The organism is Alteromonas sp. ABH4_457, from assembly GCF_056160625.1.
Genome location: NZ_JBSWXN010000004.1, coordinates 100,732 through 154,690, shown reverse-complemented (window position 1 = coordinate 154,690; position 53,959 = coordinate 100,732). Strand labels below are relative to the sequence as shown.

Below are 53,959 nucleotides of genomic sequence, written 5' to 3'. Positions count from 1 at the left end.
TCGCACTCGGCCTGTCACTGGGCGGCTGCGCCACGCCGGAATGGGCCGAGGAACAGGCGGAATTAATTTCAGATGAGTGTAAAAATCACGCTGCCCATGCTGAAAAAAAAGGTCACCGCCCGCTTCAGGCATATGCCCAATGCATGGATTTATCGCTCCAGTATCTTCAGGCCAGAGCAGAGGCTAAGCGACAACGTTAAAAACACATCACAGTAACGGTGAGTTCCTTAAGTTTACTCAAATAAAAGGTATTTTATGAGCATCAAGTCCGTTATCCCTTTCTCTGCACCGCCTAAATTCTGTTTTGATTTGATCTCAACCATCTCTACTTATCAGCATCACTTAAATGAATACACGACCCGAAAAGAGGAGGGTGGTATTAACTCACGCTTTCTATATGCCACCATAGATCGCAAAAAAAGCCCGTTCTCAGGATCACTTCGTATACTAGAAAGATTCCTCGGCATACATTTCACAGAAGCAAGAATACACCTCTACCGGACTAACTACTTCATGGATACCCATACTGATACGTATTTGCCTGAGCATGATACCTTGATCCTGCCGCTCATTGGCGATAACCAGCTAGAGATCGATGGCAAGTTACTAAATGAGAAGTCAGGACAGGGATTCATGCTCCCTGAAGGTACGCCTCACGGCATTCCTGTTGTTAAGACGGTCAGGGCCAGTCTTGTTGGCTGGTTCAAGCCAAACTTTGATTAGGCGGCACAGCCTGAAGGCGTATTAACGAGCACCAACATCTGCTGATTTTTTTATTGACAAATCCTGCAACTTTTGTTAATATACGACCTATTAATTGATTTGAGGTAATGAAAATGGATGATATGGATTTTGACGCACTTGATAATGTTGACTTTGACGCGCTTGAGAGCAAAGTGAGCGCTAAGCAGGCAGCGGTTGATAAAAAAGCAGAAGAAGAGCGCGAAGAATTGCTGAAAGATTCAAATTTATGTGAGTCAGGCAGCTGCACCATATAGACCAGCAGGTTATTGATTTAAAACAAAAAACAGGAGCAAACCCCTGTTTTTTTTATATACTCGCAGTTATCAGGATGACATAAGCCACCAGCCCGAATAACACGGCCTTCTTCGCCTCTCTGAGGTGCGGGTTCTGATGCTCTTCGAAGGCTTCTTTCATGCTATCGACATGCTTCATATTTCCTTGCCACTGCCCCATCGTGTCAATCATCCACAGAAGGCTCAGACTGACGAGACAGGCGTCCATTAAAGCCTTAAATCCGCCGTAGGGGATCATATAATCCACCAGCGTGAATGGCCCTGCCACGGCCAGCATAAAGCCAATCATAGTAATGTCGATCAGCTCGGCCTTTTCTTTAATATTCAGCATCATGATTCCTTAGAACACCAGCATCATCGCGCTCGCACGATGCGAAGTCACCAGCGCCTTATAGCAAGAGGAAAAGTTCTCCTTCAGCACATGAAGTGCCACAGCATCACTCACAAAAAAAGGCAACTTCATCAGATAACGGCGTAGAGGCGAATCCTCTACCTCAGCCACCCCATTAAGAAAATGCACATCCATCACCTTGTATGCAGGATGCCCGAACATAAGTTGCTTTTCCTTATCGGTCAGCTTATCCACGGCGGCCATCAGACCCATTGCCTGATCAGCCACTTCGCCAACCATATCTTCCGCACTGCTTTCATGCATACGCCTTACATTGTCGCGAAGCGTATCGCGGCACTTTTGCAAAAACTGCTCATTAATAACTGCTGTCATCTGAATCACCTTGAATATAATACATCGTATATAGCATATACTACCAGACTATCTGTCGTTGGCAATCGTGAATTACCTTGCGTGCAAAAAACACAGGTTAAATATCACACCATTATAAGGATACTATTTCTGTACTAGTACCAAGCTATTAATCTTTCTACCTGAGTACAAAAAATGAATAATAATACTCACTGTAAGTTGACACATACAAAAAGCTGTGTTATTATATGCTCATCGGGTAGGGAGATTTCCTACCTCACCCTTCGGGGGAAGGGTGAGACAGCAACAACATCTGACTAAGAGAACAAGGGAAGAGAACATGACTAAGATTGCACAAAGCCTGAAAGCCTTTCAAAAAGACCACAAAGAAGCTGTAGGTCGCCCTGACGGTTTTAACGTTGACCCACGTATCATTCAGGTGCGTGAAGATTTCAACGTCCGTGAACTGGCACAAATGGCCGACATGGATGTGGAAGAGTACGAAATCTACATCGACAACCTCGCAAAAGCCTATGCAGAAGGTCGCTACGTACCCCCTATTACGGTACGGGTCATTGACGGCAATGTATACGTCTCCGAAGGCCATACCCGCCATAAGGGTATGATGCGAGCCATTGAGGTGTACGGTGCTGACCTGAAGCGCGTTGAGGTCAATGAGTTTAAAGGTTCCGATCTGGAAGAGATTGCACTGATTGCAACCAGCCAGAACAACCGCAAACTGAAGCCTCTGGAGCTGGCGCGGGTATACATCCGCCTGCAACGCCAAGGCTGGGATGTAAAAGAAATTGCGAAACACATGGGCAAAACCACTACCCACGTTCAGCAAACCATCACTCACGGTGAGATGCCTGCGGAGCTTCAGGAGCTGGTATTCCTGAATAAAATCGCAGTCATTCAGGCTCAGGAGCTGTACGACCAGCATGGCTCGAAGGCGATTGAGATTGCGAAAGCAATGATCTCAAATGCTGAGAAGTCCGGCGCAACAAAGGTCACAAAGAAAAACGCTGCGCCCCGCATGAACCGCAAAGAGACTCGCAGCCTGAATACAGCCACCTCATCGCTGTATGAAGCTATCCGCGATGTTGAGGCCGACGAGGGCGCTGAGACCGTCACCGTTACCCTGACTGCGGAACTGCTGGCTCAGCTGAAGGAACTCGGTGCCAAAGCGCACGAAATTGAGAACTTCGACCCTGCCAGCCTGCTGAATGAGCAGGAAGAGGGCAAAGCCGAAGACTGATAAGTTTCCCCCTGCGACAGGGGGTCACTTCCCGCTCCCTGTCGCCCCTTTACGGGGCTTTCCGTATGTGTAATGCTACACGAAACACAACTCTGCGAGATAGGCATGACACTAGAAGATATTTCACAGCACGCCTCCACCCTGAGCGACTACGAGCTTGAAACACTTATTCGCAAGCTGACTGCCATTTACTGTGAACAGCATGTGTCTGATAATGACCTCATCTACCGCGACCACAACACTGTTGATGACAGAGCCAAATTTGTGATTGCCAACAAGATCATTAACGACTGAACATTATGAATTTTAAACACGGCTTCTACAGCAACAATCCCGACCTTAATCCTGACTCAATTATGATGAAAGACTCTCAGTTGCAGATCAAACAGTGGATAAAAGAATTTCAGCCATCTCTCTGCAATCTTGTGGACAGCAAGCCTATGCGAGCTGGCGAAGCTGATATTTGTATCCACTTACTCGACCTCATTCTGCCACAGCAGCCACACTTTCTGCCTGAGTCACATCACGACAAGCTGGTGGCTTTCCATCAGTCAGAGACGTTTCCACGCTGGCTACGCATCGCCCAAGCCGACACGCTGGAAAATTGCGTGAAACGATACCGCGAGATCCACGGCAGTCTGTAGCAAGCCTGAAAGCTTGCTTTTTACTTTCCAATTATAATACCTTGCCTAAATTATTTATCCACCAGCGCCCCTGTCTTGTATTGAATGGAAATAGCTCTATAATCAACCAATATACGATGTATTAACAGGTGTGAGTATGGTTGGATATAATAAATGGTCTTTCAGTGAAAAGGCATCTGTCTTGCTCAGCAGCATGATGATAGGTGTGTTCCTTATCATCGGCTTATCCCGCCCCTCTTTTCCCGAAGACTCTTTACCTAAACCCTACACTGACACCGATGCGATGCAGATCCTGCATGATCGCTCTCCAGTACCTGTCTCTTCTTTATCAGAGGAATATATTGAAGACGCCATCAGCATGATTAAAGCCCGCGACAGAGAGTGGATGAGTCTTATCAACGCCTTTACCGGAATTACAACCTGCGCCGCGCAGAAAACCACTATCACCCACCACGATTATCAGGGCGAAGTTTCTGCAAAGGTCTCCACCGTGCCTGTTTCAGGGCAGTGCCAGTTCACCTACGCACTCAAAAACCAAACCTTCCGGTGCATGGCTCCCATGTCTGTCGTGCGGGCAGTAGGTCAGGAAGGCGTTTTCGCCTATTCAGAAATCAAGCGACACGCCCTGAGCAATACACCTTATGCACCACATGATCACCTTCCGGCACTAAAGCAACTTATCACGTCTCAGCGCTGTCAAATGATGAACAACTACCATACAATTTAATTTACTTTATAATTAAACCGTGTTACTATACAGACTGATTTAAATGCGACATAGTTAGGGGAATTTAATGCCTGTCAATCCAGCCGTAAAGCGTTTTGAAAAATACAAAATGGAAGCATCACCGACTGCACTAACACTGCTGGTGGCCAAAAAGCTGAAGCTTGATGTTTGCCTTTACGCAGGGAATGTCTGGCTGACGAAAGATAACAAGCCACACGCTGTGTTCGACCTGTTAACCAACACTGCTTGGCTCCCTGTCTTGCTGAATAAATTCTTACTCTGTCGCGACTACGAACCCTATGACCAGATGGGGTTCAGCTGGTTTATTTATGATGCTGAAGATCCTATTCGATCACTTGAGTACAGTTACAACCGCACGCCATCCGAAATTACACCAATGCATGCCTGCTGCGAGGCGATATGGATAGCAGAATATGGCACCGAGAGCTTTACCTGCATCTAACAGGCCAGCCGAGCTTGTCTTAATTGCTGAACTTTTGTCCTTGTTGCTGCGTAACAAATTATGAAGAAGCAACAAGGATAGAAGCATGATTACACACTTTCTTTCTGTACAATTTCATCTTCATGTTTGTCAGACGGGTATGGATTTCGTTTCATTTCGCACACCCATCTCCCTGAACGATATGCTTGCAGCCGGTGGCCACCACCTGCTTGTAGCGGGGATCACTCACGGAGAAGTGAGCCGGAACGCAATGGTTTTTGCTACACAGGAAGATTCCATTTCTCTCGCCCCCCTGCTCACACATTTCTGGTCTGAACCCTCCAGCCGGTTCGGAGATCTGCCGCATCCTGCTTACAGAAATGCTTTCGGCAAACCTGATCTTCTCGTTATTGACCACAAAACCTTTCCTCACCTCAGGCAGGAATTTTTTGACTGGTTAAAAGATCAAGGCGTGTCCTATGAACACGCTGAGAGCAATAACCGGAAAGCCATCAGCCGCACCCGCCCGCTGAATGATGTGAAGCGTTTCATGATGCCATACATCAGAGCCATTGAAACTACCGAGAAAAAACCGCCAGCAATCGAGGCCATTAATACTGAGTCACTGAGATACGGTGAAGAAAAGTACTTCGAACATATGAGCAAAGTAAAAAGCCTGCGGGAAGTGATTGGCATTTCCGATCATAAGCCTGTGTTCTCCGAATTCTCTTCAAAACCGACCACACATGACGGTTGCCATTTTACAGGACAACGAAGCGATACCTTGCGCAATCACCTTATTTAACCAGTATTATAAAATCAACTTGACATTAGTCATAGTTTGCGTTATTATATTCAGCGTAATAAGATGACTGCTCGGCAATATGGAATTGCAGAGCAGTCTTGGTATCTATCAAACGCTGAGGACTAAATCGTGAATCCGAGTATCAACCCTACCCGCCTTCGCAAGATGATCAAGCTGATGCTTGTTATCGCCTTAGCTAAGCATAGCCTGCACCCCTACCCGAAATCAAAAGACAAGCATATTGAGCTTCCGGAAACCAAGCAACGCCGGACGCCCTATATTTCCCTTGTTTTGAGCACCTGATAAAAAAGGCCCGTATAATACGGGCCTCGCTGCTGAATTTTAGTTATCCGTGCTTACGGCTCCGTCGCCAGCCCATTGCCAACAAACTTAAACCGAGAAGCCCTGCTGATGCCGGTGCCGGAACAGCTACCGGATCACTGCCGCTTGTATCATCAGGGACAAAACCGGTGATCTCAAATACAGTGCTCTCTGACTGACCTGTTTCATCGTCAATATAGTACATCGTGTAAGTGCCTGAGCGTGTATCAGAGTACACCTGAAAGGTGCCGTACTCATCTTGCTTGCCGAATGAGTAGGTTGTATAGAACCCGTCGCTATACAGTTGCGCATTTGAATAGCCGAAAATTGTATCGGTTGCTACAGACAGCACCCCGTCATAGTAACCGGCCAACAAGTTCCACAAATAATCGATTCCGTACAGATCGGCATCACTGAACACCTGACTATCACCCGATGTCTCACTGGGAGCCAGCGTCATATCATCGCCTGCGCCGTATTCAAGAATCCGGTTAGCACCTAAATACCAGTTGCTGAAATATGTTCCCTCATCATCATAAACGACTGACAGATTCAGCGTTTCCTGATCCATCAGAAAGTTTGAATCACTGTTGGTCACTGTCATCGTCCAGTCTTGCAGGATAACTTCCGCACTGGCACTGCCAGCCATGCTTATTGCGAGAAACCCCGCAAAGATTAATTTCTTAATTGATAACATATAAATACCCTCGCTAAAATAAATTTACAGCAGCGGAAATATTGTACACGAATTAATTAATAGGTCGTATATTTATTTTTCAGCAAGTCTGAATAATGACCTTATTTCTTGACAAAAACCTCGAAATACCGATAATTTCAAGTCCAAGTTTGTCCGACGACTCACAATGAAAACAGACACGCCTGAGACTATGACTGTTCGCAAATGCCTTAATAGCGGATTCTGCTGCACAAAGGCTCCATGCGGCTTCGGCGATACCATCAGTGAATCTGACAGCACCTGCCGATATCTGATGAGAAACAGCGACAATACTTCCCGCTGTGGCAAATATGACGAAATTATCACCCACCCCAGCGCCAAGTTCTCTCCTGCTTTCGGCTCCGGTTGCTGCATGCCCCTTGGTAATACTGCTCGGGATGAAATCCGGAAAAGGGACTTCTCAAATCAGGAGCAGTACATAAAAATATCAATAACCTGATGCATTCTGTTCGTAGCAGGTGCTACAATGATGCTCCAATACGGAGTATTTTTTTATGTCATTAATTGCCAATGCCCATATCTTCCTAACCGCAGCTTTTGTATTTTTCACAACACTTACTGCTGGTTATAAACTCATCACACCACTGACGCAACTTGTCAGCAAATATCATTCTGAGCCAACACTACGCGGTGTGCTTTTTATTATCCTGTGGGGCATCTTCTTCGCATCAGGAGCACTCATTCTCGGTGGTATTGCGAAGCCTGAAGGCAACGAGACTCTTTCTTTAGACCGCTTTGCATACATGAATACGGGTTACCATTTTATGCTGTATTTCTGGTTCTGCTACTATGCTGAAAGTTCACTACACAGGAATAAAAAGAAAGATAGCCTGCCCGCTACCTGAGTACATTCGTCGCACTCAAATGACACTTGTCGCTCTTAACTTACATTAGCTGCTAAAATGTCTAGCCTTTAATATCAAGTATAAAAGGAGCTTTTCAATGCACTTTAACATTGGCGATAATGTCGCATTTCGTGAGCCGTACATTTTCCGATATTCAACTATACCTGCACAGAAATCATACGCGGTATTGGGTTGCTACTACATCTGTGAACCGGCCCCCCTATCCTGCCCTGTTCTGTCGGCACAGATTGCTCAGATCCACATGCTGCACAGATCAGCAGACAACCAACGCGCTGCATTTGTAAGAATTGCCCCCTGCGTACCGGAGATGGCTGATATCTATGCTATAAGCACAGAGTCCCGCACCGCTTTTGTGAATGCCGCTCATCTGGTTGCTACAGATGAAGCGCCACGCCACGACAAGAGTGAGCTGGTGGATGCACACTTGCGCCATATTTCAGCATTTGAGCGCTTTGGGATTGCTGCCGCCTATCAGATATCGGCGGCTAATATCTAATTTACATCGGCAACAACCTCCTCTACAGCTATATTTACCTGATTGCCCGTGGTAATATCCTCGCAATTAATTAAACGAGGTATTTTATTGTGAGCAATCAGGTTAAAGACTCTTTTCGCACCCGCGTGATACTTAGCAGGATAGGTTTATTTGGCACCGGTGCCGCAGCAGCTCTATTTCTGGCATCTGTCATCACGACACAAACCAGTTACCCGAGGGCGACGCCCAAAATACACAGCATGTCTGTAGAGCGCGTACATTTTTATAAGAATGAACAGTGGCTTGATTCCGAAACTGTTCTCAGAGTCATTTTCGATGCCGGACTTATCACTGATCTGGCGGGTGATGCAAACCACCCAGTCATCGAAGCAGATGGGATGAAAGTAACACTCGGCGAGGCTGACGGCTCTTCGTTTTGCAATGATATTCACTGCTCTTTTGCTTACCCTGTTCCTGATGCTGAATCTTATTCCATAACGTATCTTGCGGACAATAAAGACATTGTTTCTAAAGTACTTTTAGTCCCTTCAACACAGAGCCATTCTGTAGCCGATCTCGAAAAGACGATAGGAAAAATAGAGATGCTCAGGTACAGCACGGAAGGTGCTGACGAGTTCGGTATGCCTCAATACATCGAAGATACCCACGATGTGATTTTCATTGGCGAAACTGCGCCAACAGCTCGCTTCTCCGTACATAAAGGTGAACATATACCTGACGCATTCTCAGGAACATTCATCTTTAATCATATTCCTGACAGCAACGCGCCGGAGGGAGATATCAAGCAGATGGTATTCTATCAGGTTGACGCTGATGATGTGACAAACCTGTTGAATTAAATTGACTTTTGGCAGTTTTGCTGTTATTATATGAAGTATTAAATAATACCGGAGCTGCCCAATCTTGAGTAATATCGTCAATTTCAACGACAGCAGATCACTCGCCTGTACAATCAATACTCTCCTTGGAGACACAGGCACATGGGAATACTCCCACTCTGAAAAGACTGATGGCGACATTCATGTATTCACACCTTCCTCTGAATCACTTCAGAAAGACGCCGCAGACACCGGATGCATTGACAACAAAATTCGCTTTAGCGTCAGCTCGCAACATTTGCTTGATCAGTGCTCGGTGTGGGTGAAGTTTCTTTCTGCGGGAAATTTCAAACCTCGCAGGCGCACCAGAACACTCATCGCCGATAAACGTGGCGTGCTGGAGAAGACGTCAGAGCGCTCAATTAAAGCGTTTGTTGACGAACTACTGGAAGGTCTTGCCGGTTTTGCGACAAAGGAGCGCGTAACACCGCTGGTGGCCGATGCCATCAATCAGTCGTTGGTGGCTGGCGGCGTTCTGCATACTCCGACAAATACTGATTATACGATGGTAACCATCGAGCCTGACCACCGCGTCCAGATTCATCATGCGCCATCCAAGCATGACCTCGGTGAGCTGAAATTCGATATTTCAGTGACCAAGCTGTCTCCCGTTCAGCTTACCGCTGTTCTGAAAGCAATAAACGAAAACCAATAATGCAACTGCCTGCCTAATGCAGGCTATTTTTCTGTCATCATCTAAGGAGTCTTGATGAATCAATTTAATGTACCCATGCATCTGCAACAATACGGCCTTGAAGCCACCGCTAACGCCTGTGCGGAGAAGATTATCAGCCTGCTGCCGAATGATAAGGTCGCCAAGCAATTTTTGCTTGAGGAGGCTGAGGCTGCATCTCAGGGTAACGACGAGGCTATTTCGTTTGTCAAAAGCAGCGGCTTTTCAGAATCAGAGTACAAAGGTGCCATGCAAAACTCTATGCCCGAAGTCGATGGCGCAGGCATGTCTCAACAAACCATACTGAGCTTCTGTATGCAACTGGCAAATGATATCGACAAAATGGTATCGCTGCGTATCGCCATTACCAAGAAAGTCATGGCGCACTTCAAAATGGGCAACTACCAAGGCCTGACACACTAGGATAAGTCGTGGCGAAGGTATTGCTTTCGCCACGCCCGCTTGAGGATCATAATAATGTCGTTTTTCAGCTACACGCTACCTAAATTTATTGCTCGCAACGAAATTGATGAACACAAATACCTGCTCCCCGTGCTGGCATTTGTTTGCTTCAGCCTTTATTCCATTGCCATGCAGATGGGTGCAGGCTCCCTACTCTCCTGCATGTTAGTGACAATACCTGTTGCGTACTATTGCTATCTCATCAATTTATTCATGAACGTCGAGTTTGATTTTGACCTCACAACACTGAATCTAAGTAAAGATGCAGCTGATTTTATGCAGCAGGTTGCCTCTACATACAATGATGAAGTCAGATTTCTCGCATGCAATTTTACCGCCGAGACATTGGCAGAATACTCACCAGAAGAGAAGATTGAGATCTTCAAAGAAATAGACCGTGTGCTGAAAGCTCAACCAGAGTTGAGTGTGAAATTCTATATGTACAGCTACGGGACTGACGAAAGCAAAATGAACAGGCCGTTAATACAGGGATTTCTCAATATTGTAGAAGTTTACCTTACGCCTGAAAGTCTCTGCAAATTTATGACATAGAGAATGACAATGAACCATTTCTATAGCCGACCTACACCGGAAAAATCTCTCTCGATGAATGCAGGGATCTATCCGGAATACGACGATACTCACGTTGCCATATTCGCGCCTACTGCACGCGCTGTCTCCCGCCATTTGCTTGGTACACCCACGCTATTTAGACTACCCGTCTCAATTAAAGACGAGATCTGTGGCGTCAATGAAAGTGAAGCGAAAATTTTTAATATTCGGTTTGCCAATGAAAATGAATGCCATAACGTCCTTCAGTTGTTGAAACACCGGTTCGGCGTCCGCATCAAAAACCTCAAAGATCAGTACATTTCACAGGGATTCACAAAAGGAAATGAGAAAAGGATATTACGCAGACTTTTTCAAGAAGAGACCGAGGTGTTCTCAGAACTGAAAAAGCAAGGTACTCAGTACAAAGTCATTATCTTCCGTCATGATGATTATGGCGAGACTCACTCGTATGCCGCCGCTATTATAGATAAGTCCATTATTCAGACTAGCGAACAAGGTGTGCATTTGCAGCCTGTTGACGAAAGACTGGATGCCCTGTATGTCAGCATCCAGTGACGACAAATATATCTCGCAAAAAGGCAGTTATTCTCAAGGTATTAACCTTTCTTGTGCATAACATTAAGGCTGAATCAAAGTAAGATTACGGAATTAGAAAATATGACAATAGTAGAGCATTTCATGCAAGGGGAAGCCACTTTATTATCTACAGCTCTTTTTTTCCTTGGTGTATCAGGATTATGTTCTGTAGTTTTATTGTTAATTGTGAGTTTTCTCTGCACGATTTTCGACATTGATTTTTTAGAATAGTAGATGAAATATTCCAGTAAATTTCAACTTCTTCATAATGGTACAAGGAGATTGCTTTGTATATTTTGTGTAACTAGAGGTTGTTTTCTGAGCCGGATATTTGTCTCAATAAAAAAGCCCAGCATCGCTGGGCCTGAAAGAATTAATGAATATTGCCACGAATGCCGGAGATATACCCATCCAGCATTGGCGGGGTGAGAGTATTGATCGGGAATCTCGCCATGAAGCGGTTATCTGCATCAATTACATCCAGCATGTGTTGTGAGTCGATATTTTGAGATAATTCTGACTCCACACCACTGCTGCCGACCACAAAGAACTTGCAGCCTCGGGCGACGTAATGATCTCCCATTTTGCTAAATCCCGCCAGATAGTCCCTTAGCGGCTCGTTTACCACAATCTTCTGACGGGGCTTGCTTGGATTCTGAGTTTCGCTCACGCTTCCTCCTGCCTTACAAACTCCGCAACAATCAACGGATCATGTGGGTTTCTTACCGTTTGCTTTGCTCCTACCATGTACAACTCCTTGATGGCAGACATCAAGGTCTCGAAGGTGAATCGCCAACCTCCGCCTGTATCACTCCACCCCGACTCTTCTGCCAGCTTGTCGAAGTCAATATTTGGTATACCGAACGGAGACGAATTCTGGATCTCTTCCAGAGTGACATTTTCCTGCAACAGGCCCGCGTAATTAAACGACACTGGGTAAATAGCTGTAGCTTTATTGACGGTGATCTTCAAATACACAGAATTCCAGAGTTGCTCTACCATGTCGATAAGAGAAAGCAGGTTGCATTTACTTTCCAGCACCTCAAATAGCGGGATTCGCTCCAAGGTTTCCAGTACAAGATAGTCCACGCCAATAAGTTTAACTGACCGCTGATTAACCTCAACATCCAAGCCGCTGACGTCAATTAGCTTATCCATTGTGTATTGCGGGTTGGCAACACCCAACGCATTAACCTGAATACGCAGGATCAGACGGAACACCTCAGAAGAGGCGTTTATGTAGTGAGATAATGAACTGCTCAAGACGGTATCCTTTTTCGTTGTATATTCACATAATATCCTCATTTTAATGTTTTGTCAATTTATGAATATATGCAAAGGTATTTCTTTTGACACCTTTAATCGAAGTAAGCTTCCAGATTGGCCCTGTAGTCTGCGATGACTTTTTCATGCAGGGATGCAGCCTGCTCCACAGAAAGAGCGAATTTGCCATTGAAGTCCTCTTCAATCAAGAGGCCACGACCCCCTTTTACCTGAGCATCCAGTACCGGTAACGTGTAACGGGACACCAACCACGGCTTGCCTGACTGAGGATCTTCAGGCATACAGTAAATCTCCAGCATCGGGTCAGTTCCACTATGTATAAGCTGGTCGTTAAGTCCGTACTTATCCCCCGTATACTCGACACGCACACCAAGGTCGCGTGAAGCGTAGTGTGACGTGCCAGCACCAGTAATAATCGCATCAATAGATAGTGACATGGCCTAGCTAACCTCTGTAATATTGGTTTCAAACTATGTTATCATATTATCACAATTGCAACTAATTGTCAACAGATTCAGGTGAGTGGTACAACCCCCAAATACCCTTTAACAACATCCCCAGTCCGCCAAATGCAATGACCAGCATGATCACCAGCATCAACGTCGATATTGGCAGCATCGTAATTTTCAACGACGCGATAACACCAAAAATCATTGCCAGAAAACTGAGACCCGCCAGTGTCCAGCCCCAAATACTTTCAGGCTTGGCAAACAGCCACATGATCCCGATTATCATCGGAATGAAAACCATACCCGTCGTGATACTTAAATTGAAACCCGTGCCAAACATGCCTGCATGATGATAGAGGCGATACCCCATGCTAAATCCTGAACTGACAACAATCTTACTGGTCAGCATCACAAAGCCAACGACACAAAGCGCCAGCCCAATAAAAAAGTCTTTCACAGCAGCCTTGTCAGCCTTGGCCTTAGCCATTCTCTCCTGCATGCTCATCATCACTCATACCTCGTATATGTTAGATATATATCACTTATGTTATGAATTGATTATAGCACTTTTTATTTTGCAGTCAATTAATAGTCTGTATATTTAAATACAAAATCCTTGTCCAGTACACGCCAGCCATTTAGCCTTCATCCGGCGTCATCGTTTTTACATTCGGATAGGTTTCTATCAGCTGAATGATCGGCGAATAAAACCCCCTCTTTCTCGGATCATGTATGCGACCATCCAACATAAACACCCTTCTGTTTTTCGGCTGCCCTTCCAGTCTTATCAGTCTGCCCAGTCCTTGTTTAAAGCGAATGGCTGTATCCATAATTTCAAGCTTCCCCCTGTTGAATCGCTGTTGCTTACGAACCGTGTGGGCGAGCGTCATGTTCAGACCAAAAGGTATTTTCGGAATAACCAAGTCGGTCAGGACATTATCCTTCTCACCAATCTCACTGGGTAACAGCCCGATATCCTTACCATTGACGTCCAGACCCGTCCATGCACCTCCCAGTGCCAACCAGAGCGGTCTTCCGCCCTGCTTTGTTGCACTGATAAACTGCTCCTTTTGCTTGCTCAGTGTATGAATCCCGTCAGCAAGCACCAGAGTATCTACTTTATCCCGCACTCTCTCTGCTACCGCTTCCACATCGGCAAATGAGGTCATCAATACCAGCACACCGCCCGCCGCGCTTTGATAGATTTCAGCCACTTTTTTGGCTATGGTATCCTGCCATGCTGCTAACCTTTCGTCATATTCAGCGCGGTCTTTTATCGATGATTCTACAGGGTAGAAGGCAAGATCTTCCTTGCTGGGAATAAAGAAATCTTTAATCGGCTCCTTCAGCCAGCGCGGACTGATAGGCTCAAATGTCATGCATCGACCCGCAGGGATGTTGAGCACATCGATAAAGTAGGAGGCGCTGTACTCTAGGTACTTTTTAAAATACAGCGTCGCACTCACACAGCAACTGGCAGTTGTTTGATTCCAAAGGGCACTTAAAAAGCTGTTGGTATTCACCTTACCCATAAGCGCTTGCGGGTAATGCCGGAGCGGAGAATAACTAATTAACAAACGATTGCTGTAATCCCCTGCTTTTTCGAGGGATTTAGACAGATATCTGACTTCATCCAGCAAAGGTGACTTAGCCTGCTTCATCCCTTTTGCGTTGATTATAGCAGCGCAGAATCTTCGAACTGCATCCTTCAGATCACTATACTCATCACCTATCCATACCTGATTGTTATCGCCGTCATAACACTGTTGTATCTCATTCGCGATGGCGCTTACCCGTTTGTACACTGATTCAGCGATTACGCCTGACTCAGCGAGGGACTTGATGCCTCTTACCACACTTTTAAAGGATAATTGCTGACTAAGTGCATCAGACATGGCCTGTTCAAGCAAGTGTGCCTCATCCACTATCAGGAAATCATACTGCGGCAATACACCCACTAAACTGTCGCCAAACATGGCACTGATAACAGCTTCTTTTTCCTGAATAGCACGACGGATATCAGATGACAGACTAACCTTTTCCGATTGCGAATCTGACGCTTCCCGCCTTTCGATTAACTGCTCTATCCGCTGGTTAAATTCATCGGCGACTGCCTTTTGGTCATCATCTATTTTGCGGAAAACGCGCTTTTTCGCATCCACACACAACATCGCATGGGTGCATAGCACGATTGCACTCGGGGAATCGCTTAAATTAAATTGCTCACGATACGCCACCATGCCGGGATCATCTGTCTCATAGCGCTGTAAGCTGATTTCCGACGCAGGCAAGTCCGGACATAACCTTTCAATTGAACCCACTTGATGCGACGCCAGCGCTTCGTTATCTTCCTCTGAACGTGCTCCCTGCCTCAGCCACTCCCTTACCACATCCTGATAATGCGAATACTCTTCTTCCTCAACAAGGGCATTCAGCCTTTCCACAGAGACAAACGAGCTTTGCCCCAAGATCACCTGAACAGGCTGTACGTCATGCCCTGCATCAACCAAATCCCGATACACATTTACGTACTGATAAATGTTACTGATTGAGTTGGTGGCAATGACCACCCTCTGCTGGTTGTGCGTTGCAACCTCATTGGCGTTAGCAAAGATTGCCAGCGTTTTTCCTATTCCTGTCCCGCCTTCAATGATGCCGCACTTGCCGTTATTCAATGCCTCATCCATACAGTCAAACAGCAAGTCCTGATGATGGCGACTGCTATACCCTAACGATGACAGATAATGACTGAGTTTATTCTCTTTGGCAGAGATGTGTTCGATGTGGAAGCCTTTATCAAACGCACTTATTAATAGCCTCAGGCATATGCGAGACGGCACCTCTTTTTCCTGTTTGGAAAGAAACTTTATCGGCCTGTCTATCAATTGCGGGAACGAGATATTTTTATGAAATGCAAATTCACTCTCGTACTCATCTTTAATCTTGCCGAGCGATAGCTTCTCTTTTACCGCCTGCGAAATCATATCTTTGACAGCTTGAGATATCTCACCCTCCTGCTCAGCCGTGAGGTTTGCAACATCTGCATTCGGCAAAAGAGCAGTACATATCTTGTTGGGTATCTTAATCTTCGGCAAAATAAATCTCTATGGGTTTGACTTGGTAAAATCCTAAGGTTAGTATGAAAAAAAGTCAACGACAACAACCATTATCACGGTTCCTATGCAGCAACATATTGTGAAGTTCAAACTCCCCCGGGGAGTGACGGTTTACCCTTCCGATTTGCGAAAAGCTGTAGCAAAAGAAGTCAACAACCCAAGTATGGATGACATCTTTAACTACAAAAACGGACAAGGTGTCGACGCTTACCCGCTGAGCCGATTTGTGGGTGGAAAGGGATGGGTAGGCTATGTCTCAGAAATCAATGAGAGTATGGTGAATCGCGTTCTGACCCCCGCCATCAAAGTACTTAACCACATGGGTATCAATGCCGGTGTTGAGTTATTAACTCGGGAACGGGCAGCATACCCCACTGATGAACCCGTCATCTACTCACTCAGTGGCGGCGTTGATAAAAGTAAAAACGTCAAACTGCACAGCCGAACCGATGCACAGTACATGCAGCATATGATCTGGCGCATGCTCGAAAATGCCGTGAAGCTAGATATCCTCGACATCCTGCCCACCGAGAAGGAACTTAATCTCTCCATCTTTGAGACCCGTTCTGTCGGGATTCCTGCCGGACACGGCAACGGTGAAGGTGGCCTTTTCTACAACAAAACATCCGGTCAGTTTGCCATGAACCTCAAGCTTGAAGGGCTATGGCAGGCAGGGCAGCTGCTCTCAAGAGGCCACGGACTTATCTATACGAAAAACAAAGGCGGTCACTTTATATGTTAAGTCCAACAGCCTTCATCAAAGACCTTTGTAATCTGCCGGATGTCGCTTTGGAAAAAGCTGACGAAAACTGTCATTGCGGCGTCTGCGGGGTTGGCATAAAGCAAGGCGAACCTGCCGATCCTTTAGAGTTGCCAGCCACTTTCACCAACGCCCGTGACATCGCTGATTTTAGCGCCAAGTATCGTTGTGATGGCTGCGCAGCTGTGATGTCAGATCAACGGTTTCAGAAAAACTACTCCGCGCATATTTTCTGCAAAGACGGTGTGTTCCCTGCCAACAAAAAGATCCATCGCGGCTACTGGCTAATGAATCCGCCAGAACCCCCTTACCTTTTTATTCTCGGCGTCACCAAATCTCAGCACGTCGCGTGGCGTGCGCCTGTCAATATCAGCAACGATCTCATTCTTATTCGTCACGGCGACGACATGGTGAAACTCAGAAAGAAACCCCTTCATCAGGCGGTTTCTGCTGTGAATGCCTTACGCGAAATTGCGGAAAAACACGCAACTGAGCGCGGCGAGAAGGCAAAAAAAATAAAAGACGCGCAGAATCTTAAGCCCTTTACATACAGCGATCTGAAAGGCCAAAGGGTGAACCAAAGCGAACCACAACGCTGGCTGACAGAAATCATCAAAGAAAACGAAGAGGCAGCGAAAGTTGCTGAGCCACTTTTCACACTAACCCCGCAGGAATGCTGGGCGCTCGATTTTTGCCTCACCGAAAAGCTGGAAAAACCAGAATCCGTCACTTTTTAAGTCAGGGAACTCCCAGTCAACGACCCGCGACTTATTCGCTAAGCGAATTAAGTCGGGGCATGGAAGCCTGAGTTGACCAGACCCCATCGGGTAACTGATGGAGCCGTTATCGGAGAATAGATAGGCACCGTGGGATGATTTGCCAGTTCCACGCTCTGCGGAAAACGATTAAACAGGTGTAACGGGTTAAGCCAGTGTCGTTTTCTTCAAACCTCCGAATAACAGGGTCGAGGCAAACATTACCCACTTTTGTGGAGATCCGTCTGGTAACAGACAATAATTTTGGAGTTTGGATAACGTGAGAGTCTTGGTACTCGACAATCAGAAGCAACCTTTGATGCCTTGTCGTCCTGCGCGAGCACGTCAGCTCCTGCGTGATGGCAAAGCAGCGGTGTTTCGTCGTTATCCGTTCACCATCATCCTTAAAGAAAGACAAGGCGGTGAAACACAACCTGTCTCACTGAATGTCGATCCGGGAAGCAAAACCACAGGCATTGCGTTGGTTTCGCTATTCCAACGTGGTCACACTGCTATCTACGGGCAACATATCAATCATCGTGGGCAGCAAATCAGAGATGCACTGGAAAGCCGTCGCGCTATCCGTCGCTCACGACGACACCGAAAGACGCGCTATCGTCAGCCGCGTTTTTTAAACCGAACCCGTCCAGCCGGATGGTTACCACCCTCGTTAATGTCACGAGTACACAATGTGGAGACGTGGACAAAGCGTCTAAGCAGGTTCGTTCCTGTGACGTCAGCCAATGTGGAAACGGTGCGCTTTGATATGCAGTTTATGGAAAACCCTGACATTTCCGGAAAGGACTACCAGCAAGGCTCATTGTTCGGCTGGGAAATGCGCGAATACTTACTGTACCGACACCAGCATACCTGCGCCTATTGTCACGGGCTGACAAAGGATGTGGTGCTTGAGAAAGAGCATATCATCCCGAAAGCATTGGGCGGCTCAAACCGACTGGCTAACCATGTCATCAGTTGCCGAGAATGCAACGAGGACAAAGGCAAGCTACATCCGAACGCATGGTCAACGCTATGCCAACAGCGCGGTGACAAACTAAACCTGATGCGGTCTAAAAGCATGCAGCGCATTATGGCAGGTTATCGCCCATCGCTGAAAGACGCGGCTGCGGTTAATGCAACCCGTTACGCTGTCGGTAATCGAATCAAATTCATCGTTCCACAGACGCAGTTCTGGTCAGGCGGATTGACTAAAAAACATCGTTCTGAGCAGCAATACCCTAAAGACCATTGGATTGATGCCGCCTGCATCGGTCAAAACGGTGGTGAGGTATCTCTGGAATGCAATCATATCCTTATTGCTTCAGCCAAAGGGCATGGCTCACGGCTGATGTGTCGCGTAGACAAGTATGGCTTCCCCAGAACGTCTGCAAAAACACAATCGGTCGTTCACGGATTTAAAACAGGGGATTTGGTGATTGCCAACGTCCCTACTGGTAAAAAACAAGGTCTGCATGTTGGACGGGTCGCTGTTCGTAAGAGTGGCTATTTTAATGTACAAACAGAAAATGGGGCTGTGCAGGGCATATCCTACAAACATTGTCGGATAACCCAGCGCAGCGATGGTTACAACTTTAACTATGGAGCGGCAATTCCTCCGGCGACTCATTCAAAGAATCGAGTCGCGGTATCCTTGCCGAATTTTTGATGAAAAACACCATTAATATTATTTTACGCACTACTCAACCTTGGCACGTTGCCTACCCTGACAATCAGTCAAAAGCTCACGGCAACATGTCACTGACACAAAGCAAGAAAATTGCGCAGAAATCCGTACCCTGCTTTCTCGGGAATGGAATTCGAGGCAGATTACGCCGTGCCATTGCTGATCGCATCATTGACGTTATGACAGACATCCAAGGCCCGATCCCTGCCAATGTCTACACCGGTATGAAAACAGGGTCGTCCAGCGCACAACCTGACAAAAGCCATGTCAGCGTAGAAGAGCTGGTACGTAGCCAAGGCCATGTCTATATGGGGTTGTTTGGTGGCGGATCGCGGACGCTGAAGAGTCGGTATAAGGTCTCTGATATTGCCCCAATCCTTAACCACACTGTCAATGCTGGGATCTTTCCCATTGCCAAAGAAAAGCTCCAGCCGATTGTTGACAACATGATGATAAAACGGGGCGATGAAATGGTTCATCTTGAACCATACCATCTGCTTGAAAAACGCGACTTCTTTAAAGTGGATGATGTTGCTCGCGGCCTGCAAATGGATAAAGTCATCAAGGCTGTGGAAGGCGGTGAAGAGGGTGTTGCGAAATACCTTACAGACAACCAAGCGTCCGATAAAGCACGCAAAAGCGATGAATCAGGCGCTACGAAGAAGACATCGGTTGCCAACTGGCTCTCTATTGAATGCATTGCCACTGGCGCAATGATGCATTTCAGCGTGACTATCGATCCGGATGTAAATGAAGCCCAGTTTGGCGCTCTCCTCATCGGCCTAAAGGATATCTTTGACGACAACTACTTTGGCGGATACGGGCGTATTAATTTTGGTAAGTTCGAAGTGGTATCGATGATCATGGATATCGATAACTTCGACATCCATGAGACGGTTGAAGAAAGCCTTTATGACGAAGCCGATGCGTTTACGTACAAAAACTTCTCAGACACCGTACAATCGGCAATTAGCGACGCAGAAACCGCTATTAATGAAGTTTCAAAGGAAGAGATGATCAGCTACTTTACGAATCTCGCATAGGTGCCTTCATGAAACCGTACAAAATCACCTTCCACCTTGCCAATGAAATGGCCTTCCCTGCCATGCCATTGCATCTGGATGCGTTACTCGCCTATGCGGTCACGCAGGACAACCTCATTACACTGAATGAGAACGCAACCCATGATGACATTTTAGCGCTGTCTGAGGATATGCCCATCGAGAGGCACGAACAGGACGGAAAATGGGTATACAAGGCGTCCGCGCTGATACCCGAAGGGGCCATGATGCACAGCCGACAGTTCTACACGCAACGCCAAGACGTGGGCGAAATGGCAGCGCTTGCCAGCCAAGGCAAAATCATGATTGGCCGATACAAAGGCGAGCCACTGCCACCCCTGTCATTCAAAAATAAAATCGACACAACCCGTGGACATCAACGCAATCTTTTAGGCTATTACAATACAACATCGGTGAGTAAAATGGTCGCCTACTGCATCGCTGACGGCGACTTCTTAGAAGAATACCTTGTCGATAGCGGCTGGGTAACCCACATTGGCGCACGGCGGCGTCAAGGTCTTGGCCGACTGTCTCATGTTGATATCAAAGAGGATGATAGTGCCACTGAGCTATGGAAGCAGCGCGTCAAACCCTTCTCTTTATTGCAGGACGACACCCCTATCATGGCGACATGTCACCCGCCCTACTGGGACAAAACGAAGTCACAAGAGGCATTTATCCCTTGTGGCTTAGCCTAATCTCCCGCTCTTTAACAATATAAATAAGGTAAAATGCAAATTATGGCATTAACTCGCTGTTTTTGCGTTTAAATTTCAATAAATTCTCCTGTTACCCGTCACACAGGCGGCTTAAAATGATTGGATGAAGTGGAAACGCTGGATAAAGAAGTTACCCGTCACATAGGCGGCTTAGAAAAGGTGAACATGTAATCCGTCCATCTCGGTTCGGTTACCCGTCTTGTAGGCGGCTTAGAATTGGCTACCATGCCCACATCTGCCAACCCTGAAGTTACCCGTCATTTAGGCGGATTAGAATTGCTGGGAATGCCTGATAATGGCGGCGTGTGTGTTACCCGTCATTTAGGCGGATTAGAATAACGCGAGCCGTGACGTACAAACCGCACTGTTGTTACCCGTCATGTAGGCGGATTAGAAAAGTTTTTCATAGTTCTCGCTTTGTCTGGATGTGTTACCCGTCTCATAGGCGGATTAGAATTTATGGGAAAGTGCCGCAACTAGAAAGTACTGGTTACCCGTCATGTAGGCGGATCAGAAAAGCTTTTCATAGTTCTCGCTTTGTCTGGATGTGTTACCCGTCATGTAGGCGGCTTAGAGCTTATCGAGAATGGCAAGTTAAATTGTACCCGTGTTACCCGTCAGATAGGCGGCTTGAAATGATGATAGCAAGGTGCCTTCCTCATTCGACCAGTTACCCGTCACATAGGCGGATAAAAAAATACAATTGTAAGCAACTATAACATTTCTCTCGTTACCCGTCATACTGGCGGATTAGAATTTCGGTAGTAAACATACTCAACGGCGACAACAGTTACCCGTCGTATAGGCGGATTAGAATTTTTAATAATGCAATACTTCAAAAAGCGTGTAGTTACCCGTCATGCAGACGGCTTAAAACAGCATAATGCGCAAAAAACGTTGCTGCCATAGGTTACCCGCCATACTGGCGGATTAGAATAATCTTGACGACGAACTGAAGAAGGTCGGTGAATTACCCGTCATGTAGGCGGATTAGAATTATCAAGCAGGACGGCGAAACACTCACCTATGGTTACCCGCCATATTTAAGCGGATTAGAATAGGACGGCTCGCTTTAAGACTTACCGGAACAGGTTACCCGTCACATAGGCGGATTAGAATAACGACGATTATTTTCGTCTTCAACCGAAACATTTCCCACTGAAAATAGTGGCTTTTAAGTAGGTATTAAGGCATCGAAAGTAACCGCAATTTAATTGACATTATATTTTATTAGTGATATTATTTGTCTGTTAATTAACAGGAGTGCTCATGCATCACGCGCCATCTTTTTCACAAACTCTGTTGCACGATATTGCCACCTTCCTCGTGGAACAGTCCGATGACAGTCTCTCGGCTGAAGATCAGGCACACAGCCATCTTATCCGGACAACGCTGGCCAATGTGCTGGTGGCACAAACAGGTATCAAAGCCCTGATAACCGGAATTGCAAACTCAGCCGCGAGCGCGACAGAGTGGAACTGGATCAGCGCAAAAGAAGACAACGAAGATGCAAAGCGCAACAGCTTTGAACATGCCGCAATGGAGCGCATCTATCAGGTGTCAATCATGCCTGCGGAATCTGTAATTCCATGTGCTTTTCCGCTTCCGGAGGCGCACCTTAAGGCTTCTCAACATCTGATCAAAAATCCACATGAACTGATTGCAGGCATGACGTACGTAGATTTCAGCAAATCCACACCCGCGACATTTCTGACCGCAAATAATCAAGTCCAGTATACCCATGCACTGACCACCGGTATTGCTGTGCTTCAGGATTTGCATTATGCGCTGGTGCTCTTGCGGGAAGCCACAGACTGGAACTGGCTTGACGAATCGCAACCAGAAACCATGCTGGATTTGCACACCAAAATCCGCGCCCTGAAAGAGACCTACGACCACTCTATCCATGCAGAAAGCAAGCTTGCTGAACTTCAGGAAGACGTAAAAGAATTTGCGGCGGCAGCAACACCCGCCATCGGCATCTTGTCACACCTGAAAAGTGTAATGGGATCTGACAGCCGACAAACCGCAGACTGGTTCGTATCACTCGCCGCATTAGCCACCAAACACCATGTGCCTGCCGCTGGCGAAGAAAACATTGATTATTCTGTATTCCTGAAGGAAGGCGAAGGCGACGAAATCACCATTACCGTGAGTTAACTCCTATGGCAGAACCAATATACCAAATCTTCTTTGGCACCGGCCATGCCGACTCCACAGGCGTTATTGTTACCAACTCAGCGCCTCGCATTGAGGACGCACTGAAGCACCTGCTAAGTGGCGAGCAGTACCTTAGTATGTATGGCAAACTTTTGCGCTTTACTGTCGAAGAGCCGGATAAGCACGGCTGTATCATTCTAAAGGTCTTTTATGAGGAATTTGATGAAGAAGAAGTGACAGAGTGGGAGATGCGGCCTGTTATTGCTTTTATCTGACGCCAACCTCCATACGCAGTGTGCATTTCCGGCAGGCCAGAAACAAAGAAATCATGATACGTTATCATGATTTCTTTTTAATACAGGACAAGATTAACTGCTGAAGCGATATACATTACCATCCGGCTCAATAACACCCTGCTTTAGTGCATCCTCTACCAACCAGCACGCCCTGTTGTAACCAATTCTCAGGTGACGCTGTATTCTCGCGATGCCAAACGGCTTTTTAAAAGCCTGATGCGTCTTAAACGAAATAAGCTGAGACATATCCTCAGCTTTCATTTGCGATAATAACTTAGTCATTAATCATTCCACTCTTTTAGTGGCGAGTAAGATTTTTCATTTAAGCCCATACGCCTACCTCAATATCAATACGTGGTGGTGTAATGTCACCACAAACGCCGAGTAAGCGGTCTTCCGCACTCACTGTATCAGGCATAATATCTTTGACCTTCATAAATACCTCCAGTTTTAATACATCATTAATATAACATACCGGATCTATAAGTCAATAACATAATCATTTTTTACTTTACTTTTTATTCTTTGTGTGATATTATAAAAAAACAAACTGAGAGGGAGAAGATTTACTATGGCTGCCACAATTACGTTACTTCACGGCACCTGCGGATGCAAAGCGAAAAACATCCTTGAGCTTGGCACCTACAAAGACACATACCTCACTAATGATGAGGACATCGCGGAATATTTCGCTGGCGAAGCGCTTGAGGAATGCGAAAAGGAGTGCGACGAAGCGGTCATTCTTCAGGTTGACGCGCCCACGGCCACGCTTGAGGCCGACAGAAACGCTTATGATGAACCGCTTACCTACTATCGTGACAACCACACGAAGAGCGACGACGAGTGGTACGAAATGCTGGAGAGCGGCGAAATCCCCTCCCCTTCCAGCGACGCAGACTACCAGACATCGCTGGACATCGTAAAATGCGCCGTAAGCCGAGTGTCACTTCATCCCGACAAAGACAATATCATCGTTTGGTAATTTTTTCAGGCGGTATAATGCCGCCAAACCGATTCGTTAATCAGAGGTTACTATTATGCACGCACTGACCGCTAATGCGCCGCACGCACTTATCACTGCCAGACTGCTTATCGGCGCAAAGGACTCAAAAGACACCGGAGGTATAGCCGATGGCCTGAACGAATTACTGCGCGATGCGGTTAGTGATGGCTTTCTGGCCGACTACGCCTTGGAGAACGTCGACAATCCACCGATGTTCACCACCGACGCTGATCCCGAGGAAGGTGAGTTCGTCGACGCCATGCAATCCTACCTTGTGGTGGTAGAGGATAGCATGGCAGGCAGCGAGGAATATCGCGTTGATACGCAGACCGAACTGGACTCGCTATCTCAGGACGAGTTAAAGAAAGTGCTGAGTAAAATCATCACATTTGGCCCACGCGACGTCGTGCTACTGACAAACCTCTCGAAAGTACAGAAGCTTGTCCTGTAGCGCATGACTGGGCGTGCTTCGGCTCGCTCACCATTTGTCGCTTCAATAATCAGGATCATCCGGCATGCGACTACGCCAGTCCATCGCTGGATTTTGCGAACCCGAAGATAAAACTCAAGGTTGACCTTGCTATCAATTTGTGTTACTATTGTAAAATAAAAAGTTCTTCCAGATAAAGGGATCGCGTTGAACAAACCATCTTTCAACCACGAAATCACAGAGCGCCAAGCCGAAGTCGCAAAAGAAGAATTATCGGCACTGTTCTACAGTATCAAAGGCCACTCCCGCGCCTCTCTTTGTAAGAACCCGAAATATTGGCATAACACAACACAAGATGCCTTGCAGCACCTCCACAGGCCGAGCCTGAGTGCGCTTTTCGAACTCGACGCTTACCTAAAGCTTGTTCGGGAAGAGTATCACGGCAGCTGGCACCCGTGGGTAGACCGCATTATGGACAATCTCGGGTATGGCTACGTTAGCCACAAGGATATGTCATTTGTTGAGCAGTTAAACGAGGATATCCACGAACATGCAGATCGCATAGCTAAATACCGCACACTCAGCCCTGAACAGCGAAAACTATGGCTTGAAGCAAATCCAACTCTCGGGATGTCACTTTCTGACGAGTTATCGGACAACGACGTTATTCGCATGATGATTCTCGACTCTTTCTGTGCCGAAAATGCAGAATATTTTCTCGGTGAGCGATACGAGTCCAATACCTTGCTACGTGAATTTGCAGAGTACCGGTGTCAGGCATTCTTCGAACAACCAAAGGAATCCGCGACCTAGCGCCGGATATAATGTAAAGTGCAAGAAAAACAACTTAAATCAATCAATTAAGGGACTATCATTATGAAGAATGCGCTTCTCACTTTCGTATTTGTATTTCTACTTTCAGGGTGTCAGTCAACATCACCCAACTTCAACGTTAACGTCGATTCTATCAGCGCTCCGGAGAGCAATCAGCTTAAACGCTACGTGCTGCTATCCGAAAATAAAGGCGTCTTACCAGACAGCCTGCAATTCCTTGAATACGGCAGCTATGTAGAGCGGGCGCTCGCCGAACAAGGTTTCGTCAAAGCGGCAGATTTTGATGATGCCGATCTGGCCATCTTTGTAGGCTATGGAATTGGCGAGCCGAGGAGCAATTCTTACACCTATACTATACCTACCTATGGAAGGACTGGCATATCATCATCCACCACGAACTCAACCGTGAGTGTGTATGGCAACACGGCAACGGTAAATTCAAATACGACCTACAGGCCGAGCTACGGGATCAACGGCTCCACTACACACTCCGGCACGTACACCACCTACTCACGCTACTTGTCGCTAACAGGCATCGACCTCAATCAGTACAGAATTGACGAACAAGGCAAGGAGATCTGGAGAACAACCATTACATCAACAGGTTCTTCCGGCGACTTAAGAAAAGTGCTCCCCGTAATGGTAGCAGCCGCTAAACCTTACTTGTCTAAAAACACCGGACAAATGATCACTGTCTCGATAACAGAGGATGATGAACAGGTATTATCCGTGAAAGGCCTGCCAGTCAAGTAAGCAGAGAGACAAATTAGAAAATCCCTGTTCAAACAGGGATTTTTTTCATCTGCCTAATTGAGCACTAAAACTTACTTTTGCGCACTCACCATTTGTCACTTCGGTAATCAGGATCATCCGGCATGCGACCACGCCAGTCTATCGCCGGATTTCGCGCATCTGAATCCGAGGCATGCTTGCCGTCAGTGTCATCATCTGAGGGAATTGCGCTCAGCAACATCACCACCAGCGAGAACACACGACCCAGTACCTCGAAAACATAACCTACCACTGTTTTCAGAATATCCATTTGCTGTCGCTCCTGAAAAAATCACCGCAAACCTACCTGCAAGAATAGCTGTATTGTAGCATAATTGCGTGCCTCACAGGGTATCAAAAAATTTCATTAGGTATTAATTGGCAGCGTCCACCATACCTGAATTAGACCTTTACTTTGGAAGATATATGTGTTAATATACCCACATACACTCACTCACCTCTAAGGAGATTTTATGCTTATCGTAGACGCATGGAACAGTGTTACCTTATCTCCAACCTCATCCGAGGTGAGAAAGGCAATTTCACTGGCAAAAACCAAGTTTGCTGAGAAGTATTTTGACTTCAAGCAACTTACAGGACTGCTCGATCAGAACCATATTCCCACACAGGCAGCGCAGGACGTCCTGAATCAGCAAGACTGTGAGGAAGTGGGCACCGACCACTACCGGTTCCGTAAAGACACATGAGCGAACTCAAAGTCCCTTACGGCCTGACCAGCGATGGTGAGGTCGTTTGTGTGTCGATGGCAGACAAAGGCAAGCATTACGCCTGTCCCTGCTGCAACAGCAAGCTGACCTTGAGAGAGGGTAAGTTGCGAACAAAGCATTTCGCGCACCCCACCGACGCACCCTGTAGTCAGGAAAGTCTGCTGCACAAGACGGCAAAGATGGTCATCGAACAAACCATCCACCAGCACGCGAGGCGCGAAGCCACTATCAACATCCATAAACCCTGTGATGCGTGCGGCACTGCATTTACCCTCCCCCTTCCTGCCTCGGCATTCAGTCATGCCAAGCAAGAGGTCGGCGCTGGTGGCTTTATCTGCGATGTCATGGCTTACCAGCAGGACAGCGCCGTTCTGGCTATCGAGATCTGCCACACTCACGAAGTAGACTCCCACAAGGGTACGACGCTACCTGTAAAATGGATTGAACTGGATGCTGAGGCAGTGCTTGAAGATCCTTACCACTGGCACGCACTCCAGTCCGGACTTAAGCCATCGTTTTGCAGCCCGTGCAAAAATCACTTGCAGCGAGTGGTGAAAGCCTGTGATGAAGCAGGATTTCCCCGTCAACTATACACACCCATGCACGATCCCGCTGCTACGTATGTCGCAGATATAGAAAAATGCTTCCGGTGCCACAAAGAGACCCCTGTATTCTGGTGGAAAGATACGCCTTTCGGGAAAACACCACCTCCCGCACCGCGCCCCCGCACACTCTCATGGCGATTTTCCAAAACATACAAAGGCGCATACTGGATGAATACCTGCGCTCACTGCGGGGCATCTCAGGGCGACAATTTTTTGCACACAATGCCTGACGCGGTATTTTCTGATATGCCTCACAATAACTATAAGGAAGCACATATAGCACGCAAGCTTTCCACTGTTTCACCATCAGCTACACTGGCACAGCACTCAACAGTCTTTGCTGACGCTTTTTTGCCTGACAAAAAACGCTGACTGGACTGGCACATCGCGCCGGACTTTTTTATACTCCACTCAATATTTACGACGTATTTAATAAGGTTCCATCATGCAAACACTACCTGCCGCCTGCCTGCTGGCCGAGAACAAGAAACTTCAAGCGCAATTAGATGAAGCCAACCACATCCGGCAACTCACAGAAAATGCTGACACTATTACTGCACAGCTTGATGAAATTAACCAACTGAAAGCGCAACTTGAGCAGACAAAAGAAGCCAACAAAGAACTTCGCCAGCTTAATGACAGCTATAAAACACAATTGCAGGATATTAGTGACGTCACAGCCTTAAATGCCAAGATTGCCTATGACAAACTTGACGACAAAGACGAAGATAGCATACAGGCAAAAGTTGCATACGACCTGATCATTGCGACGCTATTATTTGATGTAAAGCGCCAAGCTCTCCGCATTGAGGAAGAATGCATTCGGCAGGCAGAATTTACACTGGCATCACTATGCCGAGGTATGCACACAACCATGAAGTTTTCTTCGACTATGCTACATGAGCGCATGATGTCACTCACTGACGCTATCGGCAAAGGCGTTGCCTTTCACCTTTCAGAACAACTCCCTCATAACACCCCCGAATGGATTACTCAGGTAGTTCATAAGGTTACAGAACGCATCAAAAAAGAGGAACTTGACAAGCTGGTGGATTGTTGATAAAATAACCTCACTGACTGAGAGGTTTTATCACAACATGAATGATCATGAAATGCTGACTCTGAGAAACAGGGTCAAGTTCCTGAACAACCGCATCAAAAATGAGTCGACCAAACTGAATGAGGCAATGAGAAAAAACTTTGCCCTCAATCGGGATTTGATTGAACTCAAAATTCAGAGTGAACAAGAGAAAGCCTGCTGGAAGGCAGACAAAAATGAATTAACGCTACTTATCGCGCATCTTGAAAATAAGGTGTCCGAACTACAAAGTGACATTATTCAAAAAGAAAATGATCAGGATTTTCTCGCTATCACCCTTAGCTATCTGCAAGTGCATGGTCATCATCAAGCCGCACTGGATATTGTCAGCGCTTTTGGTGGCCTTTCCCGACTACAGGAACTTTCTCAGTCTCATCCAGAATTAAAAAAACCGCTGGCATGGCTCTTGAGTAACTCAAACTATATTCCTGTTCAACAAACAAAAGACAACCGGAATAACGAGAGGCACTAACCGTGGATAGCCGACTTATACTACTGGACAACGACCACCCGCTAGGGACGCTATATGCAATAGAAGGACTGAACGAAAAACGCTTTCAGGTTATTGCAAACACTGATTTTTTCGCTCCCGAAGTCATCATTTATGAACTACAGGTATTTGATGCAGAACGAAAGTTGTGGTGGCTTGGCTCCGACAACCCCCCTTTTCTTAATATCGGAATACCTCTGTTTGTCGAACAACAGCGCAACTCAGACAACGACACCCTTCTGTCAAACTGGCTGAATCAACTTATTCCGAATCTGCGATAAAAAAGCCCGCATATGCGGGCTGAAATCCTATTTTGCCCTTTAACGTCGTCTATTTGTCCTGCTTGTTTTTGAGTTTAAGCCATTCATTCAGGATCTGAAGGATAAGCAAAATAAACTCAAGAGTGTCGAAGATTTCCATCGTTTCTCTCCTGTGACGCCTCTACGCCTCCCTGACGACTGACTCATACAACGCTTCCGCGCTACTGTGTTTTATGAAGAACAGCCAATTCCCTGTTGCCTGTAGTGCGTCGGTAACCACGTTACTACAAACTGACGCTCCGGAAGCAATTTTAGATGAAAATGGAAATTTTACCGTCCTCAGTCATGCCAATCGCTCAAACTGCATTGAATGATATACACTGACCTTGATGTACATGGAAACCGCGAAGACGATCTCGAAGACGATCTTTGTGTCTACATACAGAGATAGCGATTAAAAAACCTAGCAGGCCGTGCGAGCGAATAAACTCAGGTAGAATTTTTTACTTCTTTACACAATAATTGCTGCAAGAACTATTTATGCGGTATATTATTTGTTGAGGTCTTTTATATAGGTATTTATTATGAAATCAAAACTTTTACCACTCTGCGCGGCACTTTGCATGACAGCCCTGTTCACATGTATGGCTCAGGCCCAGCAGAACATATACCGCATTACAGCTGGCAAAGCAAAGCTGCCAGAAATCCAAGCAGGCACAGCCTACTCAGGCGTCACTACTAACGAAGATGCAGGCGATGTACCTGCGGAAACCGGTGACGGCGAAGCGACAGAGGAGGTAATTTCTGACGATGAAGAGAGCGAGCCGGAAACTGACGCCGAACCTATCACATGGTCTCACAGAGTTAATACATGGGGCGATTACGGGAATTACAATACCACTGCCGAAGCCATGATGGCTGTTGATGGAGACTTATCAACACGCTCTGATACATTCTTGGCTACAAACGGCGGGGCTATACGCGCCTTTTACGATGCCGATCATCCGTTCAGCGGCACGGTGACTGTTCATTGGCGACACGGCGTGGGCAATGGATATAACAATACAGGCAAATTCAATGTCACCTGCATGGTTAACGGCGCATGGGTGACACTGTTTGCAAATAGCGCCATGTACAGTAATAACAGCTACACACCTGCCACGACTTCCGGCTATGTCCAGAACTGCACCACTGTTGCTGTGTACGCCTCAGATATTGGCAAAGGCTTTGTGTTTTTTGATATTTATGAAATCGAGGTTAATCAGGACTGATAATTCTCAGGCGCAAAAAAAGAGCATAATTACATGCTCTTTTTACATCATCTGATAAATCTGCTATCCCTCCGGAAAACCGACACAAATCCAAACATCCCCAGCAACAGCATTGTATTCCTGTATCGTGAGCCGCCAACCTTTCAGCGCAAGCAAATCATCTCTCTTTGTAAAATTTACTTCAATTTACATTTTCCCTATTTTGTTTTATATTTATACGAGGTATTATTTATTGTAGCTCCATCTAACCGGTATTTATTATGAAGAAAACGTTATTATATCTATGCATTGCTGGCATGTTTGCCAGTTCAGTAAACGCCCAGCAGTTTGTTTACCGCGCTCAGGGCGGCAAGACGGCACTACCCGAAATCCAAGCGGGAACCGCTGCATCTGGCACTGGCTCCGGCGATAGCGCCGGAAATACAGGGGAGACGCCAACTGATACAGGCAGTGGCTCTACTGACGATTCAGCGCCGGATAACACTGAGGCTGAGGATGAAGCGCCGAAGGAACCGATCACATGGACTTACAGCCCTATCGCATGGGGTGGTAACACAAACTACAACACCCAAGAAGAAGCGATGCGGGCTGTTGACGGTGACACCGCCACCAGAACAGACACTTTTCTTGCGAACTATGGCGGCGCTATCCGCGCACGCTACTATCTTGACCGTCCTGTTACCGGCACGTTTACTGTTCGCTGGAGACACGCGGTTGGTGATGGTTACGGCAATTTAGGCGGATTTTCTGTCAGCTGCCTTGTAAATGGTGCGTGGAGTCATCTTTTCAATAACTCATCCATGTACAGTAATGCTTCTTTGACCCCCGCTGTTTCATCCGGCCACTTCGACGGGTGCAGTGTTGTCTCTGTCTACACTGATGATATTGGTAAGGGATACACCTTTTTCGCTATCGATGAGATCATTGTTGACGAAGACTGACAGTTTAATTATCAGCAACAAAAAGGGAGCAAATATGCTCCCTTTTTACGTCACCTAATCAGTCTGCTTTTTCTTCTGGAAAAACTGGAACAAAGTCCAAGCGATCCGAAGCACAAGCAAGACTAAAGTGAGGACGGAAATAACAACATTGACAATATCCATCCTGAACCTCCTTTGGTAAGGAGTGCCACCCTATCCGATGTCAGTAAACGTTGCCTCGCTCGAACAGGTAGTCAGCAGTCACCAGACTTAGCACCAAGAGTTATGACTAACCCGTTTACCAGACGAGCCGCGAGGAAACCACCTTTGCGCCCACTCTTGAAATGCCCTAGTTGACGGTTATATATTATCACCATTAGCCTACAAAGTCAATTTTATTCACCACTCTTGATTTATCGCTCAATAATTTGACAGCAAGACACCACTGAATTAATATACAGATGTCACTAGACTTAGCCTTTTGTCTTCATAGAGGTGAATCCACCAAGTTTTCTTCTGTGCAGGCCGGACAACCAATCCGCATTTAAACCGCTTTTAGGGCGGTTTTTTTGCGCCTGAATCTGACTGCAACACCAATTCCCGCTTGGCTCTTTTTCATCCGTCAGGTAATATAACTTTTCTATTTATACGATGTATTAATTTTAAAAGGCTGTTTATTATGGCGCATAAAGATGTGAAGTTGAAAGGTGTCGACTTAACGCAAGAGAAAAACCAGAACCTGACCCTATGGAAAGCCTCACCCTCAAAGTGGCTGCTGTTACCATCTGTACTGCTTACCTCAATTTTCGGCACGCTGTTCGCGATTTCAGTGGCATCATCTAAAGGCATTGTAATCCCCTATGTTACCGAGGGTTCACCTTTGTTTTCCTTGCAGGTTATGCTCTATAATACCCCCATGCTTGGCTACATCGCAGGGGCATGCACCGCATTTGGCTTTATTCAGATCCTCTGGCGCTACATTCAAATACTGTTTGAAAACTATCGCCTGACTCCGCGCTCTATCCATTTCGAAACAGGCGTACTCAGCCGCGAACTGGACGAGACACAGTTATTTCGTATCGTTGATATCAGCATCAAGAAACCCCTCCTGCTTCGTCTGTTAGGGCGCGGGCATCTGGTTATTTACAGCAATGATCCCAGTCTGGAGAGTTCCGGCATTATTCCTTCAGTTCAGACTCCGGACGGCAGAAAAGGCGTTTACCTTGCCGCAGTAAAAGATCCTGTTGCCCTGAAAGAAGATATTACCATGCTGCTGGAAGCCGAGCGTGAACGCAGAAAGGCATTCAGTACTGAGTTCCTTTAATGCTTTATCCGAGCTGGTGGATTCATCAGCTCGACCATCCCACTGTTTTCTTCAACTACCTTTTCATAACAGGTTATCAGAAAATAATACCACCTGAAATTGCTGCACTATACTTCCAGTGATACGCTACCACCAGTACACGCATTCTTACAAACATCAATGCTGCTAACACTTTACGGATTTTCTATTTTTCGGGTAACACATGAACATATCTTTTACTCAACTTTTCGCCGGTATCTGGCTGACCACTACCTCGCTTTGCGCCTTTGGATTCAATGACAGGCCTGCTCATGCTGACTTCTTATTATCGCAGTCAGACAGCATTCTTTTTAAAGAGACACTGCGGGCATTCAATCAGGGCGCGAAACGTCATGAAGCACGAACACAATGGAAGCTGGAAGATCACCTGAAAACATTCACAGAGGATTTTTACACGCTATGCAAAAAGCAAAATGCACAGACCACGAGCCAAGATCAGGACATACCCCGTGCATGGACGGCGTTTACGCCGAAACATTCCACCATTGCCAGCGATACCGATACGCACGCGCATTTACCTCTCGTTCCTAATCTCTGTCCTGCCTCTAAAGGCATTGCCATCAAGGTGATTGCTATTGAGTATGTCACTCGCGAGTCAAAGGACATTTTCCCCGCACTGATAGACCGGTTTATTCCCACAAAAGGCGATACGCTGGATTATCAGTCCTACCACATGACCAAAGGCACTGAGGCCATTGAGATAGGCAAGAGCAATCCTGCTACCATCGAGCCTTTCCGGTATGGGGGGGAGATCCATGCAAAGGCAACAACACCGGATACACTGCATCTAACGCTGGAGATGACATCAGTAACCGGATTTACAAGTATTCACAGCAACGCTGAACATAAGCAATTCACTGCCACTGTCGAAGCATTAAACACAGACTTTGTTCTCAACAAAGGACTATCTACTCATTACATTGAAAGACCTTACGGCACGTTTCTAGTTTACACTATCTGGAACTAATTCATTGACTAGACAGTGAGTTTGTGTTATTATAGATTCATCCTAAAGACTGAGACCAGATACATGCCAATATATCACGCAATTCCAGCAGCTGATGCCAACAAGCCACTTCAACAGATTATCGCCGAACTAGGTGACACGCTGCAATTTGGCCATGCACTGGCATCGGAAAACGGCGCTGTGATTGGCTGGTATTGCGAAACACCATCGTCCACCTATCCGCCTTTTGCTCTGCCAAGCCTACAGCCGCTGATTGACAACAGGTATCCGCTTTTTCGCATTGCCTCACGCTCTGATCAGGACTTTACCGCTTATCCTCGCTATGCGTACTCACTGCGTCATTGCCTGCTGCCTGATGGCACACTGCTAAAACAAGCATTGGTTGAATCTTTCAGTGAGGCAACGTGGATAAATATCGGAACTGATGCCGAGATCATTCCCCTGTCCGAACAGGAGAAGAATGCCATTTATGCGCAGCATTAATCGCGACCACCTAGCAGTTTCAGGATCAATGGAATATAATACTTCAATTATGCGGAGTATTTATAATGACACTGACTATTGCCGACTGCCCGCCTGACCGAGTTGTCAGACTGGCACATCCTTCCACTGCAAGGCCGATAACAGCCTCTCTGGATGAACTGAACAACCTGAAATCACTTTCGTATCCGGACAACCCCAAGCCGGTGGTTTTGAACACGCTGGAGAAAGCACTACTAATGGCTCAGGTAAAAGAAATTTGTGACTCTACGGAGTTGGTATGAAGCCATCAAAATCAAGCATGAAAATAATAGATCGCGACAGCGCAACGTGGCAACACAAAGCACCGCTCTGGCTAAAGATTGCCGTTGCTTATATCAACAAGCGCAATACACTTTTGCAGTACGAGCGATGGTCGTTATTTATTGCTATCGCACTCAGTGTTTTCTTTTTCTCCTTGCCTGATAATGGCCAGTTGGGTGTTCTGCTCTTTGCGTTTAACGCCTACCTCTCACTGAAAGCCCGAATCTGGCTGGACGAAAACCAATGCTTTACTGATATCAGGGAGACATCCTGTGAATAAACCTGTACCCAGCGAATTCCTCCGCGCTTCACTCGACACGCCCTCACAGGGCAACTTCCGGTTGGTGGCTGCATTTTCTCTTGATGACAATGAGTTTGAAGCTGACAGCGCAGAGGTGACATTCACTTTTCCTGCACCTTACGCCAGAACGCAGCAGCCCCGTGACGTACTGGACAGACTTATCAGTGCCATTAATGCCTACCAGAAGGCACTGTTTGATGTCCGGCCCAGTGAGGAAGACGGGAAGCTGTCTCTGACATTTATTGCATCTTTTACAGAGCACTACCTGCCCTGTGAGACGATTTCAGCAGGATTGCTGACCAGTGCAGCCGACGTAGCACAAAGTGTTCATGAGATGCTCTCTGAGGCTTTAAATGGCTCTGGCGGGATCTACACCCTGTTCAGGCACGGCGAACCTGACGCATGGACGGATGATTTCTTCCGGTTGTTCGCCAGCGCTGATGAGCTGGTGGAGATGCTGGAATGGGCGCAGGGAGCTGCACAAGAAAAAGAACTGCATTAACTTCTGTATGAGAGTACTAAGGCCTCATAAGCAGTAAAGTGTCATACTGACCAATATAGATTACGCAGCTTTAAGAAAAGGAAGCAAGAAGGCAGCTAACCCCCTACAATTGGATAAGTAATTTAGCAGGCGCAATATCAAAAACGGGGGTAATCCCCCGTTTTTAGTTTACTTACAAATAAATACCAAAATGACGGCAGGATTACGGTGCCTAACACCAGCTTTACACTATGCGTTTAATTAATACACTGTATATTTAAACTTAAATGCGACATTTTTCAAACTTTTATGCCTTGATTTGATTTGTACTCAACAGGGCAGTATTCTGGTTCCTCATTTCACATTAACAACAACCTTGATGACGAATACAGGAAATCCTTTAAGATTTATCACGCGCCTCGGGAATGGCTGGACAATGAGAATGCTGTCCGGACTGACCGGAGAGAACCTGTACAGGCGCGAAATTGACAGGGCGCATGGAGGCAGGGAGGAATCACTTCGCGCCATTCAGAAGATTCGCGATAAACTTGAAGCAAAACACCGCGCCAATGGCATCAGAAGAAAGCCGCGAAGCAATGCCAAGAGCCGTGCATTCGATTTGCCCGCAGGCGTGATGCACACCTATTGCAAAGACACCTACGGTCACCGCAGAGCGCGTTTCTATGCTATCCACCCTGAAGATTCGAGCGTTACAAAGAGCTTCAGCTACGATGGCCGGAGTGGCAGAACATTGGAAGATGCCCGTTATCTTGCCATTGCCTCACGCCAGTTGTGGGAAAAAGAGATAGGCGTGTTTCCGGCCACAGAAAACGCTTTACCACTTACTGACAACCTTTTCATTGTCAGGCAGCACTCAGGCTGGTATGTCAAAATCCCCATAAACGACAAAAGCTTCGTCGATGAACATTTTTCAGACAGCATGTTTGATGATAATCCCTCCCTGTCCCTCAAACGCGCTGAAGCTTTTTGCGAAAAAATGCTTGTCGGCCTGAGTATGAATAACAAACGTGCAATACCACCAGCACCGGAAGAACGTGATTCACGCCTGTTAACAGGCGTGTTAAAGTCGCACTATACCAGTTTCGACACCAACGGGGGGTCGATAATCGTCAAGTTCGTGCGGGCTGTACATCCTGAAGATCCTCGCATCAAAAAAACATTCAACTATCGGGACTATCCTTCCCGACGTAACCAACGCACACTGGAGGAAGCTATTAATCTGGCAAATCAGCAGCGCAAAAAATGGGAAAACACATAAGCGTCACGAACACGAATTGACTTTGCATGAATTTTGCGTTATTATATTGCTGTTGCTCCATATTTACAGGTGAACCATATCTATACTGAACTCAAAGCCGTCCTGAATGCGCAGATTCTCAGGGTTAATCGCTTAACTTTACTATGGAAAGCCACACTTACCCTTTTCTATGTACTGTTAGCACTGGCAATTGCTTCGCTGGCATTGTCGCAGCTAGCCCCCTATGGCCGCGCATTTATATCTACCAGTATTGCTGCCGGATCTATCTGGTTTGGTCTGCAAATCTATGCAGGCATTTCACTTAGAAATGCGGTGAGTCCACCGCTGATTGCCAGCAAGCTGACACAAGCCAGTCTTGTTGACCATAAGCACCATTTTTCAAAGCAGGAGTTTGTCCTTATCCGCAACACCCTGCAACATCTGGAAGAGAGAAAGGCTAACGAAAAATGATCTCCATCGCACGCACCGATGTCCCTGAGTGCTATCAGGAGATGCTGAGAACCGAGTCGCACCACACACATGAGATTGTGCGCGATGAAAACGGCACCCTGAGATGGCGTCCAGATCCTTTCGTATTAAGACTGAAGCGTGATTGCGACCTGAATCATATCTTCGCCGGATTCGACGCCCGTGGCAATGACCGGAACTGTGAAACGCTTCGCGAGTTATACCGACGCCTCGGGACTTCACTTTCCTCATACGAAGGCGTATTCTACGATCTATCGAATAATCCTGAGTGTGATAACTACATGCAGCCGGACAGCGAGGCAGATGCCAAATGATGACTCCCAAGGACTGCGTGGCACTCTTCAGGAAAATCACATCCTCAGCTCGCACACGGCCCTACCTTGCCATCAATAATGCACCCAGAGCGCTTATCCAAGTACTTCTCGATTGTGAATACAGATTGCCTGATAACGTGAAGCTGGTGGTCGTCAAAGGGGCTACCGAACTTGAAATCGCAGAAACGCTTATCAACAGCCAGCTCCCGTGCCTGATTGTCTTTCCTGAGCAATTCCATGTTCCCAGCTCTCTTGCCCGGCAAGTCTACTTCGTGCCTCTCTCCGGCGCGATGCTCCGTCGCGCCATGCTTCATCATGTAGTTACACCCAGCCTTTATGTCGCACTGAATACGCAAAAGCATTAATTGCCTGATAACAATGCAAGTGTAGTGCAGGATACAATATCAACTTGACAATACGGTTTAAAATTGTTATTATGTCACCCTGACTGAGAGAGGATACTGCATCATGACAAACCAAACCAACCCCTTTATTGCTTTTACTGATAATGACATCGTGAAGTTTGCTAACAAGCTTTTAAGCAATCAGGGTTTGAGTACACAGGTTAAGCGCATTACACGCTATGTGGCAGAAGGCCACAATTACTATCTTGCCGTATCCACTCGCGGTGCAACGCTGGCCATCTTTGTATCATCACAAATCCCCAGTGTCGTCTCTGTCCGTGCCATCCATCGGGTAATCGACAAAGTGCAGCCATTCGGCTTCCTGCCTAATGGTCAGGCAACCGGAAATCTGGACACGCTTTTCTTTGCAGGCTCACAGAGTTGCCATGAAAATGGACAGCCCATTCATTACCTGTATCAGTCAGATCTTGCTGTCGTCCGCCGCTTTTGGGAAAATGAGTACGCAGGCATCAATGAGCCAGCATTTTCGCAGTTGGTTGAAAGACGCCTTGCCGCTGAACTTGATGCAAATTACATTCTGCGAGACAAGCAACAGCCTGCATCATAAGCAGTACAGAAATACAGCGCCACACATTGACAGTGGGAGGACTTTGTGATATTATATCCGTATCAACTAAGAGAGGGTTCATTATGCCAGACGCCACTATTCCTGCAATATCGTTTGATGTCGCGAAAAAACTGCCTGTCGACCTCGACTCAGCCATACCCACTTTCGATAATACACTGATGCATGATGGCTACTTTTGTCAGGTAAATGGCTCCTTTCGTCATATGACGATTGATACCTATAACGCTTTGCGAAAAACACCACCTCCACCCCTTGCAGCCTGATTGACTTTCCACAGGCTACCTGAGACCATACACTCCGTTATATTTACGGAGTATTTAAATCATGGCCTGTTCATGAGATGGGTGAGGATGACTTGGAAATCCCCCTCGTTTTTGATGACCATGAATAACAAATAAAGGGGGTGACCCCTTTATTTTCGTTTACAAATGACAATAACCGTGTTATTATGTTCAGCATCAAAACAGCAAAGGCCAATGGCATGAACAAAGCATTTCCACAGGTTCAGGTTGACGACAAAATCATGCGGATCACGTTCAGTTGGCCACACGATGAACGTGCGTCTAATAACAAATCAGACAAAGACCACAGATTCAGTGTCATACGGGGCATTGTGGTCGACAAGGCCGGTGAAAAGACATTCACACTGGATGGCCGACGCCTAAAACAGGCAGAACTCGGCAAGATAGTTGAAAGCATAAGTGTGGTTCACCGTTCCGTCTATCTGCCCGACAACGAAGAGATAGAACCATGGCTGGACTTTATTAAGGACAAAGTGGCAGAACGGGCGAATCAGGTCATTGAAAAGATTCAGGAGCGCATCAGAAACGAGCTACAGCCACTTGTCGACAGGCAGTATGGTGAAAGCCGCGTCCGCGACTGGACGTAGTTGCGACACTGAATAAGCCATGACAACTGCCCTTCGTGGTGTCATGGCCTACCACATGATATCCTCCTGACCTTTGAACTCATGACGAAGTATTATGCCCAGCAATAACCCTCTTTTGACACTCAACACATCGCTAAGCTACCTGTATGCGAAAGAACTTGCCAGTGACAGCACCGGTGGGTCGATTAAGAAAGACCTGACACAGGAATACATGACACACGTTTCCCGATATAAAGAAAAAGGCGGGAAAGGGTTCTGTGATGTTGCTATCAAAATTTCAGGACATGATAACAAGGTACTTGGCGACATCTTCCTCAATTTACATGAGTTGAAAAACGAAGGTGATTTTGATGCCGAGTTCATTGGCAGACTGGATCAACTGACAGCATTTTCTGAAGACAAAAATCAAGATCTGGAGTACGGCATTTTACTGCCTCACTATCATCTTTACGATGCACTCAAGGCCATTCGCCTTGCAGGGTGTGATATCGATTATCGCGTGAGTATTTTCACCTTCCTGCCACTTGTCCGCACAACACTGGCAGAAGGCAGCTGCCTGCCTATAGTCCGCCACACCCTGAAGTACTTCATGGACAGCTTCGACCCAAGTCAGGGTAATGACTATAGCGACTCACCCATGATGTTTGCCATCCGTAGTGCCGGTTACTACTGCACATACATGCTAACAGATGAAACTGTAGCAGAAAATCATGCATCCCTTCTGGAAAGATACACAGAGTCGTTACAGTACCTTCTTACCTGTATTTATGTCACACGATACCACGGGCGTGACGGATCTGTTGACGCCGGAGCACCCGCCCTGCTGTCGTACAACCCGTGGACATACAATGAAGACGAATCTGTCATGCTCAACGAAATGCTGAATACCGAGCCTGAGGAGCAGCTGGTGGATGTCAGCTCAGACTTATTACTGAGCGGCAACATCAGTATCAATGATGCTTTAGCGCTCTTTGCAGACTAACAACCCACTGACTACGGAAACCTGTTTATGGCCGGACAATACAGACCTGACCCCGAATCCCCTGAGTCCTTTGTACTTCAGCACCTTTTGCGCGATCCGCAAAGCCGAGATACGCTACTTGCCTCACTATTCCAGCTGGCCCGACGCCACTTAGGCTTCCCGCCAACCGGCCCGATCCCGCTCATCACCACCACCAGCATCCGACCCGATGCCGACGAGGAAAATCTGGCCGTACAGGATCAGGTTTTGCGCGAGCACCGCGAAAAAGGCAGTATCATTATCGAATCTGACACCCCCTTCGAAGGACGTCAGCCGCTTACCATCATTGCATTTGTTGATACCCGCTTTAGCGAAAATACATTGCTGGAGGTCAACAAATCTCGCAGCAAAGCAAATAAAATTCCCAATCTTATGATGGATGAAAGAAAGATCTACCACGCCTTTATCGATAAGTACTGGCACAAGACTCTCGAATATGCCAAATGTCACAGTGAGTGGCAGGCAGAAACATTTCACAAGACTTGACTTTTATTTGTTTTTGTGTTAGTTTGTGGTAAACCTTCTCATCTCATGCATTGAGCACATGACACCGGAATAAGTTCATCATGGAAGCACAACTCGGTTACGCCATTTTTATTATTTTCTGCATGGCCTGCATGCGCTTCAGCGCAGGCAGCTGGCTGGGCACAGTTCCTGAGGACGGCAATGTCCGCTTCGAACTGGGGGCGCTATACCTGATCACAGGCTCCATCACCCTCTTTGTCTTTCATGCCCTTCTCTCCGGCGATCCCGACTGGGTTTTCCACAGCATGGAACTCGCTCTCACCGTGAGCCTCATTAAGGTAGGCACCATCCTGTCTAATGAGGCATACCGTAAAATACACCCCCTTCTCGACTAAACCTTCTAAGCTGCCTTCCAAACCTTCGGAGGTGCTTAGAATATTCCAAGCTCCTCCGAATATTTATAATCTCAATTGACATTAGCATTATTTTGTGTTACATTAAAGCCTCAATAACAGAGGTGAAAACATGTCAAAAAGTCCTGCTTCCGAAATTCTCACAAAGTCTTTTGCACAACTTTTAGAATCCGGCCATTATCGTCATGCGAACCATCTCTACAAAGAATTTAAAAGTGACATCCTGACCAGCGGCCACAGTATCGATATGCTCTGGTATGACGCATACCGCAGCGATACCCCCGACCTCGCCGACTTGCTCTTCAACATTGGCGGCAAACCCGAGACGCACATCTGGCACTCAGCTGGCCATGAGTCCAGCTTTAAGACATTTCAGGTGTTTTACCAGCGCGATCCGTCGTTTTACCAGCCTATCCCGCCCTACAGCAACGTGGCGGATGATGCCCTCAGCAGAGGCATGGCTGATAAAGCAGCATTTCTTATCAAAGAAGGGATTCTGCCAACTCCAGACAACCTCTCCGCCAGCACGTTTCGCACACTTCTCAGTGAGCATCCGGAGGCTGCAAAGCTGGCAATGAAGCACAACGCGGTTTCGTCTATGCCCAAAGATCAGCTAATCTACTGCCTGAGCGGTATCGATGTTGATTGCATAGATTCTTTTTTGAAAGTCTACGGAGCACAATTCAGTCTGAGCGAGCTGGTGGCCATAGGCTACATTACGCTCAACTTCGGACTAATCCGGTTTCTTGAGGCGGAATGGGGATACAACCCCAGCCAGACTATCGACTACACCGGCGCGTTTGAATGGGTTTCCGACGACGCCATTACTGGCTTATTCTTCAACAAGACTCGCGGCATGACAGGCAATATGAAACATCCCGATGACATTGTTTTCAATGAGAATATGATTGCAGCATTCTGCACACTCTACGGGAACAGTATTGATCTTTCGCTATCATCAACACTGCACTACGAGTTCTTTAGTTTTCCAAACAAGATTGCGGCGAAAATGATGGAGCTGGGCATGACAAATGAGATAGTCGCCTTTACACCAGCCATACTGGAGGCCTACAACAAATCTAAAACACTCGAACCTACGCGGGCACTGGAACCTGATAAGCATATCTGTTCCACTCTTATGCACGATATACTACCTGAATCCCAGTCTGCTGACGATGTAAATGCGCTCTTCAGGGGCGTTCAGAATACCGGCCTACTCACTGAGACAGATATCATCCTGCTCAGCAGCAGGGTCGCCAGCCATTTTGCCGGTGACGACAAAAAAATCCGCGCAGGGGTTCGGGTGACAAATGGATTCCGCGCCTTTTTTAATGACGATGACTGGTACGAAAAAGCACTGGGCGCATTTGCCACGACGAAAAACTCCGGTCTGCCCAAGGCACGGGATGGCATTATAGCGCTTGCGAAAGAAGTTGAGGAATGCTCCTCAACCGCGTCATGGTCGAACATGCTCAGTCACTCAGATTACGCAGGCAAATCACTAAAACAGATTCTGGCGGCGTATCGGGCGAACCTGAACGGAAATCACCCCTCCAAGTCGGCAGTAGCCCTCATTACTCTGGCGGCTTATCCTGCTTCTGAGCGCACCGATATCCTCAGCGCACTTATTGATGCGGTGTCCAAAAAAGCTGATGATGCCGCACTTCGCGATCTGTGCGAGGTATGGGATAAGACCCCTTACGGGCTTATTGCTGATCACAATCTCACCGGCAAGCTCAGTGCCAGCATGCTCTCAGCCATTGTCTGAGCATGCTGACAGCTGCGCCTTGATGTTCATGGCGCAGCTTATCAAACCGACATCTGAGACTGCGAGAATGCACTATCAAAACACTCATGATTTTTCAGTACATCATAGAGTGCATCAGCTCCTATTGCGATGAACACATCCCGCGACGAAAACCCTCTGCCTGCCTTCTTTAACCTTCTCAGTGCATTGAGCGCACCACCGTTGTTCTGAGCGCAATTATTCAGCTGTGAAACTATCCTCATTGTGGGAGACATTAAGCTCTCCGCCCACGGCTCCGGCAGTGTCATTTCTTCTGATACATTGACGATGTAGTCCGGACGCCTCAGACAAATAAACTGCTCACCGTTCACATCCAGATACGTGCGAATTACATCAATATGAGCATAGTCTCGGGAGCCAAAAAGCAAAAACAACTTATCCCTAGCAGAAAATATCGCCTCAGCGAGCGCATACGTCGTCATATGCCCGCAATCCCCGATACCGGTCAGTTCACAAATCTGCAACAGCGTGGCCTTCCTGAGTCTGTAGGTCACAATCAACTCAGCCCCCTTCGGGCATGCCCGCAAATCAATCAGGCTCCGATCCTGCCCCTCATCTGCCACCGGCGAATATCCATATTTACGTTGTCGTGTCGTTGCAGACAATACCCATTGCGACCCGTGTACCCGTTCAAAAGAAGACGATTGAATGACATAACGTATATTCATTGTGAAACCCTCATGTTTTTTTAAACAGTAGAAGATATCATTCAATTAATCAATAAAATTGTTCTATATTTTAGTTTTTAATCTAAAATCATGAATATCGTATATACGATATGCATAATGGCCAATTTGTACTGCCCTCATTACCTGTGCGCCAATTATTAAATTGACACTTGACGATGGTTGTGTTATTATAAATTCACTGACTGAGAGGATTCATTATGCCAATAACGCAGACCGCACCTGATTTTCGTGAAAACGCTGAAATAATCTTTGAACAACTTGGTGGCAAGGGCCGTCTTTGCGCTATGATCGGAGCCAAGAACTTTGCCTTCTCCGACAAAGACCGTTACGCAAGTTTCCGGTTCGCCGCACAGAACTCAAAGCGACTGAACTTTTGCAAAATCAGTTTATGCAATGACCTCTACACGGTCGAGTTCGGACGGGTATGGGGAAGCAGCTATACCGAAGTGGAAACGTTCAAGGAGATTTATGCCGACAGTCTGATCTCACTCTTTCAGCGCACCACTGGCTTAGCCATTCACCTTTAGGGGTACGCATGAGACCTCACCGCCGCGCTCAAGACTTGCTGACATACGCATCAACCTCGGCCAGCGTCACTCAGCCACAGAATGCCATCCGCACAGAAAGGCCGGTGCCGCAGCCCGTAGTCAGGCGCTTATCGCAGAGCTGGACGTAATTGAAGCGCATCTTTCGGATAAAGTATTCTGAGGACAATCATGAGTCGTGACAGCAACCAGATTGCTCACACTATACCTGCTGACACACGCGATCTTCAGTCAAGATTAGCGATCCTCAAGCAACAACTACAGGGTGTAACCAGCAAGGAGATAGAGCAGGGCAAGCAAGCTGAAGCCAAAATGAGTCATCTCATAGAGGCCGCAATGGCTGGACAAATCACCATGGACGAAGAATACAAACAGACTAACCGCAACCTCATGGAGATGGCAAAAACATACTTCAACTATATTGAAGCGGCATACCTGACCCAGACACTCCGGAAAAATCTGATAAAAATCACCTGCCGCTATGTTGCCCTGCCCACAAGGAAATTCCCTGTGCCATACGGTTTTCAGGCTCATCACAGAGTAATGGAGGAGATGCCCGATGCCATATACTCCGACGAGCCGCTGGAGCGCAGAGATTTGCCCGCCTCTTATGTTCTGCATGATTTACAACTTCAAACTGTGCTGTAAAATAAAAGGTAATATTTCAGGAGTATTTTAGTCAATCACCCCCACCAAACGCGGTAGCGTTTGGAAGGGGCTTGCAAAAGCCTGATTGACCAGACTAAGTACTTAGGGTGCTACGTTATTTGAGAATAAATAGGCACTTTGGGGTGACTCTCGCCAGCCCCAAACACTGCGGATAGTGGTTAAACAGAGCGAAAGGGTCAAGCTCAGTGCTGCTATCAACAAACCTCAAAATAACATTGTCGAGGCGTACTTTACCCACTTCGGTGGAGAAATTTAGGTAACTAAATGCAACGAACATTAGTCTTAGACAAGAATAAGCAACCGCTTATGCCGTGCCATCCATCACGGGCAAGAGCGATGCTTAAAAATGGGAAAGCAGCGGTTTATCGCAAGTTTCCATTTACTATTATCCTCAAAAATCGGGATGGTGGCTCTGTACAACCTATCGAGGTAAAACTCGATCAAGGGAGCAAAACCACAGGCATTGCTCTGAACTTGCATGGCAAGCGAGGTATTAAAGCCATTTGGTGCGCCAACCTGAACCATCGTGGGTATCAGATTAGTGAAGCTCTTAAGAGTCGCGCTGCGACTCGCAGAGCGAGACGAAACAGAAAGACACGTTACCGCCAAGCTCGCTTTGATAATCGGGTCAAATCGAAAGGCTGGCTGGCCCCCAGTATTATGAGCCGAGTTCACAACTGTGAGACTTGGTGCAGCCGATTAACCAAACTTGCTCCTGTCAGTGCTTTTGTGGTCGAAACGGTGCGTTTCGACACCCAGAAAATGTCGAACCCCGACATTTCCGGTGCCGAGTATCAACAGGGGGAGCTTGCTGGGTATGAGCTACGTGAATACATTCTGTTCCGCGACAGGCACGTATGCCAATACTGTCATGGCGCAAGCAATGACATGGTGTTGAACGTAGACCACAAACAACCACGCTCAAAAGGTGGCAGCGGCAGCGTTAAAAATCTCGTCACATCTTGTCGCAAATGTAATGAAGATAAGAACAACCTTCTTTTAGAAGATTGGCTTGCCAAAGAGAAGAAAATGCGCAGCAAACTGGCAAAAGCCAGAGTGCTGCATATACCAAAAGTGATTGCGGGGAAATTCACACCAATGCGTGACGCAGCAGCGGTAAACGAGGCCCGATACAGACTGGGTGATTCAGTAAAACAATTTGGTTTACCCGTGACGTTCACCAGTGGTGGACAAACAAAATTCAACCTAGCTAAGCAGAGTTACGAGAAAGACCACTGGATTGACGCAAGCTGCGCGGGTGATACGGGCAGTAGTGTTTTTATCCCAACGGGATTAAAACCACTGGTTATATCTGCTAAAGGTCACGGGACTCGCCAGATGTGTCGTGTCGATAAGTATGGCTTCCCACGCACTTCTGCAAAGCAGAACAGCGTCATCAACGGCTTTAGGACAGGTGATATTGTTCTTGCTGATGTGCCATCAGGCAAGAAACAAGGCAGGCACACTGGCCGAGTAGCCGTTCGGGCCAATGGATTTTTTAATATCACAACCACTGATGGGATAGTGCAAGGCATTAAACACAAACATTGTCGCTTGCAACAGGCAAGCGATGGATATCAATACAACTAAACGGAGGCGCTTTCCTCTCCCACTAAATCAGCAAAGCTGATTTTGAAGGAGTATCCAGCGCGAAATATGATGAACCAGCCTCTATTACCCGATTACCATAAACTTTACGGTTACGTTGATTGCATCAATGTTGACGCACAAATCCGTTTACCAGCTCTTCCAGAAGGATTTCCCAGTAATATTATTGCCGTATTGCAGCAAGTTGAACGGCAAATGCATTTTCTCAGTGCCAGTATGCGACGGGAAACACTTACCTATCAGTTCCAAAGACGCAGTTGCAAAATCAGTTCACATCAGACGTTGCATGACGATGGCACAGCCAGCCTCAAAATCAATTTTCCTATGCGGCAGGCTACTCCTGCACGGGTTAAAACTGAAATTGAAGAGCATGCCTGCATTGTCGCCTCTTTTCTCAACCGCCTGTATGTTGATACTGAAAACAAGACTATTGGTTTCTCATTGCTTACATGCCCCTCCGAAGGTGCGGACACCCGTGGCTGTCTTGCAAAAAAAACGGGCATTGCCCTGAACAATATCCAGCTCCACGAGTCCTGTACTGATCTTCTTATTGTTAGTGTTATTCCCAGTTTGCAGAGTCTTTCCGGTTGCCGCAAACCTGTTACCATACAGCTCCACCGGTTCGATGATGATCATGGAACGCCCAGCATAGATTACCGCCTCCTCTTCAAATACTAGTTTACAAATATATTCAAATGTGTTATTATATGCTTGTCAACTGAGATGAGGAAACAGACATGGGAAGAAGCGTATCAACTCCAAGCGGCGCAAAACTGGTAGCCTACAGCCACATTGAGCTGGATGACGAAGATGGCAACCCAATGGACGCAGACGAATGCAGCTGGGAATGGGATTCCTACAAAGAAGGCGTCACTGAGAGACTCACAGCAGCCTACCCCTCGCTGCGCCCTTGCAATGAATGGCTAAGTAATGAAGATCACGCCATCCTTGAGAACAAATTTGCTAAATTCGGTATTTCCGAATACTGCGGCCTCGTGAGCATCTGGGCGGTAAAACAGGATTATCTGGAACCCAGCGAAGACGCCATGGCGGATAACTGGCTTAGCCAGATTGCAAACTCCTTTGATGCCAATTTCTCTACACTGCGCTGCGAAGGCAGATTCTCCAACGGCGAAGCCGTGTTTCGTCAGGTCGCGTAACGCAATAAACGGGAGTCAGCTGAAAAATCAGCGACTCCTTTTTTGTTGACAATAGATAATATATGTGTTACTATATGCACACTGACTGACAAGAGAGAATAACGCCATGCAAAACATTCAATTTACTGCCGTAGCTGTATCCAAAAAAGCTAAAGACGCGCTAAAAGGCGTGCTCACCCTGACCAATGGATCAGCGGTTTTTGTACTGGATGGCGAACTGAATGGCGAACATGTCATCAGTCGGGAACTGCAACAACCCGTTGAGAACGTAGAAAACTTTATTGCCAATCAAATCCGCAAACTGGATAGCGGCAACAAGTTTGACAGCATCCGGATCGGAAAGGCTCGCAAATCCACACCCATCCTTCGCGAGCCTGAAAAACCAGCGGTTCGTATTGTGTACGTCAAATACAATGAAGAACTGTGCTACCCGCTTATCACAGATCAGGTTGCCGTCGTCGTTAAAACCAACGTCAAATCGTTTTCGCACCCGATCACGGAGCTGGGCTACGAGGCAGTGGCTATTCCAGCGGACGGGATGTATACCAAAGATCCCGTACTGAACACACTCTACCGCCTGATCGCACTGCCTTCAGACTACCCGAGAAAGCTTAACAGCAACGTACAGAAAGCCATCCGAAAGGTGAAAAACGGCACATCAGACAAAGAAAGTGTATGTCTGACCAGCGGCCTGAGTGTGCATTTCTCACATAAAAAGCTGAAAAAAGGGTATCTGACACTGGACGCCGATATGATTGAAGGCATCGAAAAAATGGCAGCACGACTGACAACAGGAGCTTAATACATGTTTGAACTTGCACCTTTTTCGTCAGATGCGCCAACACAGGCTGACGTTGACACCGCCAATGCAGTATTGGAGCGCCGAGTGACAGCTATGACTGAACAGGCGCAGAACAGCTCTGTTCAATGCAATCACTGCCAGCAATCCAACCTCATCAAAGAACTTACGCTGGTGGAGCACTATTGGTATGAGGCTCCTTGGGGCTGTACCGGTGGCGATACTTACAAATATAGCTTCAAGCGAGACGCCTTTCTTTGTCCTCATTGTGAACAACTGAGCCGTCTGCCCGAGCCTTTTAACCAACAACGTGACTTTAATGACAAAAACTCCCCTCATATCGCCTTAGCCAATCGCCTGAAAAGCGCCTTTAAGGACAAACTTTACGATATCGAAGGTCACACCGGACTTTCCGACACACCACCAGCACTCTGAGCTGGTGGAGTCAGATTTACAGACAGCAAAAACTCGATTACCATGTTGAATTTTAATTCCAGAGTAGCCTTATGAGCCGACGCGCAGCACAATTCTCACAAAGCCTCATCCAACAAGGCTGGGACTTAAACGTCCACAGCGAACAAAATATCTCCAACGACACAGCTGCCCAGTTTGTGGTGTACTATCCCCATAATCACGACATGATCATGTCGCTGTCCAGCGTCGACGTGTACATGAAATTTCTAAAAGATATTAACAAAACCCATGGCGATATTTTGCTGGACTCAGAAGGCTGCGCCAGCTACTTGGCAGAGACTGCTCTCCGCTATCAAAAAAATAAAAATAAAAGTGACGAGCTGATAACCGATGTCGGACTGGCAGGTATGACCTATATGGCATCTACCAAGTCAGGGCAAATCTATCTGACAAATCACGCGCCGAACCCATTTACTTTTATCACCGTTATGTATCCCATGAACAAGGCAAAGACGACGTTTACGCTCCGACCTGCGGTAGCAGGGTGTGCAGGTGTCATGTCACCGGATGAAATCATAGAAAGCGCAAAAGAAATCATGAACGCCGACATTAAACTCAAAAAGAAGTTTTTATTCAAATACTTAAAATAAGCGCAAGCATTGCTTGCGCTTCACACTCTTAGTCAGACATTCGCAGCTCTATTTTTCATTCCGAAGCCATTTAACCAGCTTAGTGTACTTCACCGCCCCCACCCCTACCGACGCAAGAAAGCATGAAACAGGATCGTCAATACCCAACTTAACGATACCCACACAAGCCAGCGTACCCATGAACGCCCCGACAACCATGGTTTGCGACATCGCACAAAGAACCTGCGCGGACGTCCCTTTAGGCATCTCACCTTTGTTCAGCGCCGCAATACTCTGCGCTTCCCGCATTGCCAGAAAGAGACCTGTACGCCCTACAAGTCCGCCCAGCATACATAACCCGAATAACTCATTGATCTCAGCCATCATTCAGCTCCTGATGTTGTGAAGTCGGTGATTAAACCCGTTGCTCAACCATCCTACTGTTACATAGCGCCGCAGGAGGGAGAAAAAGCAGTTTTTATCTGTGACTTTCACCATCCACTCCCGTGCTGCTGATTACCAGTATATCGCTGATTTTCACTCCGTCAAATCGCAAGTTATTGAATTACAACGTTTTTGTTTATTTCTTTGGTTATATTACCGTGCCTTTTTTCACATCCTGACGCTAACTCCCGTTAATTTAAACGTTTTTTATTTTTTGAATTTTTTTTAAAAATTTTTTTCGCACCGTCCCGTATTGCGTCTTATCTCACGCATCCTCTCAGCTCAGCATAATTAAATTGACACCTGAAATCATTTGTGATATTATAAACACATACTGAAAAGACATCTAAGGCTCACAATGGACAGCTCATCACTTGCTCGCAAAATTCGGGATTTTTTATCAACCTACGCCGTCGAACGTGCAGATTTCGACCCTGAGTTTGATGACGCAGAAGATGCGTTTGCCAGCCCTGATGCTGCAATGCTTCACACTGCCGCAAGCCATCTGTTTGTGTATTGCTCATTGCCTGCAAATTTTGCTATCCAGTCATCATGGGAATCTGGCGGCTACGCCCCCTACAACGACAAGACCGGCAGGGCCATTCATGATGAAATCATTGCAGAATTAAAGCCGTTTATCGGTAAGGAAGCGTAATTATGCCGTACCCGTTCCCCGCCACTCTGGCCGAAGGCAGCGAACACCACTACTGCTGTGATGCACACCAGATGGCTCATGCCGCCGTGTTGCGCGAGAAGGGTATTCCCTTTACAGCTAAAGTCGTTAGCGCCGACGACAGCGACAGCACTGACGGCGAGATGTGCAAACATTGCCAGATCCAACTGGGTACACCGCTGGATCTGGACAGTCTGATGCATGCCGTCAGCTCAGAAGCGCCTCTGACGTACTTCACGCAGTGCGACAAGTGGCGCACGCAATATGAGAATGGCGAATCATGCTGGCACATTATGATGTGCAACCGTGTCGAACTACCCGTAGAAAACCCCGAGGGCGTTGAAGAGGCAGTGCGTAGGCTTGCGGATCTCGACACTCTCTTGGATGAAGACGAAACGCTGGTGGATTTCATGGCAAGCGATCCTGAGTCCGGCGTGTATCTGTCCATGATTGAGGGTGAGGCCGTGCTATTTATTCAAACAGCCGGATTCGAATTCATTTTTACCAAGGGCGGCAATGCACCTGCGGGGGTTACAAATGACTGAGAGTGTGACTGCAAGAAAGACAGGCATCGAAATCACTTTTGATGTTACCTCAAAGCTTAACTCTCAGGATATGATTGAGCTTTACGACAGACGATATAACACGTTTGAGGCTTGCGGCCTGCTCGATATCAATCTCGATAGTGAGCCACCTGTCCGCCGCGCCTTTCAGCAACTTGAGGCATTGCCCGATGTCCGAAGGATAAAATGGACAGTGCCGCGCTTTGACAAGCCCGCATCCCGAACCACTGCCGTATCACTCTGCACCAACATTGATGCGGATATTGAGCATGTCATGGCAGAAGCGACCAAGGTGATTCAGCAAGAGATTGAATGCTTTCACGCTACCGAGAAAGGCGCATTTATGTCGCTGTACTCTTGCCTGTACGATCCCACCAAAAGCGTATTAGAACAGGCTGCGCCATTTATCGAGTCCATGAAGCTTAGCAATACTGAGTATGTAAAACTGATCCATGCGATTCATGCCACCACTACCGCCAGACGCAACACACAGGAGGACAAACAGTTCCCTGTGATATTCTCAGGCGACCTGATGATGATTGGCATTCTGATCTAATTCGTAATTAATACCGCGACAGACAAGCCCCATTAAAAAAGGAAGTAACAAAAATATGGCACTTATCGACTGCCCCGAATGCCAGAACCATATCAGCGATGCGGCACCTGCCTGCCCACATTGTGGCTTGCCAAGGAAACATACCTCCTCACGCAGCCTGTTCGGAAAATTTCTTGCTGTGACGTTCATCGTGTTCAACCTGTGCGCATTTTTTGCACTACTGGTAGCAGCAGACTACGGGCTGATAGATATGTCCACCAAAAAAGCCCTGATGGCGCTTACCGCCATCTTTGATGATGCCGTTAACACATTTACTTTTCTGGTATCATGGCTGACGGGCGCTGTACTGCTTGGCATGCTAGTATTATTCACCCGACCCAAGTGACCGCGCAGAAAGTGACTGACGCTCGCCAAAAAAGAAGATAAATGAGTTATGAATTACATTGATATCCTGAAACAGGGAAACACACCACAACTGCGCCAGCTCTCTGAGACAGGAAGGGCCAACATTGAATACACCTTCAAAGGATTCCCCACGCCGCCCCAGTACGCACAGGACATCACCCGTGTTGCAGATTGGGATATCGCCTACCAGAACACACACGACGGCGCACTGGGCTATTTTCTTCCTGTCAGTCCCATAAAAGAAGGGATCGCTCTACTTAAAAATCAAAAAACATGGATGTCGATCACCCCACTGGAAATTGAATCCGCCATGCTGCCGCAGTATGCCGCCAAGGGGAATGTCGTCGTTGCAGGCCTCGGACTCGGCATGATCGCAAATAGCCTGCTGAACAAGCCCTCTGTCAGAAAGCTGACGGTACTGGAGTACGACAAGAAGCTTATCGACAACTATGACCAGTTACTGAAGGGAGACTCCCGACGCCGGTGGCTGGAAGCTTTAGATTCAGGCCGCCTTCAGCTCATAGAGTGCGACTGCACCAAGTCATTTTCGCGTGAACTTCGTCAGAAGATCGGGACAGTAGACTACCTCTGGGCCGACATTTGGCCAGATCTCGGCACCGCAGAAGCACTCACCGACACAAAACACCTCTGCCGACAACTGAATCCGCGTAAAGCTGACTACTGGGGCATGGAACTCGACCTGCTTTCTGAGATGCAAAACCGCAACCTGCCCGTCGAAATTGGCAGTGTCATAAAAGTGTTTGATAAACTCAGCATCCCCTGCTCACCCCTGACAATGCAAAAACAGCAACGCCGCTTTTATGCAGAACTCGTGATCATGGCAGGCGGCCATCTGGTGATGGCATCTATGCTTAAAAAGAAACCGAAGGGCACTCTTTAACCATGTCAATTGAGAACAATAGCAAAAAAGAGAACTCCTCCTTTTTCAGTACTGTACTTCAGGTGGCGCTGGCGCTGACCGGCTTGTATCTGGTAGTGAGCAGCATCGGCTACAGCGTAGCACTGACCAGCTTCTATGATGATGATAACTACCATGTCGCCTTCAACGGCAAACCAAGCGCCGCACTGCCAGAAGGAACACTAACCTCAATCAGCGAACTGCTGCCGACCCGAGAGTCCGGCACCATTGCCGAAGTCTGTGAAGGCTTTACCTCCGAGCGCAGCCATATCACGCTGGGTGAGGCGAACGACGCGCTGGTATGCTGCTGGTCTGGCGACACTAATGTCGTGCCTGTGAAGCAGACTAACGAGCGTACATACTACATGTGTGGCGAATGACCGCAGAGCTACACTGTAAGGAAGACAACAGCCCTGATAATATCTATTTTGAACTTGTCAGCCTTAGCTA

General features: G+C 47.0%; 79 protein-coding genes (2 of these 79 running past the window's edge). 67 read left to right on the top strand and 12 right to left on the bottom strand.

What is annotated here, in order from left to right:
- The 3 genes from ACXAGR_RS10535 to ACXAGR_RS10525 all read left to right on the top strand — a co-directional run.
- Positions 1 to 200, top strand: the 3' portion of a protein-coding gene (locus tag ACXAGR_RS10535; RefSeq protein ID WP_474849989.1) for a hypothetical protein. The gene continues 31 nt to the left of window position 1, outside the view; 200 of the gene's 231 nt are visible here — the last part of the coding sequence; its start codon lies beyond the left edge, outside the window; the stop codon is at positions 198 to 200.
- Between the two features lie 313 nt (positions 201 to 513).
- The gene (locus tag ACXAGR_RS10530) at positions 514 to 723 is read left to right on the top strand and encodes a hypothetical protein (protein ID WP_474849987.1); all 210 of its coding nucleotides are present in this window, start codon (positions 514 to 516) and stop codon (positions 721 to 723) included.
- A gap of 113 nt (positions 724 to 836) precedes the next feature.
- Positions 837 to 998, top strand: a complete 162-nt coding sequence (locus tag ACXAGR_RS10525) for a hypothetical protein (RefSeq protein WP_474849985.1) — start codon at positions 837 to 839, stop codon at positions 996 to 998.
- 52 nt (positions 999 to 1,050) lie between these two features.
- Here the strand turns inward: ACXAGR_RS10525 and ACXAGR_RS10520 are convergent, their stop codons facing one another.
- Both ACXAGR_RS10520 and ACXAGR_RS10515 read right to left on the bottom strand, forming a co-directional pair.
- Complete coding sequence (locus tag ACXAGR_RS10520; RefSeq protein ID WP_474849983.1) at positions 1,051 to 1,371, bottom strand: hypothetical protein; 321 nt, start codon at positions 1,369 to 1,371, stop codon at positions 1,051 to 1,053.
- 6 nt (positions 1,372 to 1,377) lie between these two features.
- Positions 1,378 to 1,761, bottom strand: coding sequence for a hypothetical protein (locus ACXAGR_RS10515; RefSeq protein WP_474849981.1), 384 nt, complete (start codon positions 1,759 to 1,761; stop codon positions 1,378 to 1,380).
- A gap of 319 nt (positions 1,762 to 2,080) precedes the next feature.
- On the opposite strand from ACXAGR_RS10515, the gene ACXAGR_RS10510 reads away from it, so the two are divergent.
- The 7 genes from ACXAGR_RS10510 (at position 2,081) to ACXAGR_RS10480 (ending at position 5,919) form a co-directional block, all read left to right on the top strand.
- Positions 2,081 to 2,998 (top strand): ParB/RepB/Spo0J family partition protein, encoded by a 918-nt coding sequence (locus ACXAGR_RS10510; protein ID WP_474849979.1) that lies wholly within the window; start codon positions 2,081 to 2,083, stop codon positions 2,996 to 2,998.
- 72 nt (positions 2,999 to 3,070) lie between these two features.
- Positions 3,071 to 3,292, top strand: coding sequence for a hypothetical protein (locus ACXAGR_RS10505; RefSeq protein WP_474849977.1), 222 nt, complete (start codon positions 3,071 to 3,073; stop codon positions 3,290 to 3,292).
- A gap of 5 nt (positions 3,293 to 3,297) precedes the next feature.
- Positions 3,298 to 3,642, top strand: coding sequence for a hypothetical protein (locus ACXAGR_RS10500; RefSeq protein ID WP_474849975.1), 345 nt, complete (start codon positions 3,298 to 3,300; stop codon positions 3,640 to 3,642).
- A gap of 136 nt (positions 3,643 to 3,778) precedes the next feature.
- On the top strand, positions 3,779 to 4,369 hold the full coding sequence (locus ACXAGR_RS10495) for a hypothetical protein (protein WP_474849973.1): 591 nt from the start codon (positions 3,779 to 3,781) through the stop codon (positions 4,367 to 4,369).
- A gap of 67 nt (positions 4,370 to 4,436) precedes the next feature.
- On the top strand, positions 4,437 to 4,832 hold the full coding sequence (locus ACXAGR_RS10490) for a hypothetical protein (protein WP_474849971.1): 396 nt from the start codon (positions 4,437 to 4,439) through the stop codon (positions 4,830 to 4,832).
- 85 nt (positions 4,833 to 4,917) lie between these two features.
- Positions 4,918 to 5,616 (top strand): hypothetical protein, encoded by a 699-nt coding sequence (locus tag ACXAGR_RS10485; protein ID WP_474849969.1) that lies wholly within the window; start codon positions 4,918 to 4,920, stop codon positions 5,614 to 5,616.
- 129 nt (positions 5,617 to 5,745) lie between these two features.
- Positions 5,746 to 5,919 (top strand): hypothetical protein, encoded by a 174-nt coding sequence (locus tag ACXAGR_RS10480; RefSeq protein WP_474849967.1) that lies wholly within the window; start codon positions 5,746 to 5,748, stop codon positions 5,917 to 5,919.
- A gap of 43 nt (positions 5,920 to 5,962) precedes the next feature.
- On the opposite strand, the gene ACXAGR_RS10475 is transcribed toward ACXAGR_RS10480, so the two are convergent.
- Positions 5,963 to 6,634, bottom strand: a complete 672-nt coding sequence (locus ACXAGR_RS10475) for a PEP-CTERM sorting domain-containing protein (protein WP_474849965.1) — start codon at positions 6,632 to 6,634, stop codon at positions 5,963 to 5,965.
- 533 nt (positions 6,635 to 7,167) lie between these two features.
- On the opposite strand from ACXAGR_RS10475, the gene ACXAGR_RS10470 reads away from it, so the two are divergent.
- The 7 genes from ACXAGR_RS10470 (at position 7,168) to ACXAGR_RS10440 (ending at position 11,176) form a co-directional block, all read left to right on the top strand.
- A complete protein-coding gene (locus ACXAGR_RS10470; RefSeq protein ID WP_474849963.1) occupies positions 7,168 to 7,518 on the top strand; it encodes a hypothetical protein in 351 nt (116 codons plus the stop codon).
- Between the two features lie 97 nt (positions 7,519 to 7,615).
- Positions 7,616 to 8,035 (top strand): hypothetical protein, encoded by a 420-nt coding sequence (locus ACXAGR_RS10465; protein WP_474849961.1) that lies wholly within the window; start codon positions 7,616 to 7,618, stop codon positions 8,033 to 8,035.
- Between the two features lie 89 nt (positions 8,036 to 8,124).
- Positions 8,125 to 8,874: a hypothetical protein gene (locus ACXAGR_RS10460; RefSeq protein WP_474849959.1), complete on the top strand. Its 750-nt coding sequence runs from the start codon at positions 8,125 to 8,127 to the stop codon at positions 8,872 to 8,874.
- A 64-nt stretch (positions 8,875 to 8,938) separates the two neighbouring features.
- A complete protein-coding gene (locus ACXAGR_RS10455) occupies positions 8,939 to 9,568 on the top strand; it encodes a hypothetical protein (protein ID WP_474849957.1) in 630 nt (209 codons plus the stop codon).
- 54 nt (positions 9,569 to 9,622) lie between these two features.
- A complete protein-coding gene (locus ACXAGR_RS10450) occupies positions 9,623 to 10,009 on the top strand; it encodes a hypothetical protein (RefSeq protein WP_474849955.1) in 387 nt (128 codons plus the stop codon).
- 54 nt (positions 10,010 to 10,063) lie between these two features.
- A complete protein-coding gene (locus tag ACXAGR_RS10445) occupies positions 10,064 to 10,600 on the top strand; it encodes a hypothetical protein (RefSeq protein ID WP_474849953.1) in 537 nt (178 codons plus the stop codon).
- A gap of 9 nt (positions 10,601 to 10,609) precedes the next feature.
- Positions 10,610 to 11,176, top strand: a complete 567-nt coding sequence (locus tag ACXAGR_RS10440; protein WP_474849951.1) for a hypothetical protein — start codon at positions 10,610 to 10,612, stop codon at positions 11,174 to 11,176.
- Between the two features lie 394 nt (positions 11,177 to 11,570).
- On the opposite strand, the gene ACXAGR_RS10435 is transcribed toward ACXAGR_RS10440, so the two are convergent.
- From ACXAGR_RS10435 to csf4, 5 genes are all read right to left on the bottom strand, one after another.
- Positions 11,571 to 11,867 (bottom strand): hypothetical protein, encoded by a 297-nt coding sequence (locus ACXAGR_RS10435; RefSeq protein WP_474849949.1) that lies wholly within the window; start codon positions 11,865 to 11,867, stop codon positions 11,571 to 11,573.
- Entirely contained in the window at positions 11,864 to 12,460 is a 597-nt protein-coding gene (locus tag ACXAGR_RS10430; RefSeq protein ID WP_474849947.1) for a hypothetical protein, read from the bottom strand. Before ACXAGR_RS10430 ends, ACXAGR_RS10435 begins: the two co-directional genes overlap by 4 nt.
- Before the next feature lie 95 nt (positions 12,461 to 12,555).
- Positions 12,556 to 12,918 (bottom strand): hypothetical protein, encoded by a 363-nt coding sequence (locus ACXAGR_RS10425; protein ID WP_474849945.1) that lies wholly within the window; start codon positions 12,916 to 12,918, stop codon positions 12,556 to 12,558.
- A gap of 61 nt (positions 12,919 to 12,979) precedes the next feature.
- Positions 12,980 to 13,417 carry a hypothetical protein gene (locus ACXAGR_RS10420; RefSeq protein WP_474849943.1) on the bottom strand — a complete coding sequence of 146 codons (438 nt, stop codon included), beginning with the start codon at positions 13,415 to 13,417 and terminating at the stop codon, positions 12,980 to 12,982.
- Positions 13,418 to 13,568: 151 nt separating this feature from the next.
- A complete protein-coding gene (csf4, locus tag ACXAGR_RS10415) occupies positions 13,569 to 16,025 on the bottom strand; it encodes a type IV CRISPR-associated DEAD/DEAH-box helicase Csf4 (protein ID WP_474849941.1) in 2,457 nt (818 codons plus the stop codon).
- 100 nt (positions 16,026 to 16,125) lie between these two features.
- Here csf4 and ACXAGR_RS10410 point away from each other — a divergent pair, with 100 nt between their 5' ends.
- The 7 genes from ACXAGR_RS10410 (at position 16,126) to ACXAGR_RS10380 (ending at position 23,460) form a co-directional block, all read left to right on the top strand.
- Positions 16,126 to 16,788, top strand: coding sequence for a hypothetical protein (locus ACXAGR_RS10410; RefSeq protein ID WP_474849939.1), 663 nt, complete (start codon positions 16,126 to 16,128; stop codon positions 16,786 to 16,788).
- On the top strand, positions 16,782 to 17,543 hold the full coding sequence (csf1, locus tag ACXAGR_RS10405; RefSeq protein ID WP_474849937.1) for a type IV CRISPR-associated protein Csf1: 762 nt from the start codon (positions 16,782 to 16,784) through the stop codon (positions 17,541 to 17,543). Before ACXAGR_RS10410 ends, csf1 begins: the two co-directional genes overlap by 7 nt.
- A 298-nt stretch (positions 17,544 to 17,841) precedes the next feature.
- A complete protein-coding gene (gene iscB, locus ACXAGR_RS10400) occupies positions 17,842 to 19,227 on the top strand; it encodes an RNA-guided endonuclease IscB (RefSeq protein WP_474849935.1) in 1,386 nt (461 codons plus the stop codon).
- Positions 19,227 to 20,288, top strand: a complete 1,062-nt coding sequence (csf2, locus tag ACXAGR_RS10395; protein ID WP_474849933.1) for a type IV CRISPR-associated protein Csf2 — start codon at positions 19,227 to 19,229, stop codon at positions 20,286 to 20,288. The genes iscB (ACXAGR_RS10400) and csf2 overlap by 1 nt, the downstream gene beginning before the upstream one ends.
- 8 nt (positions 20,289 to 20,296) lie before the next feature.
- Positions 20,297 to 21,004 carry a type IV CRISPR-associated protein Csf3 gene (csf3, locus tag ACXAGR_RS10390; protein ID WP_474849931.1) on the top strand — a complete coding sequence of 236 codons (708 nt, stop codon included), beginning with the start codon at positions 20,297 to 20,299 and terminating at the stop codon, positions 21,002 to 21,004.
- 1,290 nt (positions 21,005 to 22,294) lie between these two features.
- The gene (locus ACXAGR_RS10385; protein WP_474849930.1) at positions 22,295 to 23,185 is read left to right on the top strand and encodes a hypothetical protein; all 891 of its coding nucleotides are present in this window, start codon (positions 22,295 to 22,297) and stop codon (positions 23,183 to 23,185) included.
- 5 nt (positions 23,186 to 23,190) lie between these two features.
- A complete protein-coding gene (locus ACXAGR_RS10380) occupies positions 23,191 to 23,460 on the top strand; it encodes a hypothetical protein (protein ID WP_474849929.1) in 270 nt (89 codons plus the stop codon).
- Positions 23,461 to 23,553: 93 nt separating this feature from the next.
- Here ACXAGR_RS10380 and ACXAGR_RS10375 read toward each other — a convergent pair whose 3' ends face one another.
- Positions 23,554 to 23,763 carry a hypothetical protein gene (locus ACXAGR_RS10375; RefSeq protein WP_474849928.1) on the bottom strand — a complete coding sequence of 70 codons (210 nt, stop codon included), beginning with the start codon at positions 23,761 to 23,763 and terminating at the stop codon, positions 23,554 to 23,556.
- 289 nt (positions 23,764 to 24,052) lie between these two features.
- Here ACXAGR_RS10375 and ACXAGR_RS10370 point away from each other — a divergent pair, with 289 nt between their 5' ends.
- The 4 genes from ACXAGR_RS10370 to ACXAGR_RS10355 all read left to right on the top strand — a co-directional run bounded on the left by ACXAGR_RS10370 (position 24,053) and on the right by ACXAGR_RS10355 (position 26,501).
- Positions 24,053 to 24,463: a hypothetical protein gene (locus ACXAGR_RS10370; RefSeq protein ID WP_474849927.1), complete on the top strand. Its 411-nt coding sequence runs from the start codon at positions 24,053 to 24,055 to the stop codon at positions 24,461 to 24,463.
- A gap of 55 nt (positions 24,464 to 24,518) precedes the next feature.
- A complete protein-coding gene (locus ACXAGR_RS10365) occupies positions 24,519 to 24,935 on the top strand; it encodes a hypothetical protein (RefSeq protein WP_474849925.1) in 417 nt (138 codons plus the stop codon).
- A 186-nt stretch (positions 24,936 to 25,121) separates the two neighbouring features.
- Positions 25,122 to 25,727: a hypothetical protein gene (locus tag ACXAGR_RS10360; RefSeq protein ID WP_474849923.1), complete on the top strand. Its 606-nt coding sequence runs from the start codon at positions 25,122 to 25,124 to the stop codon at positions 25,725 to 25,727.
- A gap of 63 nt (positions 25,728 to 25,790) precedes the next feature.
- Entirely contained in the window at positions 25,791 to 26,501 is a 711-nt protein-coding gene (locus tag ACXAGR_RS10355) for a hypothetical protein (protein ID WP_474849921.1), read from the top strand.
- 85 nt (positions 26,502 to 26,586) lie between these two features.
- Here the strand turns inward: ACXAGR_RS10355 and ACXAGR_RS10350 are convergent, their stop codons facing one another.
- Positions 26,587 to 26,790: a hypothetical protein gene (locus ACXAGR_RS10350; RefSeq protein WP_474849919.1), complete on the bottom strand. Its 204-nt coding sequence runs from the start codon at positions 26,788 to 26,790 to the stop codon at positions 26,587 to 26,589.
- Between the two features lie 202 nt (positions 26,791 to 26,992).
- Here ACXAGR_RS10350 and ACXAGR_RS10345 point away from each other — a divergent pair, with 202 nt between their 5' ends.
- From ACXAGR_RS10345 to ACXAGR_RS10230, 24 genes are all read left to right on the top strand, one after another.
- On the top strand, positions 26,993 to 27,226 hold the full coding sequence (locus tag ACXAGR_RS10345; protein WP_474849917.1) for a hypothetical protein: 234 nt from the start codon (positions 26,993 to 26,995) through the stop codon (positions 27,224 to 27,226).
- A complete protein-coding gene (locus ACXAGR_RS10340; RefSeq protein ID WP_474849915.1) occupies positions 27,223 to 28,224 on the top strand; it encodes a competence protein CoiA family protein in 1,002 nt (333 codons plus the stop codon). Before ACXAGR_RS10345 ends, ACXAGR_RS10340 begins: the two co-directional genes overlap by 4 nt.
- 73 nt (positions 28,225 to 28,297) lie before the next feature.
- A complete protein-coding gene (locus ACXAGR_RS10335; RefSeq protein ID WP_474849913.1) occupies positions 28,298 to 28,912 on the top strand; it encodes a hypothetical protein in 615 nt (204 codons plus the stop codon).
- A gap of 37 nt (positions 28,913 to 28,949) precedes the next feature.
- A complete protein-coding gene (locus ACXAGR_RS10330) occupies positions 28,950 to 29,423 on the top strand; it encodes a hypothetical protein (protein ID WP_474849911.1) in 474 nt (157 codons plus the stop codon).
- A gap of 2 nt (positions 29,424 to 29,425) precedes the next feature.
- Positions 29,426 to 29,722, top strand: a complete 297-nt coding sequence (locus tag ACXAGR_RS10325; RefSeq protein WP_474849909.1) for a hypothetical protein — start codon at positions 29,426 to 29,428, stop codon at positions 29,720 to 29,722.
- A 563-nt stretch (positions 29,723 to 30,285) separates the two neighbouring features.
- Positions 30,286 to 30,972, top strand: a complete 687-nt coding sequence (locus tag ACXAGR_RS10320) for a hypothetical protein (RefSeq protein ID WP_474849907.1) — start codon at positions 30,286 to 30,288, stop codon at positions 30,970 to 30,972.
- 260 nt (positions 30,973 to 31,232) lie between these two features.
- A complete protein-coding gene (locus tag ACXAGR_RS10315; RefSeq protein ID WP_474849905.1) occupies positions 31,233 to 31,913 on the top strand; it encodes a hypothetical protein in 681 nt (226 codons plus the stop codon).
- Positions 31,914 to 32,571: 658 nt separating this feature from the next.
- Positions 32,572 to 33,216: a PH domain-containing protein gene (locus tag ACXAGR_RS10310; protein WP_474849903.1), complete on the top strand. Its 645-nt coding sequence runs from the start codon at positions 32,572 to 32,574 to the stop codon at positions 33,214 to 33,216.
- Positions 33,217 to 33,418: 202 nt separating this feature from the next.
- A complete protein-coding gene (locus ACXAGR_RS10305) occupies positions 33,419 to 34,222 on the top strand; it encodes a hypothetical protein (RefSeq protein ID WP_474849901.1) in 804 nt (267 codons plus the stop codon).
- 63 nt (positions 34,223 to 34,285) lie between these two features.
- The gene (locus ACXAGR_RS10300) at positions 34,286 to 34,705 is read left to right on the top strand and encodes a hypothetical protein (RefSeq protein ID WP_474849899.1); all 420 of its coding nucleotides are present in this window, start codon (positions 34,286 to 34,288) and stop codon (positions 34,703 to 34,705) included.
- Positions 34,706 to 34,770: 65 nt separating this feature from the next.
- Positions 34,771 to 34,986, top strand: coding sequence for a hypothetical protein (locus ACXAGR_RS10295; RefSeq protein WP_474849897.1), 216 nt, complete (start codon positions 34,771 to 34,773; stop codon positions 34,984 to 34,986).
- Positions 34,983 to 35,285 carry a hypothetical protein gene (locus ACXAGR_RS10290; RefSeq protein WP_474849895.1) on the top strand — a complete coding sequence of 101 codons (303 nt, stop codon included), beginning with the start codon at positions 34,983 to 34,985 and terminating at the stop codon, positions 35,283 to 35,285. The genes ACXAGR_RS10295 and ACXAGR_RS10290 overlap by 4 nt, the downstream gene beginning before the upstream one ends.
- Positions 35,278 to 35,808 (top strand): hypothetical protein, encoded by a 531-nt coding sequence (locus tag ACXAGR_RS10285; RefSeq protein WP_474849893.1) that lies wholly within the window; start codon positions 35,278 to 35,280, stop codon positions 35,806 to 35,808. Before ACXAGR_RS10290 ends, ACXAGR_RS10285 begins: the two co-directional genes overlap by 8 nt.
- A gap of 415 nt (positions 35,809 to 36,223) precedes the next feature.
- The gene (locus tag ACXAGR_RS10280; RefSeq protein WP_474849891.1) at positions 36,224 to 37,066 is read left to right on the top strand and encodes a hypothetical protein; all 843 of its coding nucleotides are present in this window, start codon (positions 36,224 to 36,226) and stop codon (positions 37,064 to 37,066) included.
- Between the two features lie 69 nt (positions 37,067 to 37,135).
- Positions 37,136 to 37,516: a hypothetical protein gene (locus ACXAGR_RS10275; RefSeq protein WP_474849889.1), complete on the top strand. Its 381-nt coding sequence runs from the start codon at positions 37,136 to 37,138 to the stop codon at positions 37,514 to 37,516.
- Positions 37,513 to 37,848 carry a hypothetical protein gene (locus ACXAGR_RS10270; protein ID WP_474849887.1) on the top strand — a complete coding sequence of 112 codons (336 nt, stop codon included), beginning with the start codon at positions 37,513 to 37,515 and terminating at the stop codon, positions 37,846 to 37,848. The genes ACXAGR_RS10275 and ACXAGR_RS10270 overlap by 4 nt, the downstream gene beginning before the upstream one ends.
- Before the next feature lie 17 nt (positions 37,849 to 37,865).
- Positions 37,866 to 38,213 carry a hypothetical protein gene (locus tag ACXAGR_RS10265; RefSeq protein ID WP_474849885.1) on the top strand — a complete coding sequence of 116 codons (348 nt, stop codon included), beginning with the start codon at positions 37,866 to 37,868 and terminating at the stop codon, positions 38,211 to 38,213.
- 103 nt (positions 38,214 to 38,316) lie between these two features.
- The gene (locus ACXAGR_RS10260; protein ID WP_474849884.1) at positions 38,317 to 38,820 is read left to right on the top strand and encodes a hypothetical protein; all 504 of its coding nucleotides are present in this window, start codon (positions 38,317 to 38,319) and stop codon (positions 38,818 to 38,820) included.
- 83 nt (positions 38,821 to 38,903) lie between these two features.
- Complete coding sequence (locus ACXAGR_RS10255; RefSeq protein ID WP_474849882.1) at positions 38,904 to 39,104, top strand: hypothetical protein; 201 nt, start codon at positions 38,904 to 38,906, stop codon at positions 39,102 to 39,104.
- 218 nt (positions 39,105 to 39,322) lie between these two features.
- Entirely contained in the window at positions 39,323 to 39,730 is a 408-nt protein-coding gene (locus ACXAGR_RS10250) for a hypothetical protein (protein WP_474849880.1), read from the top strand.
- Between the two features lie 94 nt (positions 39,731 to 39,824).
- Positions 39,825 to 40,712: a hypothetical protein gene (locus ACXAGR_RS10245; protein ID WP_474849878.1), complete on the top strand. Its 888-nt coding sequence runs from the start codon at positions 39,825 to 39,827 to the stop codon at positions 40,710 to 40,712.
- Positions 40,713 to 40,739: 27 nt separating this feature from the next.
- Positions 40,740 to 41,237: a hypothetical protein gene (locus ACXAGR_RS10240; RefSeq protein ID WP_474849876.1), complete on the top strand. Its 498-nt coding sequence runs from the start codon at positions 40,740 to 40,742 to the stop codon at positions 41,235 to 41,237.
- A gap of 80 nt (positions 41,238 to 41,317) precedes the next feature.
- Positions 41,318 to 41,611, top strand: coding sequence for a hypothetical protein (locus ACXAGR_RS10235; protein WP_474849874.1), 294 nt, complete (start codon positions 41,318 to 41,320; stop codon positions 41,609 to 41,611).
- Positions 41,612 to 41,741: 130 nt separating this feature from the next.
- Complete coding sequence (locus tag ACXAGR_RS10230; RefSeq protein WP_474849872.1) at positions 41,742 to 43,397, top strand: hypothetical protein; 1,656 nt, start codon at positions 41,742 to 41,744, stop codon at positions 43,395 to 43,397.
- A gap of 41 nt (positions 43,398 to 43,438) precedes the next feature.
- Here the strand turns inward: ACXAGR_RS10230 and ACXAGR_RS10225 are convergent, their stop codons facing one another.
- Positions 43,439 to 44,104, bottom strand: coding sequence for a hypothetical protein (locus ACXAGR_RS10225; protein ID WP_474849870.1), 666 nt, complete (start codon positions 44,102 to 44,104; stop codon positions 43,439 to 43,441).
- A 218-nt stretch (positions 44,105 to 44,322) separates the two neighbouring features.
- On the opposite strand from ACXAGR_RS10225, the gene ACXAGR_RS10220 reads away from it, so the two are divergent.
- From ACXAGR_RS10220 to ACXAGR_RS10185, 8 genes are all read left to right on the top strand, one after another.
- Positions 44,323 to 44,652, top strand: a complete 330-nt coding sequence (locus ACXAGR_RS10220; protein WP_474849868.1) for a hypothetical protein — start codon at positions 44,323 to 44,325, stop codon at positions 44,650 to 44,652.
- A gap of 189 nt (positions 44,653 to 44,841) precedes the next feature.
- Positions 44,842 to 45,318, top strand: a complete 477-nt coding sequence (locus ACXAGR_RS10215) for a hypothetical protein (RefSeq protein ID WP_474849866.1) — start codon at positions 44,842 to 44,844, stop codon at positions 45,316 to 45,318.
- 285 nt (positions 45,319 to 45,603) lie between these two features.
- Positions 45,604 to 46,929, top strand: coding sequence for an RNA-guided endonuclease IscB (gene iscB, locus ACXAGR_RS10210; protein ID WP_474849864.1), 1,326 nt, complete (start codon positions 45,604 to 45,606; stop codon positions 46,927 to 46,929).
- Positions 46,930 to 46,995: 66 nt separating this feature from the next.
- Positions 46,996 to 47,625 carry a hypothetical protein gene (locus tag ACXAGR_RS10205; protein WP_474849862.1) on the top strand — a complete coding sequence of 210 codons (630 nt, stop codon included), beginning with the start codon at positions 46,996 to 46,998 and terminating at the stop codon, positions 47,623 to 47,625.
- 59 nt (positions 47,626 to 47,684) lie between these two features.
- A complete protein-coding gene (locus ACXAGR_RS10200; protein ID WP_474849861.1) occupies positions 47,685 to 48,107 on the top strand; it encodes a hypothetical protein in 423 nt (140 codons plus the stop codon).
- Between the two features lie 106 nt (positions 48,108 to 48,213).
- Positions 48,214 to 48,909: a hypothetical protein gene (locus tag ACXAGR_RS10195; protein WP_474849859.1), complete on the top strand. Its 696-nt coding sequence runs from the start codon at positions 48,214 to 48,216 to the stop codon at positions 48,907 to 48,909.
- A 3-nt stretch (positions 48,910 to 48,912) separates the two neighbouring features.
- Positions 48,913 to 49,341 (top strand): hypothetical protein, encoded by a 429-nt coding sequence (locus ACXAGR_RS10190; protein ID WP_474849857.1) that lies wholly within the window; start codon positions 48,913 to 48,915, stop codon positions 49,339 to 49,341.
- 71 nt (positions 49,342 to 49,412) lie between these two features.
- Positions 49,413 to 49,970 carry a hypothetical protein gene (locus ACXAGR_RS10185; RefSeq protein WP_474849855.1) on the top strand — a complete coding sequence of 186 codons (558 nt, stop codon included), beginning with the start codon at positions 49,413 to 49,415 and terminating at the stop codon, positions 49,968 to 49,970.
- A 48-nt stretch (positions 49,971 to 50,018) separates the two neighbouring features.
- On the opposite strand, the gene ACXAGR_RS10180 is transcribed toward ACXAGR_RS10185, so the two are convergent.
- Positions 50,019 to 50,336, bottom strand: coding sequence for a hypothetical protein (locus ACXAGR_RS10180; RefSeq protein WP_474849853.1), 318 nt, complete (start codon positions 50,334 to 50,336; stop codon positions 50,019 to 50,021).
- A gap of 415 nt (positions 50,337 to 50,751) precedes the next feature.
- Between ACXAGR_RS10180 and ACXAGR_RS10175 the strand changes: the two genes are divergently transcribed.
- The 7 genes in view from ACXAGR_RS10175 to ACXAGR_RS10145 are tightly spaced (at most 55 nt apart) and all read left to right on the top strand, a layout consistent with a single transcriptional unit that may run on beyond the window.
- Entirely contained in the window at positions 50,752 to 51,048 is a 297-nt protein-coding gene (locus ACXAGR_RS10175; protein WP_474849851.1) for a hypothetical protein, read from the top strand.
- Positions 51,049 to 51,050: 2 nt separating this feature from the next.
- Positions 51,051 to 51,611 carry a hypothetical protein gene (locus tag ACXAGR_RS10170; protein WP_474849849.1) on the top strand — a complete coding sequence of 187 codons (561 nt, stop codon included), beginning with the start codon at positions 51,051 to 51,053 and terminating at the stop codon, positions 51,609 to 51,611.
- Positions 51,604 to 52,185 (top strand): hypothetical protein, encoded by a 582-nt coding sequence (locus tag ACXAGR_RS10165; RefSeq protein ID WP_474849847.1) that lies wholly within the window; start codon positions 51,604 to 51,606, stop codon positions 52,183 to 52,185. Before ACXAGR_RS10170 ends, ACXAGR_RS10165 begins: the two co-directional genes overlap by 8 nt.
- 55 nt (positions 52,186 to 52,240) lie before the next feature.
- Complete coding sequence (locus tag ACXAGR_RS10160; RefSeq protein WP_474849845.1) at positions 52,241 to 52,570, top strand: zinc ribbon domain-containing protein; 330 nt, start codon at positions 52,241 to 52,243, stop codon at positions 52,568 to 52,570.
- Positions 52,571 to 52,618: 48 nt separating this feature from the next.
- Entirely contained in the window at positions 52,619 to 53,491 is an 873-nt protein-coding gene (locus tag ACXAGR_RS10155; RefSeq protein ID WP_474849843.1) for a hypothetical protein, read from the top strand.
- Between the two features lie 2 nt (positions 53,492 to 53,493).
- Positions 53,494 to 53,889 carry a hypothetical protein gene (locus ACXAGR_RS10150; protein WP_474849841.1) on the top strand — a complete coding sequence of 132 codons (396 nt, stop codon included), beginning with the start codon at positions 53,494 to 53,496 and terminating at the stop codon, positions 53,887 to 53,889.
- Positions 53,886 to 53,959 carry the 5' portion of a hypothetical protein gene (locus ACXAGR_RS10145; RefSeq protein WP_474849839.1) on the top strand. 109 nt of this gene lie beyond the right edge of the window, so only the first 74 of its 183 coding nucleotides appear in the window; its start codon is at positions 53,886 to 53,888; its stop codon lies off the right edge, out of view. Before ACXAGR_RS10150 ends, ACXAGR_RS10145 begins: the two co-directional genes overlap by 4 nt.

Bases quoted from the DNA above. Each gene is read 5' to 3' on its own strand.
- ACXAGR_RS10530 (WP_474849987.1), top strand. From the start codon at position 514: ATGGATACCCATACTGATACGTATTTGCCTGAGCATGATACCTTGATC.
- ACXAGR_RS10525 (WP_474849985.1), top strand. From the start codon at position 837: ATGGATGATATGGATTTTGACGCACTTGATAATGTTGACTTTGACGCG.
- ACXAGR_RS10520 (WP_474849983.1), bottom strand. From the start codon at position 1,371: ATGATGCTGAATATTAAAGAAAAGGCCGAGCTGATCGACATTACTATG.
- ACXAGR_RS10515 (WP_474849981.1), bottom strand. From the start codon at position 1,761: ATGACAGCAGTTATTAATGAGCAGTTTTTGCAAAAGTGCCGCGATACG.
- ACXAGR_RS10510 (WP_474849979.1), top strand. From the start codon at position 2,081: ATGACTAAGATTGCACAAAGCCTGAAAGCCTTTCAAAAAGACCACAAA.
- ACXAGR_RS10505 (WP_474849977.1), top strand. From the start codon at position 3,071: ATGCTACACGAAACACAACTCTGCGAGATAGGCATGACACTAGAAGAT.
- ACXAGR_RS10500 (WP_474849975.1), top strand. From the start codon at position 3,298: ATGAATTTTAAACACGGCTTCTACAGCAACAATCCCGACCTTAATCCT.
- ACXAGR_RS10495 (WP_474849973.1), top strand. From the start codon at position 3,779: ATGGTTGGATATAATAAATGGTCTTTCAGTGAAAAGGCATCTGTCTTG.
- ACXAGR_RS10490 (WP_474849971.1), top strand. From the start codon at position 4,437: ATGCCTGTCAATCCAGCCGTAAAGCGTTTTGAAAAATACAAAATGGAA.
- ACXAGR_RS10485 (WP_474849969.1), top strand. From the start codon at position 4,918: ATGATTACACACTTTCTTTCTGTACAATTTCATCTTCATGTTTGTCAG.
- ACXAGR_RS10475 (WP_474849965.1), bottom strand. From the start codon at position 6,634: ATGTTATCAATTAAGAAATTAATCTTTGCGGGGTTTCTCGCAATAAGC.
- ACXAGR_RS10470 (WP_474849963.1), top strand. From the start codon at position 7,168: ATGTCATTAATTGCCAATGCCCATATCTTCCTAACCGCAGCTTTTGTA.
- ACXAGR_RS10465 (WP_474849961.1), top strand. From the start codon at position 7,616: ATGCACTTTAACATTGGCGATAATGTCGCATTTCGTGAGCCGTACATT.
- ACXAGR_RS10450 (WP_474849955.1), top strand. From the start codon at position 9,623: ATGAATCAATTTAATGTACCCATGCATCTGCAACAATACGGCCTTGAA.
- ACXAGR_RS10445 (WP_474849953.1), top strand. From the start codon at position 10,064: ATGTCGTTTTTCAGCTACACGCTACCTAAATTTATTGCTCGCAACGAA.
- ACXAGR_RS10440 (WP_474849951.1), top strand. From the start codon at position 10,610: ATGAACCATTTCTATAGCCGACCTACACCGGAAAAATCTCTCTCGATG.
- ACXAGR_RS10425 (WP_474849945.1), bottom strand. From the start codon at position 12,918: ATGTCACTATCTATTGATGCGATTATTACTGGTGCTGGCACGTCACAC.
- ACXAGR_RS10420 (WP_474849943.1), bottom strand. From the start codon at position 13,417: ATGGCTAAGGCCAAGGCTGACAAGGCTGCTGTGAAAGACTTTTTTATT.
- csf1 (WP_474849937.1), top strand. From the start codon at position 16,782: ATGTTAAGTCCAACAGCCTTCATCAAAGACCTTTGTAATCTGCCGGAT.
- csf2 (WP_474849933.1), top strand. From the start codon at position 19,227: ATGAAAAACACCATTAATATTATTTTACGCACTACTCAACCTTGGCAC.
- csf3 (WP_474849931.1), top strand. From the start codon at position 20,297: ATGAAACCGTACAAAATCACCTTCCACCTTGCCAATGAAATGGCCTTC.
- ACXAGR_RS10385 (WP_474849930.1), top strand. From the start codon at position 22,295: ATGCATCACGCGCCATCTTTTTCACAAACTCTGTTGCACGATATTGCC.
- ACXAGR_RS10380 (WP_474849929.1), top strand. From the start codon at position 23,191: ATGGCAGAACCAATATACCAAATCTTCTTTGGCACCGGCCATGCCGAC.
- ACXAGR_RS10375 (WP_474849928.1), bottom strand. From the start codon at position 23,763: ATGACTAAGTTATTATCGCAAATGAAAGCTGAGGATATGTCTCAGCTT.
- ACXAGR_RS10370 (WP_474849927.1), top strand. From the start codon at position 24,053: ATGGCTGCCACAATTACGTTACTTCACGGCACCTGCGGATGCAAAGCG.
- ACXAGR_RS10365 (WP_474849925.1), top strand. From the start codon at position 24,519: ATGCACGCACTGACCGCTAATGCGCCGCACGCACTTATCACTGCCAGA.
- ACXAGR_RS10355 (WP_474849921.1), top strand. From the start codon at position 25,791: ATGAAGAATGCGCTTCTCACTTTCGTATTTGTATTTCTACTTTCAGGG.
- ACXAGR_RS10350 (WP_474849919.1), bottom strand. From the start codon at position 26,790: ATGGATATTCTGAAAACAGTGGTAGGTTATGTTTTCGAGGTACTGGGT.
- ACXAGR_RS10345 (WP_474849917.1), top strand. From the start codon at position 26,993: ATGCTTATCGTAGACGCATGGAACAGTGTTACCTTATCTCCAACCTCA.
- ACXAGR_RS10340 (WP_474849915.1), top strand. From the start codon at position 27,223: ATGAGCGAACTCAAAGTCCCTTACGGCCTGACCAGCGATGGTGAGGTC.
- ACXAGR_RS10335 (WP_474849913.1), top strand. From the start codon at position 28,298: ATGCAAACACTACCTGCCGCCTGCCTGCTGGCCGAGAACAAGAAACTT.
- ACXAGR_RS10330 (WP_474849911.1), top strand. From the start codon at position 28,950: ATGAATGATCATGAAATGCTGACTCTGAGAAACAGGGTCAAGTTCCTG.
- ACXAGR_RS10320 (WP_474849907.1), top strand. From the start codon at position 30,286: ATGAAATCAAAACTTTTACCACTCTGCGCGGCACTTTGCATGACAGCC.
- ACXAGR_RS10315 (WP_474849905.1), top strand. From the start codon at position 31,233: ATGAAGAAAACGTTATTATATCTATGCATTGCTGGCATGTTTGCCAGT.
- ACXAGR_RS10310 (WP_474849903.1), top strand. From the start codon at position 32,572: ATGGCGCATAAAGATGTGAAGTTGAAAGGTGTCGACTTAACGCAAGAG.
- ACXAGR_RS10305 (WP_474849901.1), top strand. From the start codon at position 33,419: ATGAACATATCTTTTACTCAACTTTTCGCCGGTATCTGGCTGACCACT.
- ACXAGR_RS10300 (WP_474849899.1), top strand. From the start codon at position 34,286: ATGCCAATATATCACGCAATTCCAGCAGCTGATGCCAACAAGCCACTT.
- ACXAGR_RS10295 (WP_474849897.1), top strand. From the start codon at position 34,771: ATGACACTGACTATTGCCGACTGCCCGCCTGACCGAGTTGTCAGACTG.
- ACXAGR_RS10290 (WP_474849895.1), top strand. From the start codon at position 34,983: ATGAAGCCATCAAAATCAAGCATGAAAATAATAGATCGCGACAGCGCA.
- ACXAGR_RS10280 (WP_474849891.1), top strand. From the start codon at position 36,224: ATGAGAATGCTGTCCGGACTGACCGGAGAGAACCTGTACAGGCGCGAA.
- ACXAGR_RS10270 (WP_474849887.1), top strand. From the start codon at position 37,513: ATGATCTCCATCGCACGCACCGATGTCCCTGAGTGCTATCAGGAGATG.
- ACXAGR_RS10260 (WP_474849884.1), top strand. From the start codon at position 38,317: ATGACAAACCAAACCAACCCCTTTATTGCTTTTACTGATAATGACATC.
- ACXAGR_RS10255 (WP_474849882.1), top strand. From the start codon at position 38,904: ATGCCAGACGCCACTATTCCTGCAATATCGTTTGATGTCGCGAAAAAA.
- ACXAGR_RS10250 (WP_474849880.1), top strand. From the start codon at position 39,323: ATGAACAAAGCATTTCCACAGGTTCAGGTTGACGACAAAATCATGCGG.
- ACXAGR_RS10245 (WP_474849878.1), top strand. From the start codon at position 39,825: ATGCCCAGCAATAACCCTCTTTTGACACTCAACACATCGCTAAGCTAC.
- ACXAGR_RS10240 (WP_474849876.1), top strand. From the start codon at position 40,740: ATGGCCGGACAATACAGACCTGACCCCGAATCCCCTGAGTCCTTTGTA.
- ACXAGR_RS10235 (WP_474849874.1), top strand. From the start codon at position 41,318: ATGGAAGCACAACTCGGTTACGCCATTTTTATTATTTTCTGCATGGCC.
- ACXAGR_RS10230 (WP_474849872.1), top strand. From the start codon at position 41,742: ATGTCAAAAAGTCCTGCTTCCGAAATTCTCACAAAGTCTTTTGCACAA.
- ACXAGR_RS10225 (WP_474849870.1), bottom strand. From the start codon at position 44,104: ATGAATATACGTTATGTCATTCAATCGTCTTCTTTTGAACGGGTACAC.
- ACXAGR_RS10220 (WP_474849868.1), top strand. From the start codon at position 44,323: ATGCCAATAACGCAGACCGCACCTGATTTTCGTGAAAACGCTGAAATA.
- ACXAGR_RS10215 (WP_474849866.1), top strand. From the start codon at position 44,842: ATGAGTCGTGACAGCAACCAGATTGCTCACACTATACCTGCTGACACA.
- iscB (WP_474849864.1), top strand. From the start codon at position 45,604: ATGCAACGAACATTAGTCTTAGACAAGAATAAGCAACCGCTTATGCCG.
- ACXAGR_RS10205 (WP_474849862.1), top strand. From the start codon at position 46,996: ATGATGAACCAGCCTCTATTACCCGATTACCATAAACTTTACGGTTAC.
- ACXAGR_RS10200 (WP_474849861.1), top strand. From the start codon at position 47,685: ATGGGAAGAAGCGTATCAACTCCAAGCGGCGCAAAACTGGTAGCCTAC.
- ACXAGR_RS10195 (WP_474849859.1), top strand. From the start codon at position 48,214: ATGCAAAACATTCAATTTACTGCCGTAGCTGTATCCAAAAAAGCTAAA.
- ACXAGR_RS10190 (WP_474849857.1), top strand. From the start codon at position 48,913: ATGTTTGAACTTGCACCTTTTTCGTCAGATGCGCCAACACAGGCTGAC.
- ACXAGR_RS10185 (WP_474849855.1), top strand. From the start codon at position 49,413: ATGAGCCGACGCGCAGCACAATTCTCACAAAGCCTCATCCAACAAGGC.
- ACXAGR_RS10180 (WP_474849853.1), bottom strand. From the start codon at position 50,336: ATGATGGCTGAGATCAATGAGTTATTCGGGTTATGTATGCTGGGCGGA.
- ACXAGR_RS10175 (WP_474849851.1), top strand. From the start codon at position 50,752: ATGGACAGCTCATCACTTGCTCGCAAAATTCGGGATTTTTTATCAACC.
- ACXAGR_RS10170 (WP_474849849.1), top strand. From the start codon at position 51,051: ATGCCGTACCCGTTCCCCGCCACTCTGGCCGAAGGCAGCGAACACCAC.
- ACXAGR_RS10165 (WP_474849847.1), top strand. From the start codon at position 51,604: ATGACTGAGAGTGTGACTGCAAGAAAGACAGGCATCGAAATCACTTTT.
- ACXAGR_RS10160 (WP_474849845.1), top strand. From the start codon at position 52,241: ATGGCACTTATCGACTGCCCCGAATGCCAGAACCATATCAGCGATGCG.
- ACXAGR_RS10155 (WP_474849843.1), top strand. From the start codon at position 52,619: ATGAATTACATTGATATCCTGAAACAGGGAAACACACCACAACTGCGC.
- ACXAGR_RS10150 (WP_474849841.1), top strand. From the start codon at position 53,494: ATGTCAATTGAGAACAATAGCAAAAAAGAGAACTCCTCCTTTTTCAGT.